52 protein-coding genes, 1 pseudogene and 1 riboswitch (1 of these 54 running past the window's edge) are annotated in these 55484 nt (G+C 72.8%); of the genes and pseudogenes, 22 read left to right on the forward strand and 31 right to left on the reverse strand.

Annotated features, from left to right (window positions below):
• Positions 1-472 precede the first annotated feature (472 nt).
• A complete protein-coding gene (locus ACLBYB_RS24640; protein WP_447700358.1) occupies positions 473-907 on the reverse strand; it encodes an NUDIX hydrolase in 435 nt (144 codons plus the stop codon).
• 137 nt (positions 908-1044) lie between these two features.
• Positions 1045-1237, forward strand: a riboswitch (cobalamin riboswitch).
• 285 nt (positions 1238-1522) lie between these two features.
• Between ACLBYB_RS24640 and ACLBYB_RS24645 the strand changes: the two genes are divergently transcribed.
• A complete protein-coding gene (locus ACLBYB_RS24645; protein WP_447700359.1) occupies positions 1523-3709 on the forward strand; it encodes a TonB-dependent receptor in 2187 nt (728 codons plus the stop codon).
• Positions 3703-5163, forward strand: coding sequence for a PepSY domain-containing protein (locus tag ACLBYB_RS24650; RefSeq protein ID WP_447700360.1), 1461 nt, complete (start codon positions 3703-3705; stop codon positions 5161-5163). Before ACLBYB_RS24645 ends, ACLBYB_RS24650 begins: the two co-directional genes overlap by 7 nt.
• Before the next feature lie 78 nt (positions 5164-5241).
• On the opposite strand, the gene ACLBYB_RS24655 is transcribed toward ACLBYB_RS24650, so the two are convergent.
• Together ACLBYB_RS24655 and ACLBYB_RS24660 are read right to left on the reverse strand one after the other, a co-directional pair.
• Positions 5242-6228, reverse strand: coding sequence for a helix-turn-helix domain-containing protein (locus tag ACLBYB_RS24655; protein ID WP_447700361.1), 987 nt, complete (start codon positions 6226-6228; stop codon positions 5242-5244).
• A 205-nt stretch (positions 6229-6433) separates the two neighbouring features.
• Positions 6434-8578: a TonB-dependent receptor gene (locus ACLBYB_RS24660; RefSeq protein ID WP_170868143.1), complete on the reverse strand. Its 2145-nt coding sequence runs from the start codon at positions 8576-8578 to the stop codon at positions 6434-6436.
• 185 nt (positions 8579-8763) lie between these two features.
• Here ACLBYB_RS24660 and ACLBYB_RS24665 point away from each other — a divergent pair, with 185 nt between their 5' ends.
• Positions 8764-9984: a GTP-binding protein gene (locus ACLBYB_RS24665; protein ID WP_447700362.1), complete on the forward strand. Its 1221-nt coding sequence runs from the start codon at positions 8764-8766 to the stop codon at positions 9982-9984.
• A 9-nt stretch (positions 9985-9993) separates the two neighbouring features.
• Here ACLBYB_RS24665 and ACLBYB_RS24670 read toward each other — a convergent pair whose 3' ends face one another.
• From ACLBYB_RS24670 to ACLBYB_RS24680, 3 genes are all read right to left on the reverse strand, one after another.
• Positions 9994-10566: a MarR family winged helix-turn-helix transcriptional regulator gene (locus tag ACLBYB_RS24670; RefSeq protein ID WP_020093671.1), complete on the reverse strand. Its 573-nt coding sequence runs from the start codon at positions 10564-10566 to the stop codon at positions 9994-9996.
• Between the two features lie 135 nt (positions 10567-10701).
• Positions 10702-11091 (reverse strand): response regulator, encoded by a 390-nt coding sequence (locus tag ACLBYB_RS24675; protein ID WP_020093672.1) that lies wholly within the window; start codon positions 11089-11091, stop codon positions 10702-10704.
• Between the two features lie 134 nt (positions 11092-11225).
• Complete coding sequence (locus tag ACLBYB_RS24680) at positions 11226-12491, reverse strand: adenosylmethionine--8-amino-7-oxononanoate transaminase (RefSeq protein ID WP_447700363.1); 1266 nt, start codon at positions 12489-12491, stop codon at positions 11226-11228.
• Between the two features lie 90 nt (positions 12492-12581).
• Here ACLBYB_RS24680 and ACLBYB_RS24685 point away from each other — a divergent pair, with 90 nt between their 5' ends.
• The 3 genes from ACLBYB_RS24685 (at position 12582) to ACLBYB_RS24695 (ending at position 15337) form a co-directional block, all read left to right on the forward strand.
• On the forward strand, positions 12582-13700 hold the full coding sequence (locus ACLBYB_RS24685; protein WP_447700364.1) for an aminotransferase class I/II-fold pyridoxal phosphate-dependent enzyme: 1119 nt from the start codon (positions 12582-12584) through the stop codon (positions 13698-13700).
• 258 nt (positions 13701-13958) lie between these two features.
• On the forward strand, positions 13959-14468 hold the full coding sequence (locus tag ACLBYB_RS24690) for an OsmC family protein (protein WP_020093675.1): 510 nt from the start codon (positions 13959-13961) through the stop codon (positions 14466-14468).
• Positions 14469-14479: 11 nt separating this feature from the next.
• Positions 14480-15337 (forward strand): class I SAM-dependent methyltransferase, encoded by an 858-nt coding sequence (locus ACLBYB_RS24695; protein WP_447700365.1) that lies wholly within the window; start codon positions 14480-14482, stop codon positions 15335-15337.
• 156 nt (positions 15338-15493) lie between these two features.
• Here the strand turns inward: ACLBYB_RS24695 and ACLBYB_RS24700 are convergent, their stop codons facing one another.
• Positions 15494-17092, reverse strand: a complete 1599-nt coding sequence (locus ACLBYB_RS24700; RefSeq protein WP_447700366.1) for a gamma-glutamyltransferase family protein — start codon at positions 17090-17092, stop codon at positions 15494-15496.
• 122 nt (positions 17093-17214) lie between these two features.
• Here ACLBYB_RS24700 and ACLBYB_RS24705 point away from each other — a divergent pair, with 122 nt between their 5' ends.
• Both ACLBYB_RS24705 and ACLBYB_RS24710 read left to right on the forward strand, forming a co-directional pair.
• A complete protein-coding gene (locus ACLBYB_RS24705) occupies positions 17215-18660 on the forward strand; it encodes a carbohydrate porin (RefSeq protein ID WP_447700367.1) in 1446 nt (481 codons plus the stop codon).
• Positions 18661-18717: 57 nt separating this feature from the next.
• Positions 18718-20253, forward strand: coding sequence for a cation:proton antiporter (locus tag ACLBYB_RS24710; RefSeq protein ID WP_447695212.1), 1536 nt, complete (start codon positions 18718-18720; stop codon positions 20251-20253).
• A gap of 10 nt (positions 20254-20263) precedes the next feature.
• Here the strand turns inward: ACLBYB_RS24710 and gshB are convergent, their stop codons facing one another.
• Entirely contained in the window at positions 20264-21220 is a 957-nt protein-coding gene (gene gshB / locus ACLBYB_RS24715) for a glutathione synthase (protein WP_103985405.1), read from the reverse strand.
• Positions 21221-21266: 46 nt separating this feature from the next.
• Positions 21267-21560, reverse strand: a complete 294-nt coding sequence (locus ACLBYB_RS24720; protein ID WP_020093681.1) for a hypothetical protein — start codon at positions 21558-21560, stop codon at positions 21267-21269.
• A gap of 436 nt (positions 21561-21996) precedes the next feature.
• Between ACLBYB_RS24720 and ACLBYB_RS24725 the strand changes: the two genes are divergently transcribed.
• On the forward strand, positions 21997-22209 hold the full coding sequence (locus ACLBYB_RS24725; RefSeq protein WP_042674087.1) for a hypothetical protein: 213 nt from the start codon (positions 21997-21999) through the stop codon (positions 22207-22209).
• A gap of 53 nt (positions 22210-22262) precedes the next feature.
• The gene (locus tag ACLBYB_RS24730) at positions 22263-23090 is read left to right on the forward strand and encodes a hypothetical protein (RefSeq protein WP_447700368.1); all 828 of its coding nucleotides are present in this window, start codon (positions 22263-22265) and stop codon (positions 23088-23090) included.
• A gap of 67 nt (positions 23091-23157) precedes the next feature.
• Here the strand turns inward: ACLBYB_RS24730 and ACLBYB_RS24735 are convergent, their stop codons facing one another.
• From ACLBYB_RS24735 to ACLBYB_RS24750, 4 genes are all read right to left on the reverse strand, one after another.
• Complete coding sequence (locus ACLBYB_RS24735) at positions 23158-24123, reverse strand: PLP-dependent cysteine synthase family protein (protein WP_447700369.1); 966 nt, start codon at positions 24121-24123, stop codon at positions 23158-23160.
• 97 nt (positions 24124-24220) lie between these two features.
• Positions 24221-24880 (reverse strand): DUF1254 domain-containing protein, encoded by a 660-nt coding sequence (locus tag ACLBYB_RS24740; protein ID WP_107351944.1) that lies wholly within the window; start codon positions 24878-24880, stop codon positions 24221-24223.
• Positions 24868-25551 (reverse strand): DUF1214 domain-containing protein, encoded by a 684-nt coding sequence (locus ACLBYB_RS24745; RefSeq protein WP_020093686.1) that lies wholly within the window; start codon positions 25549-25551, stop codon positions 24868-24870. The genes ACLBYB_RS24740 and ACLBYB_RS24745 overlap by 13 nt, the downstream gene beginning before the upstream one ends.
• A 4-nt stretch (positions 25552-25555) precedes the next feature.
• Entirely contained in the window at positions 25556-27853 is a 2298-nt protein-coding gene (locus ACLBYB_RS24750; protein WP_447700370.1) for a transglycosylase domain-containing protein, read from the reverse strand.
• A 314-nt stretch (positions 27854-28167) separates the two neighbouring features.
• Here ACLBYB_RS24750 and ACLBYB_RS24755 point away from each other — a divergent pair, with 314 nt between their 5' ends.
• The gene (locus ACLBYB_RS24755) at positions 28168-28659 is read left to right on the forward strand and encodes a YcgN family cysteine cluster protein (RefSeq protein ID WP_447700371.1); all 492 of its coding nucleotides are present in this window, start codon (positions 28168-28170) and stop codon (positions 28657-28659) included.
• A 63-nt stretch (positions 28660-28722) separates the two neighbouring features.
• On the opposite strand, the gene ACLBYB_RS24760 is transcribed toward ACLBYB_RS24755, so the two are convergent.
• The 6 genes from ACLBYB_RS24760 to ACLBYB_RS24785 form a co-directional block, all read right to left on the reverse strand.
• Positions 28723-29412 (reverse strand): NrsF family protein, encoded by a 690-nt coding sequence (locus tag ACLBYB_RS24760; RefSeq protein ID WP_447700372.1) that lies wholly within the window; start codon positions 29410-29412, stop codon positions 28723-28725.
• On the reverse strand, positions 29412-29969 hold the full coding sequence (locus ACLBYB_RS24765; RefSeq protein WP_020093690.1) for a sigma-70 family RNA polymerase sigma factor: 558 nt from the start codon (positions 29967-29969) through the stop codon (positions 29412-29414). The genes ACLBYB_RS24760 and ACLBYB_RS24765 overlap by 1 nt, the downstream gene beginning before the upstream one ends.
• A 110-nt stretch (positions 29970-30079) precedes the next feature.
• Positions 30080-30829: a DUF1223 domain-containing protein gene (locus tag ACLBYB_RS24770; RefSeq protein WP_447700373.1), complete on the reverse strand. Its 750-nt coding sequence runs from the start codon at positions 30827-30829 to the stop codon at positions 30080-30082.
• Between the two features lie 70 nt (positions 30830-30899).
• A complete protein-coding gene (locus ACLBYB_RS24775; RefSeq protein ID WP_447700374.1) occupies positions 30900-31688 on the reverse strand; it encodes a creatininase family protein in 789 nt (262 codons plus the stop codon).
• 133 nt (positions 31689-31821) lie between these two features.
• A complete protein-coding gene (locus tag ACLBYB_RS24780) occupies positions 31822-32355 on the reverse strand; it encodes a protein phosphatase CheZ (RefSeq protein WP_020093693.1) in 534 nt (177 codons plus the stop codon).
• Between the two features lie 110 nt (positions 32356-32465).
• Positions 32466-32849, reverse strand: a complete 384-nt coding sequence (locus ACLBYB_RS24785; protein ID WP_012317888.1) for a response regulator — start codon at positions 32847-32849, stop codon at positions 32466-32468.
• Positions 32850-33125: 276 nt separating this feature from the next.
• Between ACLBYB_RS24785 and ACLBYB_RS24790 the strand changes: the two genes are divergently transcribed.
• Entirely contained in the window at positions 33126-34112 is a 987-nt protein-coding gene (locus ACLBYB_RS24790) for a bifunctional riboflavin kinase/FAD synthetase (protein WP_447700375.1), read from the forward strand.
• Positions 34113-34174: 62 nt separating this feature from the next.
• Complete coding sequence (locus ACLBYB_RS24795; RefSeq protein ID WP_020093695.1) at positions 34175-34393, forward strand: DUF2093 domain-containing protein; 219 nt, start codon at positions 34175-34177, stop codon at positions 34391-34393.
• Positions 34394-34396: 3 nt separating this feature from the next.
• Here ACLBYB_RS24795 and lpxK read toward each other — a convergent pair whose 3' ends face one another.
• From lpxK to ACLBYB_RS24810, 3 genes are read right to left on the reverse strand one after another with little or no spacing between them, the layout of a single operon-like run.
• A complete protein-coding gene (gene lpxK / locus ACLBYB_RS24800; RefSeq protein ID WP_447700376.1) occupies positions 34397-35377 on the reverse strand; it encodes a tetraacyldisaccharide 4'-kinase in 981 nt (326 codons plus the stop codon).
• Positions 35377-36708 carry a 3-deoxy-D-manno-octulosonic acid transferase gene (locus ACLBYB_RS24805; protein ID WP_447700377.1) on the reverse strand — a complete coding sequence of 444 codons (1332 nt, stop codon included), beginning with the start codon at positions 36706-36708 and terminating at the stop codon, positions 35377-35379. Before ACLBYB_RS24805 ends, lpxK begins: the two co-directional genes overlap by 1 nt.
• The gene (locus ACLBYB_RS24810; RefSeq protein ID WP_447700378.1) at positions 36705-37490 is read right to left on the reverse strand and encodes a lysophospholipid acyltransferase family protein; all 786 of its coding nucleotides are present in this window, start codon (positions 37488-37490) and stop codon (positions 36705-36707) included. The genes ACLBYB_RS24805 and ACLBYB_RS24810 overlap by 4 nt, the downstream gene beginning before the upstream one ends.
• Positions 37491-37785: 295 nt before the next feature.
• Between ACLBYB_RS24810 and ACLBYB_RS24815 the strand changes: the two are divergent.
• Positions 37786-38277: pseudogene (locus tag ACLBYB_RS24815) on the forward strand (VIT1/CCC1 transporter family protein); the annotation flags it as partial.
• 61 nt (positions 38278-38338) lie between these two features.
• Entirely contained in the window at positions 38339-39262 is a 924-nt protein-coding gene (locus tag ACLBYB_RS24820; protein ID WP_447700379.1) for a metallophosphoesterase family protein, read from the forward strand.
• Between the two features lie 63 nt (positions 39263-39325).
• Here ACLBYB_RS24820 and ACLBYB_RS24825 read toward each other — a convergent pair whose 3' ends face one another.
• Positions 39326-39487 (reverse strand): hypothetical protein, encoded by a 162-nt coding sequence (locus ACLBYB_RS24825; RefSeq protein ID WP_012317896.1) that lies wholly within the window; start codon positions 39485-39487, stop codon positions 39326-39328.
• 317 nt (positions 39488-39804) lie between these two features.
• On the opposite strand from ACLBYB_RS24825, the gene ACLBYB_RS24830 reads away from it, so the two are divergent.
• Together ACLBYB_RS24830 and ACLBYB_RS24835 are read left to right on the forward strand one after the other, a co-directional pair.
• On the forward strand, positions 39805-41199 hold the full coding sequence (locus ACLBYB_RS24830) for an amidase family protein (RefSeq protein WP_447700380.1): 1395 nt from the start codon (positions 39805-39807) through the stop codon (positions 41197-41199).
• 73 nt (positions 41200-41272) lie between these two features.
• Positions 41273-41437, forward strand: a complete 165-nt coding sequence (locus ACLBYB_RS24835) for a hypothetical protein (RefSeq protein ID WP_165923085.1) — start codon at positions 41273-41275, stop codon at positions 41435-41437.
• 17 nt (positions 41438-41454) lie between these two features.
• On the opposite strand, the gene ACLBYB_RS24840 is transcribed toward ACLBYB_RS24835, so the two are convergent.
• From ACLBYB_RS24840 to ACLBYB_RS24855, 4 genes are read right to left on the reverse strand one after another with little or no spacing between them, the layout of a single operon-like run.
• Positions 41455-42597 carry a M20/M25/M40 family metallo-hydrolase gene (locus ACLBYB_RS24840; protein WP_447700381.1) on the reverse strand — a complete coding sequence of 381 codons (1143 nt, stop codon included), beginning with the start codon at positions 42595-42597 and terminating at the stop codon, positions 41455-41457.
• Complete coding sequence (locus tag ACLBYB_RS24845; protein WP_447700382.1) at positions 42594-44066, reverse strand: M81 family metallopeptidase; 1473 nt, start codon at positions 44064-44066, stop codon at positions 42594-42596. The genes ACLBYB_RS24840 and ACLBYB_RS24845 overlap by 4 nt, the downstream gene beginning before the upstream one ends.
• Before the next feature lie 31 nt (positions 44067-44097).
• A complete protein-coding gene (locus ACLBYB_RS24850; RefSeq protein ID WP_447700383.1) occupies positions 44098-46455 on the reverse strand; it encodes a penicillin acylase family protein in 2358 nt (785 codons plus the stop codon).
• The gene (locus ACLBYB_RS24855; RefSeq protein ID WP_447700407.1) at positions 46452-47996 is read right to left on the reverse strand and encodes an acetolactate synthase large subunit; all 1545 of its coding nucleotides are present in this window, start codon (positions 47994-47996) and stop codon (positions 46452-46454) included. Before ACLBYB_RS24855 ends, ACLBYB_RS24850 begins: the two co-directional genes overlap by 4 nt.
• A gap of 209 nt (positions 47997-48205) precedes the next feature.
• On the opposite strand from ACLBYB_RS24855, the gene ACLBYB_RS24860 reads away from it, so the two are divergent.
• Both ACLBYB_RS24860 and ACLBYB_RS24865 read left to right on the forward strand, forming a co-directional pair.
• Positions 48206-49807 carry an ABC transporter substrate-binding protein gene (locus ACLBYB_RS24860; protein ID WP_447700384.1) on the forward strand — a complete coding sequence of 534 codons (1602 nt, stop codon included), beginning with the start codon at positions 48206-48208 and terminating at the stop codon, positions 49805-49807.
• A gap of 4 nt (positions 49808-49811) precedes the next feature.
• Positions 49812-51203 (forward strand): amidase, encoded by a 1392-nt coding sequence (locus ACLBYB_RS24865; protein ID WP_447700385.1) that lies wholly within the window; start codon positions 49812-49814, stop codon positions 51201-51203.
• Between the two features lie 111 nt (positions 51204-51314).
• Here the strand turns inward: ACLBYB_RS24865 and ACLBYB_RS24870 are convergent, their stop codons facing one another.
• Together ACLBYB_RS24870 and ACLBYB_RS24875 are read right to left on the reverse strand one after the other, a co-directional pair.
• On the reverse strand, positions 51315-51602 hold the full coding sequence (locus ACLBYB_RS24870; RefSeq protein ID WP_331326270.1) for a hypothetical protein: 288 nt from the start codon (positions 51600-51602) through the stop codon (positions 51315-51317).
• A gap of 165 nt (positions 51603-51767) precedes the next feature.
• A complete protein-coding gene (locus ACLBYB_RS24875; RefSeq protein WP_091924839.1) occupies positions 51768-52472 on the reverse strand; it encodes a sigma-70 family RNA polymerase sigma factor in 705 nt (234 codons plus the stop codon).
• A gap of 202 nt (positions 52473-52674) precedes the next feature.
• On the opposite strand from ACLBYB_RS24875, the gene nthA reads away from it, so the two are divergent.
• The 3 genes from nthA to ACLBYB_RS24890 are packed head-to-tail and all read left to right on the forward strand — an operon-like array spanning position 52675 to position 54322.
• Positions 52675-53346: a nitrile hydratase subunit alpha gene (nthA, locus tag ACLBYB_RS24880; protein WP_091681267.1), complete on the forward strand. Its 672-nt coding sequence runs from the start codon at positions 52675-52677 to the stop codon at positions 53344-53346.
• A complete protein-coding gene (gene nthB / locus ACLBYB_RS24885) occupies positions 53343-54002 on the forward strand; it encodes a nitrile hydratase subunit beta (RefSeq protein ID WP_020093712.1) in 660 nt (219 codons plus the stop codon). The genes nthA and nthB overlap by 4 nt, the downstream gene beginning before the upstream one ends.
• Complete coding sequence (locus tag ACLBYB_RS24890; protein WP_447700386.1) at positions 53999-54322, forward strand: nitrile hydratase accessory protein; 324 nt, start codon at positions 53999-54001, stop codon at positions 54320-54322. Before nthB ends, ACLBYB_RS24890 begins: the two co-directional genes overlap by 4 nt.
• Here ACLBYB_RS24890 and ACLBYB_RS24895 read toward each other — a convergent pair.
• Entirely contained in the window at positions 54310-55185 is an 876-nt protein-coding gene (locus tag ACLBYB_RS24895; RefSeq protein WP_331298529.1) for an MBL fold metallo-hydrolase, read from the reverse strand. The two genes, ACLBYB_RS24890 and ACLBYB_RS24895, sit on opposite strands and share 13 nt — an antisense overlap.
• A 206-nt stretch (positions 55186-55391) precedes the next feature.
• On the reverse strand, positions 55392-55484 hold the 3' end of the coding sequence (locus tag ACLBYB_RS24900; RefSeq protein ID WP_447700387.1) for an SDR family oxidoreductase. The gene runs 918 nt beyond the window's last position; 93 of the gene's 1011 nt are visible here — the last part of the coding sequence; its start codon lies beyond the right edge, outside the window; its stop codon occupies positions 55392-55394.

Below are 55484 nucleotides of genomic sequence, written 5' to 3' on the forward strand. Positions count from 1 at the left end.
GCCCCCGTCAGGATCGTCCCGTACGTGTCGCTCACGACTCGCCTCCCTGCCCGCGGAGCATACGGATGATCGCGGAAAAGTCCTCTCCCCCGTGGCCGGCGCCGGGGCCGGGGCCGCAGCGGCCTGCGCGCCCCAGGGATCGCGGGTGCCGGCATCCTCGCCGCGGTTGCGGGCCGCGCGCTCGGCGGCGTCGCGGGCGCTGGTGCGCGGGCCCGTGCGGGCGCGGCCGTCGGCCTGGGCCTTGCCGCCCCTGAACTTGCTGGCGCTGGACTTGCCGGCCTGAGGCTTGCGCCCCGTCGGCCCGCCGCTTCTGGGAGGTCGTATCGTCATGCTTCCGCCGGCACCCGTCTCCGCGTCGGACGGAGCGTCCGGGCGCATGGGCCGCGGCGTCGCGGACGTCCGGACCGATGGGATTGCCCGGCTGTAGCATCGCCCGCGCCGAGCGGCAAAGGCGGTGGGCCGGCCCGGTCCGTCAGGGCTCCGCGCGCCACGCGTCGCGGAGGCGGTCCTTCAGGCCGGCGGGGAAGAGGTCGGGACCGCCCGGCACGTCGAGCCCGTCCAGATCGCACCACAGCGCCACGCAGGCGGTGCCGGAATCCTCGTGGAAGACGAAGCGCTCCTGCCCGTCGAACCGCCCCGGCGGCAGGGCGACGGGGAACAGGAACAGCACCTCGTGCCCGACCTGCCCCTCGTGCGTGAAGATGTTCTCCATGACGCGGGGGCCGCCGAGCACCGAGACGGTGACGCCGAGCTCCTCCTGGAACTCCCGGATCAGGGCGTCCTCGACCCGCTCGCCGAACGCGACGCTGCCGCCGAGCGGCCGGACGCCCTTCAGCCGCCCGTCATCCGCGCGGACCTCGGCCACGAGCAGGCTGTTGCCGCGCCGGGGCAGACCCAGCGCCTTCACGCGAATCTCCGCAGGGGGCCGCCAGACCGTCATCCCGCAGGGGCTAGCCCGTCGTCGGCGCGGTCGCAACGGACCGGCGCACAGTGCGCCGATCCACGGCAACAACCGGACACACGGTTGACGCCCGCCCCCGCTACGGCCAAGCTGTGTTCGACGGTTCCCCTCGGGGATCAAAAGGGAACGCGGTGAGGGGTTCGCCCCGAAGCCGCGGCTGCCCCCGCAACTGTAAGCGGCGAGCCCTTCACCACCACGTCACTGGGTCACCCCGGGAAGACGGTGCGAGGGCGGCGACCCGCGAGCCAGGAGACCTGCCGTCAGCCGTGGTCACACGCGAAACGCGCCGGGCGGGGTGTCCTGGCGGGTGTCGAGGCGCCGCCAGTCCCGAGGGGAGGCGGCCGCCGAGGCCTCGTTCGCGGTGACGTGCCACAGCAAGCGCGCCCGCGACGCCGTTCCCCATGCCCGTCTCCGCCGTCCCGAACCCCTCGAGCCCTGTCGCAGGACGCCGTCGCGCGCCCGCACGGGCAGAGGCTACCGGACAGCGAGTGCATTGTAATGTTATTACAATGCTTGTAGGACGCGGGGGCCGGCGCGCGCCGTGCACGGACCGCTTTCCCCATGTCTCCATCGACCCATCGCTCCTGCCTCGGCGGGCGGGCCCCCCTCTGCGGCGTTCTCCTCGCGCTCCTCGCCAGTCCGGCCGCCGCACAGGAGGCGGTCACGCTGGATGAGCTGTCGGTCGCGGGCGCGGGCGGCGACCCGGGCCGCCTCCCGCCGAACGGGCTCAACCTGCGCACGCCCGACCGGACCGCGAGCCGCCTCGGCCTGACACCGCTGGAGACGCCGGCCAGCCTCGACATCGTGTCGGGCGAGACCGCGCGGCTGCGCGGCCAGGACACGATCGCCGAGGCCGTGACCCAGGACGCGACCGGCATCACCACCATCGCAGCGCCCGGCAACGGCAACGGCGCGTTCACATCCCGCGGCTTCGCCGGCCCGAACTCGATCCAGCAGCTCTACGACGGCACGCGCTTCTACGTCGGCGCCAACACCGTGACCTTCCCGTTCGACACGTGGAACGTCGAGCGGATCGAGGTGCTGCGCGGGCCGTCCTCGGTGCTCTACGGCGACGGCGCCATCGGCGGCGTCATCAACGTGGTGCCCAAGAAGCCGGTCTTCGTGCCGATCAACGCCGCCCGCGCGGTGATCGGCACCGACGGGGTCGCGCGGCTCGCCCTCGATTCCGGCGGCCCGCTGGGCCAAGCGGAGTACGGCGACACCTTCGCGTACCGCCTCAACGTCAGCGGCAATCGCGCCGACGGCTGGATGCGGCCGGAGGGCGATTTCCGCAACCTCGCGGTCTCCGCCGCCCTGCTGTTCCGGCCGAGCGCCGACCTCGCCTTCACCCTGAGCCACGATCTCGGCTACCAGGAGCCCGCCCGCTACTGGGGCACCCCGCTGGTCGAGGGACGGATCCCGGATCTCATCCGGTTCAACAACTACAACGTCCGCGACGCGAAGATCACCTGGGCCGACAACTGGACCCAGCTCAAGACCGAGTGGTCCCCCTCGGCCGACATCACGATCCGCAACACCGCCTACCGGCTCACCAGCCGGCGCCACTGGCTCGACGTCGAGCAGTACAGCTACAACCGCGGCACCGGGCTCGTGGACCGGGGCGACTACCTGGAGATCTACCACAGCCAGGAGCAGGTCGGAGACCGCCTCGACGCGACGGTCCGGGGCAGCCTGTTCGGGCTGCCGAACCAGTTCGTGGCCGGCTTCGACGTGAATCACATCGACTTCCGCCACACCAACAACTTCTATTTCGACGCTCCGACAACCAGCGTACCGCTCACCGGCTACGATCCGGGCCTGTTCCCGCAGAACGGCCGGGCGCGCCCGGCCTACGCGACGCAGACGAGCCAGGCCTCGGTCTTCGCCGAGGACCGGGTGATCCTGTCGGACAAGCTCTCGTTCCTCACGGGCGTGCGCCTCGACGTGCCGACGCTGAACCGCGAGGACCTGCAGACGGGATCGCGGTTCGAGAAGACCTACCGGGCGCTCGGCTACCGGTTCGGCCTCGTCTACAACCCGACGCCGGACAGCGCGCTCTACGCCCAGTACAGCTTCGCCACCGACCCGGTGAACAGCCTGATCACGCTGTCGCAGTCGCTGGCGGGCTTCAGGCTCGCGACCGGCGATCAGGTCGAGATCGGCGCCAAGGGGCTGGCCTTCGACGGCGCCCTCGAATGGACCGTCGCGGGCTACCGGATCGTCAAGGACAACCTGATCTCGGCGATCCCCGGCCAGCCGACGCTGTCCACGCAGGTGGGGAGCCAGTCCTCGCAGGGCTTCGAGCTGGCGCTCGGCTGGCGCTTCGCGCCGGGCTGGCGGCTCGACGGCAACCTCGCGCTCCTCCACGCGCAGTACGACCGGTTCGACCAGACGGTGAACGGCGCCACCGTCTCGTATGCCGGCAACCAGCCGATCGACGTGCCCGAGCGCGTGGCCAACCTCTGGCTGACCTGGGACGTCACCCGCGACTGGACCGCGCGGGTCGGACTGCAGAACGTCGGGCAGGTCTACAGCGACTTCGGCAACACCGCGCGGCGCCCCGCCTACAACCTCGTCAACGCGGTCCTGGACCATCAGGTGACGGCGGATTCACGCCTGTCCGTGCGGGTCTACAACCTGTTCGACAAGGTCTACGCGATCTCGGGCAACGCCGTGAACGGGGTCGGGACCAACTGGCTGCTCGGGCGCCCGCGCTCGGTCGAGGTCGCCTACACGGTGACGTGGTGAGCCTGCCGCGCCGGCTCGGCAAGGCGGGACGGCGCTGGCTGCTCCTGTTCCACCGCTGGGCCGGGATCGCCGCGGGGCTGTTCTTCGCGCTGTGGATCGGCTCCGGGCTGGTGATGCTCTACGTGCCGTTCCCGGCGCTCACCGAGGCCGAGCGGCTGTCGCGGCTCGCCCCGATCGCCTGGGATCAGGTCGCGGTCGCGCCGGACGCGGCGCTGCGGGCCGGCGGGCTCGCCGGAGTGCCGGCCGCCTTCGGCCTGGAGATGCGGGGCGACGAGCCGGTCTACCGGATCGCCGGCCACGACGGCACCCGGGTGACGGTCTCGGCACGGACCGGCGCGCGGCTCGGTCCGCTGACACCCGCAGACGCGCTGCGTGTCGCGGCCGGTGGTGCTCCGGCTGCGCAGGCCGAGCAGGTCGCGCGCGACCAGTGGACCGTCACGGCCCGCTACGACCCGCTCCGGCCCTTCCTGAAGGTGGCCCTCGGCGACGCCGCGGGGACCGAGCTCTACGTGTCTGCGGTGACCGGCGAGATCGCCCTCGACACGACACGCTTCGAGCGGGGCTGGAACTGGGTGGGTTCGGTGGCGCACTGGATCTACCTCACGCCGCTGCGGGCCCGGCCGGAGCTGTGGCGGACGATCCTGTTGTGGCTGTCCGGTTTCGCCGCCCTCGGGGCGCTGAGCGGAGGCGCGATCGGAATCTGGCGCCTGCGCCTTCGGCGGCGCTACGCGGGCGGGGCCGTCACGCCCTATCGCGGCCTCGCGCGCTGGCACCACCTGCTCGGCCTCGCGGGGGGCCTCGGCTTGAGCACGTTCATCGCCAGCGGCTGGATCTCCATGAACCCGAACCGCTGGTTCAGCGCGACCAGCCCGCCGGTAGCGTTGCGCGCCGCCTATGCCGGAACCCCGCCGGCGCTCGGCCTCGATCCGCACCGGCTCCGCGATGGCGCCGTGCCGGGTACGCGCACCCTGCGCTTCGCCGCCATCGGCGGACGCTGGTGGATCGTCGCCGAGACGGCGGACGGCCTCCGGACGGTCGCGGCGGACGGCGCGACCGCCCTCGACGCGCGCAGCATCGCGACGGCCGCGGCAGACGGTTTCGCGGACGGTCCCCTCCGGTCGATCCGCCCGCTATACGCCTACGACGCCTACTGGTATCCCCACGGGGCCGACCCACGGCCGCTTCCGGTGCTGCGCCTGCGCTTCGGCGACGCGGCCGCCACGTGGCTCCACGTCGATCCCCGGGACGGCGCGATCCTCCAGCGCCTGGACCGCTCGAGCCGGATCAACCGCTGGCTGTTCGACGCCGCGCACCGGCTCGACCTGCCGGGGCTCACCGGCAACCGCCCCCTGCACGATACGGCCCAGTGGGTCCTGAATCTCCTGGCGGCGGGCATCGCGATCACCGGGATCGTGGCGGGCTGGCGCAGGCTGCGTCGGACGCTGTCCGCCTGAGATCGGTTCCACGTATGCTGTCGAGCCGTCGAGATCGGCCCGGCGGTGGCTTCCGATCCGATCCGGTCGTGCTGCGCATCAGGACGACAGCCCGGAGGCGGACGCAAATACCTCCACGTCCGGCCTGTGCGCCTGCCGGTATTCACGGGGGCTCACGTCGTAGCGATCCTTGAAGCGGCGCGCGAAATGCGCCTGGCTGCTGAAGCCGCAGCCATAAGCCAACAGGCCGATCGACAGGGTGGCGCAGGCCGGGTCGGTCAGGCGTTTGGCTGCCACCTCCAGTCGGCGTCCCCAGATGTAGTCGGAGATGTGCCGGCCGCGCTCATGAAACAGCTCCTGCAGCCGCCGCAACGACACGCCCATCGCGGCGGCGAGTTGCGGCGGATCCAGGTTCGGGTCGCTCAGGTTCGCCTCGACATAGGCCTTGGCGCGCTGGACCGTGACGTTGCCGTGGACGGAACGGGGTACCTCCTGCGCCATCCGTTCGGCGAGGCTCGCCACGATCAGGTCGACGCCGATCGATGCCATGCGCTCGGCCGCGTCAGGGGTGAGGCGATCGCTGACCCGGACGAGTTCCTGAAGGTACGAGCCCGTCAGGGTCGTCGAGGCGAGGTCCGCTGCGGCCGTGAGCGCGGTGTAGAGCCGGGACGGGCCCAGAACGGTCTCGAAACGCTGGCGCGGCAGATCGATGACCAAGGAGTCGCCGGTCTCCGCCTCCATCACGGAAGAACTCGAGTCGAGCAAGATGAGGTCGCCCGGCTTGGTCTTCGCCTCTCGGTCAAGCTGCTGGATTGTGTCCCGTCCGGACAGCTTCAGGAGCACGAAAACCCGATCGGGGTTCCCGCGGCGTCGCGCTTCGGCGTCCGTGATTCTGGTCCGCACGGTTGTGTGCCAGAAATGCGAGATCGGCATCGCGCCGATACACGTCACGTCCAGCCGTCCCTGGAACGGGAGACCGTCCGGCGTCTCGATCTCGGCAGGCACGAGCCGCTCGCAGACCAGCTCCCGCCATTGGCGGACCGCGTTTCTGGGATGAATCCCGTCTGTCGAGAAAAACGGTTGCATCCGCCGCCTGGGCATCCCTGTCGCCACCCGGTGGCGAAGATCGGGAACCCACGCATCTATTGTATATAATCTACTCTCACAACAGGCAGACGGGGGATCAGAGGCGGAGCAGCGGCGCCCGGCCAGACAGCGCAGTCCGGAAGCGGGCCGGCGATGATCCATCCCTCTCGAGCATCATCACGATCACGCGGCCTGATGTCCGACCCTAGAACCGCGCCGTCAGGAACAGCCGCACGTTCCGCCCCGGCAGCAGGATCTCGTCCTTCTTGAACGAGGTCGAGTTGCGGATATCGTCGTTCAGGAGGTTGCGGCCCTGGAGGCCGAGGGTGATCGCGCTCGCCCCGTAGACCGCGGGATCGACGGCCTTGGTGTAGCTCAGTTCGGCGCGCAGGTCGTCGTAGCCGGGGGTCGGCGTCTCGTACACGGCCGTGGCGTCGTGGCTGAAGGCATGGAGCAGGTTCACCCGCGCGAACCACCCGTCGGCCCGCAGGTAGACGCCGCCGCCGAGCCGGTAGGGCGGGATGCGCGGCACGTTCGCGCCGTTGTCGAACTGGGCGCGGACGAAGTCGAACTGCGCCTCGACGCCGGCGAAGCCGTTGCCCACCGGCACGAGGTCGTACTGGCCGATGATCTCGGCGCCGTAGAAGGTCGCGTTCTGCTGCTGGTAGACGATCTGCCGGTTGTCGGTGCCGACGCCGCAGGAGGCGAAGTCGTCGTCGCAGGTCAGACCCGTGTAGTTCCGGTAGATGAAGCCGGTGTAGCGGGTGAAGTAGCCGGTGGCGTCCAGGCGGAAGGGCCCCTCGGCCCGCCGGATGCTGGCCTCGACGGTCCGGGCGCGCTCCTTCTTGAGGTTCGGGTTGCCGATCTCGAAGGTCGCGGTGGCGTCGTGCGGGCCCTGCGAGAACAGCTCGTATCCCGTGGGCCCGCGCTCGACGTAGGAGCCGGTGAGGCTCGCCACGAAGCCGTAGGGCAGGTCCTGCAGGGCGCCGATGCTGGCGCTCTTCGGGGCGAAGCGCCGGGTCCGGGCGTACTGGAACGGCTCCTGGCCGTCGACCGGCACGTAGTCGGCGGGGAACTGCGCCGCCGTGCTCGACAGCCGGTCGACCTCGTAGCGCCCGGCCGCCTGCAGCCGCGTGCCCGGGCGCAGTTCCAGTTCCTCGAAGAGGTAGACCGCGTTCGCGCGCGACTCCGTCTTCGGCAGGAACGATTCGAGCTGCGTGTTGATCACGCGCCGGTCCGACTGGAAGCCCAGAGCGCCGGTGAGCCTGCCGAACTCGGTGATGACCGGGACGTGCTGGAGTTCCAGGCGGCCCTCGGCCTCGCGGTTCTTGAAGATCGCCTGGACGCCCTCGATCCCGTCGTCGCCGATCCCGACCTCGTTGTGGCGGTAGACCGAGTAGCCCGCCCAGTAGCGGATCACCTCGAAGGGCCCGTCGAGCGGACGGTACTCACCCCGCGACAGGACCCGGTCCTGGTTCGGGGTCAGGCGGGTCCGGTCCTGCTCGGCCACGCCGCCGGGGATCGCGTAGACCGCGTCGTAGTGGCTGAAGGAGATGCCCACGAAGCCGCGGTCGCCGATCGCCGAGATGCCGACCGCGCCGCCCTGCGACTCGTTGTACGAGTTGCGCTGGATCCCGCCGGGGATCGCGTAGCTGTCGTTGGCGGTCTTGAAGCCGTCGGCGTGGACCGCGATGCCGTCGCCGCCGGCGTCCACCGTGGCGGCCCCGAGCCGGCCGTTATCCACGCTGGAGAAGCCGCTGGTGACCTGCCCCTGCACCCCGTTCGCCGGGATGAAGGTCGGGACCCGGTTGTTGTCGGCCGAGACGACGCCGCCGATGGCCCCCGAGCCGTAGCGCAGGGTCGCGGGACCGCGGATCACCTCGATCCGGTCGGAGACCAGCGGGTTCACCGGCACGGCGTGGTCCTCGCCGAGGTCGGACACGCCGCCGTTGACGATGCCGTTCTCCTGGATCCGCACCCGGGCATTGTCGAGGCCGCGGATGATCGGTCGCGAGGCCGCACCCGGCGCGTAGGTCGTGCCCGAGATGCCCGGACGGTCGAACAGGGCGTCGCCCAGGGTCCGGGGCTGGTCGCGCGCGATCTGGTCCTGGGTCACCACCGTCACCGGTGAGAACGTGTTGGTCGCCACCGGCAGGACGCCGATCGGCACCGCCGCATCCGCCGCGACCGCGCCGCGCGACGGCTGGATCGGGCTCGGGCTGGTGACGCTGATCTCGTCGAGGGCGACGGCCTGCTGCGCCCGCGCGGCGGACGGTGTGAGGAGGCCGGCGCAGACGGTCGAGGACAGGACCGTGCTGGCGAGGAAGCCGAAGCGGCGCGAGGGAAGCATCGAGACTCACACAGTGTTATATCGTTTCATTGTTGCGGCCCATCGGATCGGTGCAAGCCTTAATCCCGCGCCCGTCGGACACGGGCGAGAAACGTTACATCGTTGCAACAGGCGTCTGGGCGGCGCTTCGGCTCGCTCCGTCGAGGCGGGTTGACTTTGAAACGTTATAACATTTTGATCGCGTCATGATTCAGCGCGACACCCGCCTTCCCGTCACCGTCCTGTCCGGCTTCCTCGGGGCTGGGAAGACGACCCTGCTCAATCACGTGCTCAACAATCGTGACGGCCGCCGCGTCGCGGTCATCGTGAACGACATGAGCGAGGTGAACATCGACGCCGATCTGGTCCGCGCCGGGGGCGCCGACCTCTCCCGGACCGACGAGACCCTGGTCGAGATGACCAACGGCTGCATCTGCTGCACCCTGCGCGACGACCTGCTCGCCGAGGTCCGGCGGCTGTCGGAGACGGGGCGGTTCGACTACCTGCTGATCGAGGGGACCGGCATCGCCGAGCCGCTGCCGGTCGCCTCGACCTTCTCGTTCCGCGACGAGGCCGGCCGGTCGCTCTCGGATCTCGCCCGCCTCGACACGATGGTGACCGTGGTCGACGCGGTGAACCTGCTCAAGGATTACGGCTCGGCCGCCTTCCTGCGCGAGCGCGGCGAGACGGCGGGCGCCGAGGACACGCGCACGCTCGTGGACCTGCTCGTGGAGCAGATCGAGTTCGCCGACGTGGTGGTGATCAACAAGGCGCGCGACGTGCCGGCCGAGCACCTCGCGCTGGTGCGCTCCGTCGTGCGCGGCCTGAACGCCGATGCCCGCATCCTCGAGACCGATCACGGGCGCGCGCCGCTCGCCGAGATCCTCGACACCGGCCTCTTCGACGAGGAGAAGGCGCAACAGCACCCGCTCTGGTTCAAGGAACTCTACGGCGCCCACGCGCACGTGCCGGAGACCGAGGCGTACGGCATCGCCTCCTTCGTCTACCGGGCCCGGCGGCCCTTCGACCCGGAGCGCTTCAACGCCTTCGTCAACGCCACGTGGCCGGGCCTGATCCGCGCGAAGGGCCATTTCTGGCTCGCGACCCGGCCGGACTGGGTCGGCGAGTTCTCCCTGGCGGGCGCCGTGGCCCGGGTCTCGGCGATGGGGTTCTGGTGGTCGGCCGTGCCGCGGCGGCGCTGGCCGGAGGCGCCCGAGTTCCAGGCGCGGCTCCGGGACGTCTGGAGCGAGGTCTGGGGCGACCGGCGCCAGGAGCTGGTCTTCATCGGCACCGGCATGGACGCCGCGGCGCTCACGGCAGCGCTGGACGCCTGCCTGATCGAGACGGGCGCGGACCGGGCGCCGTTCGATCCCGCGCCCTATCGCGGCCTGCCGGATCCGTTCCCGGCCTGGCGCCGTGCGGCCTGAGGGCGACGGTCAGGTGGCCAGCGCCTCCGCCTCGTCCTCGGCCTCGATCTCGGCATCCGCCTCGGTCGTCTGACCGGATGCGCCGGCCGCCTCCGCGAGGCCGCGAGCCGCCTTGCGCAGGAGCTTCCGGAGGCGGCGGCGGTCGGTCTTGTCGAGGTGGTCGAGCAACTCGGCCTCGACCTCCTCTTGGATCCGCTCGATGGCCTCGGCCTTGGCCCTGCCGGTCTCCGTGAGCTGGACCCGCACCACGCGGCCGTCGCCCGATTCGGCCCGGCGCTCGACGATGCCGAGGGCCGCGAGCCGCGTGACGGTCTTGGAGGCGGTGGGCGGCCGGACGCGCAGCAGGGCGGCGAGATCGCCCATCGTCATCGTGCCGGCCGCGGCGAGCGCCTGCACCACCTGCTCCTGGCCGGCGAACAGGCCGAGCTTGGCCAGACGGTCGCCGGTCCGTGCCCGGTGCAGGCGCGCCGCCTGCACCAGCGCCCAGCCGACGCTGCGCACGCCGGGTGGCCTCAGCTTCTTGGACGGGAGGCCGAGCACCGCGGCCTCGTCCTGATGATCGCGCTTCTGCTTGTCGCCCACCGGAGCGCCCGAATTAGAGCCGGCGGCCGCCGGACGATCCTGAATCTGCACCGTCCACCCCCATCAAGCGGCCGCCCAGGTCCCTGTGGCGCCGACCGGTGACGGTGCGATGACGGGGCTGGCGCGGAGTCCCGCTCAGCAGTGCATGAGACGCTGGAGACGGTCCAGGATGTCCTCGCCGGTGCAGGGACGGGCGATGAACTCGGCATGCTCGGGCATGCGGGCCGGGTCCGGGGCCGCGCGCCCGGACACGATCAGGATCGGCAGTTGCGGCCGCGCCTCGGCCACGGAGCTCGCGAGGTCGAAACCGTCGGTCTTTCCCGAGAGCTGCACGTCCGTGACCAGCCCGCAGATGTCCGGGCGCGCCTGCAGGATGCTCAGCGCCCGCTCGGCCGAGGCGCACTGGACGGTGTCGTAGCCGCCTTCCTCCAGCACGTCCCCGAGGTCCATGATCGTCAGCGCCTCGTCCTCGACGAGGAGGATTACCGGCCGATCGCCGCTCGAACCCGTCTGCTCGCTCGCCACTGTGTACTCCCTTCGGCAGCACCCGGCCGCGCGGGCCGCCGCACGCATCTCCAGCCGTAGGCCCAACGGCAGAAACGGTCCCGGGTTGCAGGCCGGCACGGGGGCTCGTCACGGGAAAGTGGAACGCGCGGGCGTCATGTCGATGCCGGCGCCAGCTCGGTCACCACCCCGGCGACAGCCTCGATGAGCCGGTCGAGATCGGCCGCACCGATCGTGAGCGCGGGGGTGAGGTATACGATGTCGCCGAAGGGTCGCACCCAGACGCTGCGGGCGAGCAGTTCCGCCTTCAGGACGGCCAGATCGGGCGCCCGCGCGAACTGGACCGCGCCGATGGCCCCGAGGACCCGGACATCGGCCACGCCGGGCACACGCCGCAGCGGCTCCAGCCCCGCGGCGAGGCGCTCCGCGATGGCGCGGGCCTGGCTCAGGCGCGGCTCGGTCTCGAACAGGTCGAGGCTGGCATTGGCCGCCGCGCAGGCGAGGGGGTTGGCCATGAAGGTCGGGCCGTGCATCAGCGCCGCCGCCGGATCCTCGGACCAGAACGCCGCGAACACCTTCGTGCGGGCGATCGTGGCGGCGAGCGCCATCGTGCCGCCCGTGAGCGCCTTCGACAGGCACAGGATGTCGGGCACGATCCCCGCCTGCTCGCAGGCGAACAGGCTGCCGGTGCGCCCGAAGCCGGTGAAGATCTCGTCGGCGATGAGCGGCAGTCCATGGCGACGCGCCAGCCCGGCGACTGTCGCCAGCACCTCCGGCGGGTGGGTCCGCATCCCGCCGGCCCCCTGCACCAGCGGCTCGACGATCACCGCCGCCAGGGTGTCGCGATGGGCCGCGAGGGCCGCGTCGAGCGCCGCGGTCTCGGCCGCGCTGCGCGGCAGGTCGCAGAAGATCTGGCTCGGCAGGTAGGTGCCGAAGCGGCGATGCATGCCCTCCTCGGGGTCGCAGACCGACATCGCTCCCATCGTGTCGCCGTGGTAGCCGCCGCGGAACGCGAGGACCTTCGTCCGCCCGCTCACGCCGCGGTTGATCCACATCTGCGCCGCCATCTTGAGCGCGACCTCCACGGCGACCGAGCCCGAATCGCTGAGGAAGACGTGGTCGAGATCGCCCGGCAGCAGGGCGGCGAGCCGCCGGGCCAGGGCCTCCGCCGGCGCGTGGGTGAGGCCGCCGAACATCACGTGGGGCATGCGCGCGAGCTGGTCGGCCACCGCGCCCGCTATGTGCGGGTGATTGTAGCCGTGCACCGCGGTCCACCAGGAGGCGATGCCGTCCACGAGCTCGCGCCCGTCGGCGAGGCGGATGCGGGTGCCCTGGGTCGCGACCGCCTCCAGGGGCGGCGCCGCACGGCGCATCTGCGTGTAGGGCCGCCAGAGATGGCCTGCGGGCGTTGCGAGGGTCATGCGCCTGGCATGATGTGGCCTCGGACGGGGGTCAAGGACCGGCACCCGCCGCTTGACATTGTCTTCGCGGCACCGCCCATCCCCGTTTCCATGGACAGCCTCGACGCCTTCGCCACCGGGAAACTCGACGCCCTCGAGGCCGGCAGCCTGCGCCGCAAGCTGGTGCCGACGGAGCGCGGCGCCGGCGCCGCGGCGGCGCGGCGGGGACGGGCGCTCGTCTCCTTCTCGTGCAACGACTATCTCGGCCTCTCGCATCACCCGCGGGTGATCGCGGCGGCCCAGGCCGCGGTCGCGAGCCACGGCGCGGGGGCGGGCGGGTCGCGGCTCGTGACCGGCGACCACCCCTATCTCGGCGCGCTGGAGGCCGGCCTCGCCCGCCACAAGGGCACGGAGGCCGCGCTGGTCTTCGGCAGCGGCTACCTCGCCAATCTCGGCATCACCCCGGCGCTCGCCGGGCGGGGCGACCTCGTCCTGCTCGACGAGCTGTCCCACGCCTGCATGTGGGCGGGCGCGCGGCTCTCGGGCGCGCGGGTCCTGACCTTCCGCCACAACGATCCCGGCGACCTCGCGGCGCGGCTCGCCGAGCACCGGCCGCACCACGGGCGCGCCCTCGTGCTGACCGAGCGCGTGTTCAGCATGGACGGCGACCGTGCGCCCCTCGGCGACATCCTGGGCATCGCCGAATCCTTCGACGCCTGGACGCTGGTGGACGACGCCCACGGCATCGGCGTGGTCGAGGACGGACCGCGGGCGCCCCTGGAGATGGGCACCCTTTCGAAGGCGCTCGGCTCGTACGGCGGCTATCTCTGCGCCTCGCGCCCGGTCATCGACCTGATGACGAGCCGTGCCCGCAGCTTCGTCTACACCACCGGCCTGCCACCGGCCTCGGCCGCCGCGGCCCTGGAGGCGCTGGCGATCCTGGAGGCGGAGCCCGAGCGCCGGGCCCGTCCGCTCGCCCTCGCCCGGCGCTTCACCGCCCGCCTGGGCCTGCCGGAGGCCGAGAGCGCGGTCGTGCCGGTCCTGGTCGGCGAGGCGCAGGCGGCGCTCGACATCTCGGCGGCGTTGGAGGCGCAGGGCTACCTCGTGGTGGCGATCCGCCCGCCGACCGTGCCGGCCGGCACCGCGCGGCTGCGGGTCGCATTCTCGGCCGCCCACGACGAGGCCCAGGTCGACGCCCTCGCGGAGGCCGTGGCCGCCCTGATCGGTTGAGCGCGGGCGCTTCTCGGTGATCGCGCCGATTCTCATATCTGCGGGCCGAACAAGCGGCTGCGGACACCGTTCGTCTCTGCGAGCCCAGCGAAGCTGGGCAGGGCGGCACGACCCCTGGGATCGTGGCGCCACGCTGGATTGCTTCGCTGCGCTCGCAAAGACGGTGAGGGCGTCGCGACAACCTGCTAAGGCGTTTCGCGCATCGAGAACCCGATCCGGCCGCCCGAGGTCGGGCGACATCATCGAGAGGACGACGCCATGGACGCCACCGCGCTGCGAGCCCTCCAGGCTCCGATCAAGGACAAGTACCGCACCGCGCCGGACGCGGCGGTCATCACCTTGAAGGCCAGGGGCACGCTGGACGACACCAAGATCGCCTGCAAGGTCGAGACGGGCCGCGCCATCGCGGAGGCCGGGCTGCATCCGGCCACGGGCGGCTCGGGCGCGGAGCTGTGCTCGGGCGACATGCTGCTGGAGGCGCTGGTCGCCTGCGCGGGCGTGACGCTCAAGGCGGTGGCGACCGCCCTGGAGATCCCGCTGCGCGCCGGCACGGTCAGCGCCGAGGGCGACCTCGATTTCCGCGGCACCCTCGGGGTCGACAAGGAGGCGCCGGTGGGCTTCCGCAACATCCGCCTGTTCTTCGAGCTCGACACCGACGCGCCGGAGGACAAGCTCGCGCAGCTCCTGAAGCTGACCGAGCGCTACTGCGTCGTGTTCCAGACCCTCAACCACAAGCCGGAACTGTCGGTCGCCGCGACGACCGCCTAACGGAGCGCACCATGGCGGGCGGCATCACCCAGGCCGAGTACTGGAACGGCGAGGTCGGGACGCGCTGGGCGCGCAATCAGGCCGTCCTCGACGCGATGTTCGTCCCGCTGACGGAGGCGCTCTTCGCCCGCGCGGGGCTCGCCCCGGGCGAGACGGTGCTCGACATCGGCTGCGGCGCGGGCGCCACGACCCTGGAGGCCGCGCGCCGGGTCGGGCCCGCCGGGAGCGTGACGGGCGCCGACATCTCGGCGCCGCTCCTCGCCGTGGGGCGGGAGCGCGCCGAGGCGGAGGCCCCCGGGAGCGCGTCGATCCGGTTCGTCGAGGCCGATGTCGAGACGGCCGATCTCGGCCGGTTCGACCGGGTCGTGTCGCGATTCGGCGTGATGTTCTTCCCGGATTCCGCCCGCGCCTTCGCCAACGTGCGCCGGATGCTCCGGCCGGGCGGCCGGATGACCTTCCTGTGCTGGCGGCCCCTCGCCGAGAACCTGTGGGTCGGCGTGCCGCGCGACGCGGTGCTGCCGCTCCTGCCGGAGGTGCCGCCGCCGCCGCAGCCCGACACGCCGGGTCCGTTCCGCTTCGCCGACGCCGACCCGCTCGTCGCGCTCCTGCGCGGGGCCGGGTTCGACGCCGTCACCTGCGATGCCCTCGACCGGGACATCGTCCTCGGGCAGGGCGAGACCGACGCGGCGGCGGTCGCGGCGGCCACCCACGTCGCCCTGAACCTCGGGCCGAGCTCCCATCTCGTCCGCGAGGCCGCGCCGGATCTCCGGGCGCGCGCCGAGGCGGCCGTGGCGGCGGCCCTCCGGCGGCACGCGGCGGGCGGCGCCGTGCGCCTGCGCGCCGCCTGCTGGCTCGTCCAGGCGGGATAGGTTCCGCGCCGCGGCTCGCTCTCACCGTCTTCGCGAGCGGAGCGAAGCGATCCAGCCCGCGCGACGATCCGGGGCGTCCCGCTGCCCTGGGTCACTGCGCTGCGCGCGTGATGACGAACGGCGCGACGGCCGCCGAAGGGTCGATCGGAAACGGTATCAGAGACCCAGCGCGCCGCCGTCCGAGCGCGGGTCGTGGGTCGCCTCGATCCGCCCGTTCCGGGGATGGCGGACCAGCATGCCGGCATGGCCGAGCGAGTCGATGTAGGAGCCGCCGAGTTCCTCGATCTCGTGGCCGAGCCGGCCCAGGGCCGCGATGCAGGCCGGATCGAACCGGTCCTCCACCTTCACGCTCAGGGAGGGCGCGCCCCAGGTGCGGCCGTAGAGCAGGCGCGGCGCGTCGACCGCGTCCGCCACCGGCATCCCGTAATCGGCGTAGCGGGTGAAGATCTGGGCCTGGAACTGCGGCTGCCCGTCGCCGCCCATGCTGCCGTAGCTCATCACCCGCCCGTCGTCGAAGGCGGCGAGCGCCGGGATCAGCGTGTGGAACGGGCGCCGGCCCGGCTCCAGGGGATTCACGGCCTTCGGGTCGAGGGAGAACGACATGCCCCGGTTCTGCCAGCAGATGCCGGTGGCGGGCAGGACCGTGCCGGAGCCGTACTCCCAGTAGACCGACTGGATGTAGGAGACGGCGAGGCCGTCCTTGTCGATGGCGCCCATCCAGACCGTGTCGCCGTGACCGGGATCGGGCAGGGGCACCCGGGCGGCGCGGCCCATGTCGACGAGCGCGGCCTCGCGGGCGAGCCGGTCCGGGGTCAGGAAGGTGGCGGGATCGTGCCGCAGGCGGGCGAAATCGGTGACCACCCGGTCGCGGATCGCGAAGGCCCGCTTCGTCGCCTCGATCAGCCCGTGGTAATGGGCCGTGGTCTCGGGCTCGGCGATGTTGAGACGGTCGAAGATCCCGAGGATCAGGAGCGCCGCGAGCCCCTGGGTCGGCGGCGGGAAGTTGTAGAGCGTCGCGTCGCGGCGGCGGATCGACAGGGGCGCCCGCTCGACCGCCGCGAAGGATTCCAGATCCGCCCGGGTGACCGGCGCGCCGAGGCGCTCCAGGTCGGCGGCGATCTCCCGGCCGATATCGCCGCGGTAGAAGTCGCCGAGGCCCGCATGGGCGAGCTGCTCCAGGGTGGCGGCGAGCAGCGGGAGGCTCCGGGTCTCGCCGGCCGGGAACGGCTTGCCGTCCTTCAGGAACGTCCGCGCGAAGTTCGGGGCGTCGTGGAGGGTGTCGAGTTCCTGGGGCACGTAGCGCGCCTCCGACGGGGAGACCGGGACGCCGGCCCGCGCCTGCGCGATCGCGTCGGCCAGCAGGGTCTCCAGCGGGAGGCGGCCGCCCAGCGCCCGCGCCAGCTCCAGGGCGAGGCGCCAGCCGCCCACCGCGCCGGCGACCGTCACCATCGCGTCGGGGCCGCGGGCGGGGATCGCGTCGTAGCCCTTCTCGCGATAGCGCGGGATCGTGGCGAGGCGCCCGGCCGGACCGCAGGCCTCGATGCCGCGCACCCGCCCGCCGCGCTCGCGCACGAGCCAGAAGCCGTCGCCGCCGATTCCGTTCATGTGCGGGTAGACCACCGCGATGGAGGCGGCCATCGCCACCATCGCCTCGATGGCGTTGCCGCCCTGCGCCAGGACGGTCTGGCCGGCCTGGGCGGCGAGGCTGTGGGGCGCGGCGACGGCGGCGGACGTGAAGACGGGGGTCTCGGGCATCGACGGTCCTGTGGTGTACCGGCCGCAGGGTTAGGCGAGCGCGCGGCTTCTGCAAAGGTCGAGCGTGTTCGACCAGCACGCCGTGCTATTCTGCGGCCCGTACTGTCGCCGACTAGCGGCCCATGGTCCGGAAGCTCATAGCCTCGTTTGCCCTGGCCCTCTCGGCCGTGCCCGCCGCGGCCCAGCAGCACGTGCCCTCGGTCTTCGAGGGCGCGGGCGCCGATCCGCGCGTCTCGGTCTCCCAGCCGGAGACCACCAGCCAGGCCTCCGGCGGCTACGTCCGCTCGGTCGAACCCTCGCTCGGCCCGCTCGGCGATCCGCTGGGGATCCGCCCGGTCCTGAAGGAGCGGGGCATCGAGTACAGCCTGACCTACATCGTCGACGTGCTCGGCAACCCGGTCGGCGGCCTGCGGCAGGGCGCGATCGTCGAGGACCGCCTCAACCTGCGCCTCAACCTCGACCTCGACAAGCTCGCGGGCTGGCAGGGCGCGACGGTCCACGCCAACGCCTACTTCATCCACGGCACCGGCCTGTCGCGCTACTATGTCGGCAACCTGCTCACGACGAGTGTCATCGAGGCGCTGCCGTCGACGCGGCTCTACGTTCTCTGGCTCGACCAGAGCCTGATGGACGGAAAGCTCGGGATCCGGATCGGCCAGCAGGCCGCCGATACCGAGTTCTTCGTCAGCCAGACCGCGACCCTGTTCGTGAACTCGACCTTCGGCTGGCCGGCCATCACCGGGCTCGACCTGCCGAGCGGCGGCCCGGCCTACCCGCTCGCGGCGCCGGCGATCCGGGCCAAGTACGTGCCGGGCAACGGCTTCTCCCTGCAGGTCGGCCTCTACGACGGCGATCCGGCCGGCGCGAACCGCCCCGGTCGGGATCCGGAGGCACAGCGCCTCGACCGGACGGGCACGAATTTCCGCTTGCGCGATCCGGCCCTGGTCATCGCCGAGGTCACCTACGCGTACAACATCGCGCCCGGCGCCCGGGGATTGCCCGGGGACATCACCCTCGGCGGCTGGCAGCATTTCGGCCGGTTCGACAGCCTGCGCTTCGACATCACCGGCGTGCCGCTGGCCGACCCGAACGCCACCGGGATCGGCCGGCCGGTGCGCGGCAATGCCGGCCTCTACGCGATCTACGACCAGACCCTCTACCGGGAATCCGGCAAGGACGACGAGGGCCTGGGCTTCTTCGTGCGCGCGGCGTGGTCGCCCACGCGTTCGAGCCTGATCGACGCCTACGTGGATACCGGCCTCGCCTACAAGGGCCTGTTCGAGGGGCGCGACGACGACACGATCGGACTCAGCTTCGCCTACGCCCGCATCGGCGACGACGCCCAGCGGGCCGACCGGGACACGATCCTCTACACCGGGATGCCGATGCCGCGCCGCCGCGCCGAGGCGGTGATCGAGGCGACCTATCAGGCGGTGGTCGTGCCGGGCTTCACGGTGCAGCCCGACGCGCAGTACGTCATCCGGCCCGGTGCCGGAATCGCAGGTCCGGACGGGCGCCGGCTGCGCAACGCGGCGGTGCTCGGCCTGCGCGCGACCGTGCAGTACTGAGCCGGCCTGCGACCGCGGCACCCGGAACGCTCCCGGGCCTCCGCCTCTTTCAGCAGCATGTTGATTTTCGAGTGGGTCGTCGGCGTCCTGTTCGGCGCCGTCCTCCTGGCCGGCGTCGCGCGCCGGCTCGGTGCGCCATATCCCGCCTTCCTGGCGCTGGGCGGCGTCGGCCTCGCCTTCGTGCCCGGCGTCCCGAACCTGCGGCTCGATCCCGAACTGGCGCTCGCCCTGTTCCTGGCCCCGGTCCTGCTCGATGCCGGGTTCGACGCCTCGGTGCGGGACCTGAAGGAGAACTGGCGCGCGGTGCTCGGGCTCGCGGTCGGGGCCGTGGCGGTGACGACTGTCGCGGTCGCGGTCGTGGCGCGGCTCGTCGTGCCGGACATGCCGCTCTCCGCCTGCATCGTGCTCGGCGCCGTGGTCGCGCCGCCCGACGCCGTGGCGGCGCTGGCGGTGCTCAAGCACGCGCCGATGCCGCACCGGCTCGCCACGATCCTGCGCGGCGAGAGCCTGCTCAACGACGCGGCCTCGCTGCTGATCTACCGGCTCGGCGTGACCGCCGCGATGGCCGGCACCTTCCACCCGGCGGAGGTGGCGCCGGCCTTCCTCCTGGGCGTGGTCGCGAGCCTCGTCGTCGGCCCCTGCCTCGGCCTGCTGTTCGTGGCCGTGACCCGGCGCGTGACCGATCCGGCGAGCGCGATCGTGCTCCAGTTCGTCGCCGCCTTCGGGATCTGGCTCGCCGCGGAGCGGCTGGAGCTGTCGGGGGTCCTGACCATCGTGACCTTCGCGGTGACGGTCGCCCGCCGGGCACCCGGCGTCACCGCGCCCCGCGCCCGGGTGATCTCCTACGCGGTCTGGGACACGGCGGTGTTCGTGCTCAACGTCCTGGCCTTCGTGCTGATCGGTATCCAGATCGACCCGATCCGGGACCGGTTGAGCGGCGCGGACGCGTGGCAGGCGCTGATCCTCGCGGGCGCGACCTTCGCCACCGTGGTCCTGACCCGCCTCGCCTGGGTGATGCCGACCACAGGGATCCGCGGGTTCGGCCTCCGGCAGGCCGGCGCCCCAGCGCGGCTGGGCCCGGGGATCGCCCTGTCGTGGGCGGGCATGCGCGGGATCGTCACCGTGGCGGCCGCTCTGGCGCTGCCCGCCGAGTTCCCGCACCGGGATCTCGTGGTGGTCACCGCCTTCGTCACGGTGCTCGGCACCCTGATCGTCCAGGGCCTGACCCTGCGGCCGCTGCTCGCCCGTCTGCGGCTGGAGGACGACGATCCGGTGGGCCGGGAGACCGGTTGGGCCCGCGCGGCGGCCTACGAGGCCGCCCTGGAGAGCCTCGCCGACGCCGAGAACGAGCCGGCGACCGACGCCCTGCGGGCCGAGTTCCGCGCGGCCCTCGCGGAGGCCGAGGCGCATGACGAGGGCTTGGCGCCGGAGAGCCTGCCGGCGGATGCCGCGCGGCGGCGCGCCGTCGAGGCCGCCCGCGACGCGGTGCTCGCCCTGCGCCGCCAGGGGCGGATCGGCGACGACGCCTACTACCTGCTGGAGGAGGAATTCGACTGGGCCGAGCTCAGCGCGACCCCGCGCGCGGAGACCTGAGCGCGCCCCGTCAGACGCCCTTGCGCGCCGCGATCCGGGCCTCGATCGCGTCCCAGACCGCGACCGACAGGTCGGGGCCCCCGAGCCGCTGGATCGCCCGGATGCCGGTGGGGGAGGTGACGTTGATCTCGGTGAGATGCCCGTCGATCACGTCGATGCCCACCAGGATCAGGCCCCGCCGCGCCAGTTCCGGGCCGATCGTGGCGCAGATCTCGCGCTCGCGGTCGGTCAGCTCGGAGGCGGAGGCGGCGCCGCCGCGGACCATGTTGGAGCGGATGTCGTTCGCGGCCGGGACGCGGTTGACCGCCCCCATCGGGACGCCGTCGACCAGGATGATGCGCTTGTCGCCCTCGGTGACCCGGTCGAGGTAGCGCTGCACGACCCAGGCCTCCCGGAAGGTCGTGGCGAACAGGTCGAACATCGAGCCGAAATTCGGGTCTTTCTCGGTGACCTTGAACACGGCCGCGCCGCCGTGCCCGTGCAGCGGCTTCATCGCCACGGTCCCGTGCTCCAGCCGGAAGGCCTCGATCTCCGCCTTGTCGCGACTGATCAGCGTCGGCGGCATCAGCTCGGGGAAGTCGAGGACGAACAGCTTCTCGGGCGCGTTGCGCACCTCGAAGGGATCGTTGACCACGAGGGTCTCCGGATGGATCCGCTCGAGCATGTGGGTGGCCGTGATGTAGGCCATGTCGAAGGGCGGGTCCTGGCGCATCAGCACCACGTCCGCCTCGGCGAGGTCGATCCGCTCCGGCGGCGCCAAGGTGAAGTGCGCGCCCTCGACGTCCTGCACGGTCAGCCGCTCGACGCGGGCCGTCACGCGACGGCCCTGCATCGAGAGCCGGTCGGGCGTGTAGTAGACGAGCGCGTGCCCCCGCCGCTGGGCTTCCAGCAGCAGGGCGAAGGTGGTGTCACCCGCGATCCGGATGTTCTGGATCGGGTCCATCTGGACCGCGACGGTCAGGCTCATACCAAACGCCCCTCGCCAACGGCGGGCAACTCGACCGGGTCCCGTCTCAATCGTCGGACAGGGACTTGCTGCCGGTGCGCTTGTCGTAGTCGCCGATCGCCGCCCGGCATTCCGGGGACAGGCGCTTGCGGTTGCGCATCATGCAGCGATCCGCGTCCTGGCTGTTCGGATCGACGCCCGCGCAGAGGCGGAAATAGTCGTTCGCGCAGCCGAGCTGCAGGCCCTGATCCTCCCGCTGGGCGTAGGCGGGGCCGGCGGTCAGCGCGAACAGCGCCAGCGCCGCAGTAGCCAAGCCGCGGCGGCGGAAGGCGCGCAGGGATCGTTCCGGAACCAGTCGCATTCAGCGGTGTCCTCAATCTCGATCGGGCGGAGAGCCGACACGACGGTCCCGCCATCGCCCGTGCCCGGCATATCGGTCGGGCCGGGCGGTAGGCAAGCGCCGAGGGTCCCGACGGGTTCCGCGCGGCAACGTCGCGGCCACGCTTCGCCGCGGTGTGGCGCGCGGGTCGCACAGCGCCGCCGCCCGGCGGGCCGTCCGCACATAAGAAGGCCCCGTCCGGATCGGACAGGGCCTCAAGTCGAAGGGAGGAAACGCCCGCCATGGGCGCGAACACCCACGCAATTCACGCGCCAACTCCTGCGAGCACCGAGATTCCCGGCGGGGGCCCGGAAAGACTCCGTTAACCACGTCGTGCTGGATTGTTTCGGTAGCCCTTGCCGACGCCCTCCGAAGGGCCCGGGCCAGATGCTCGGACCGCCGACAGGAGCCGGAGACCATGACCCTCATCAAGCCGCTGGAGACCGGCGAAGCCCGTTCGTCGAAGCCCGTCGCCGATCCGGCGCGCAGAGCCGCGCAGGCCCCGTCCGCCACCCTGATCCCGTTCCCGGGCGCGGAGGCGCGGCGGACCTGCCGGATCCCGCGCTCCGGCGAGCGGCGCGGCGAGATCCTCCTGTTCCTCGGCGTGCGCTACGAGCGCCTCGCGTCCTGAGGACGTCCCCGCGCATGTCAGCCCGGCCGCGCGACACCACCGACGGTTCTCCCATGTCAGCCCCGGATCGCCGGCAGCCCGACCGCGCGCGCACCACGCTGCGCCTCGCCCCCGCCGGCGCCGCGCTCGCCCTGCTCGCGGCCTGCACCCAGAGCGGCGATTTCGGCCGGCCGCGCACGGGGGTCTGGAACGGGCTCATCGACACGACGGGCAGCTTCAGCACCCGGGATCGTGGGCGCCTCCTGCTCGATTCCGGCCTCACCGACGACGAACTGACCCTGCGCGACCGCGCGTGGCGGTTCGTCGCGCCGGCCAGCAACTTCACGGCCTTCCAGGACACGGTGTTCGGCCTCGCCAGCGCCCACGCGCTCCCGCCGACGTGGCGCTACGAGGAAGTCGGCGCCTATTACGAGGCCCTGACGGAGGAGCCGTCCCGCTCCCCAGTCTCCCGCTACCGGAAGCTCAGCGACGACGCGACCGCCGACGCGCGGCTGATCCCGCTCTTCGTGGCGCTGGCCGCCCGCGTCATCGACGCGGATGCCGCTCGCCTGCGCAGCCTGCCCTTCGCCAAGACCCTCGACGACGCCGCCGTGCGGGATGCCGTCCAGCGGGTCGCCGAGAACCGCTGCCTGATCGCCTGGGTGCGCTTCGAGGCCGGCCTGCGGCTCGCCCGCTACCGGTTCGCGCTGGAGCACCTGTTCGCGGCCGCGCCGGCGCCGGAATCGGTCTCGGCCGAGCGGTCCATCCTGATGCTGGCCGCGCGCCGCAACCTGCTCGACCCGCTCCTGCCGCCGGACGCCGCGGCCCGGTGCGGCCTCGGGCCGCTTCCGCTGCCGCCCCCACCGGTCGCGCAGGCGGAACCGCTGGTGGTCAAATACTGAGCGCTCGAGGCCGCCCGAGGATGAGGGTCGTGCCGCGCGGATGGCCGGAGGCCGGACTCCGCCGGCACTAGTACTTCAGTCCGGTGTCGCAGAGGACGGTCACGGCGGTCGCGTCGCTGGGGAGGCGCCCGGACGACAGCAGCGCGACCGTCGCCGCGACGTTGGCCGCCGCCGAGTAGCCGACGTGCAGGCCCTCCCGCGTCGCCAGGGCCCGCCGCCACTCCTCGGCCGCCGCGTCGGTCACCGGGATGGACAAGTCCATCAGGCCGGCCGTCCAGTGCGGCGGGACGCTGCCGTAGCCGGTGCCCTGGATCAGGTGCCGGTGCTTCGTGACCGGCAATCCGCCGAGGGGCTGACAGCCCGCCGGCTCGACCGCGGCGCAGATCAGGGACGGGTTGCGCTTGCGCAGGGCCGCGGCCACGCCGAGGAAGGTCGCGCCCGTGCCCACGGCCGCCACCCAGGCATCGACCCGGCCGGACGATTGCGCCCAGATCTCTGGTCCGGTCGTCTCGCGATGCGCGCGCAGGCCCTCCGGCGCGTGGAACTGGTCGATGTAGAAGCCGCCCCGCTTGGTCGCGACCCGCTCCGCCGCGTCAGCGGCCGCCCGCACGTCGGCGCCCGTGACCTGCCCCGGGACGCCGTCCACCTGCGGCACCCGCACGACCTCCGCCCCGAGCGCCTCGAGCATCCGCACGCGCTGGAGGCTGTTCCCGGCCGACATCGTGACCACGAGCGGGTGCCCGAGGGCCGCGCAGGCCACCGCGAGGCCGGCCACCATGTTGCCGCTGGTCATCTCCACCACGGGCGCCCCCGCGGCGAGGCGGCCGTCCGCGCGCGCGGCCAGCAGGATGGCGCGGGCGGCGCGGTCCTTGACGCTGCCGCCGGGCTGCATGAACTCGGCCTTCGCGAGGATGCGGCCCGGACCGGGATGGACGCGTTCGAGGGCGACGAGCGGCGTGTTGCCGATCAGATCGAGGGCGGATCGCGTGATCCCGGCGGCCGAGGACGGCATCGTCGCGGCGGCTGCGATCATCGCGTCGGCGGGGCCGGCGCCGTCATCCGGGAGAACGCGGGGCCGCGGGGGCTCGGCACCGGCCGACCGGCGCCGCGGACCCGTGCGGCGTCCTCGCTCAGCGTCCCGCTCCCTTGCCCGACGCATCCTTGCCCGACGCGTCCTTGCCGGGCGTGTCCTTGCCCGCGGACGCATCGTCCGTCGGCGTGTCGGTGGTGCAGGAGACGGCCTGGACGGCGGCGTTGGCGGCGGGCCTCTGGCTCGGGAGACCGGCGATCACCCGCACCACCACGAAGCCGCGCGCGTCGGGCGCGACGATGCGCACGTCGCGGCTCGGATCGTTCTCGTCGTCGTCGGCCAGCGCCTCGTCGTACTGCGCCCGGGTCAGGATCACGAGATCCAGGGCCCCGCGGACCGCGGCCTGATCGGTCACCGCGTAGAACGCCCCGCGGCGGGCATGCGCGGCGAGCGAGAGCGACAGCGGACCGGTGCGGGCCGAGACGCGCATGGGCCCGTCCGCGAGGTTGTAGGCGCAGACGCCCACGGCGACCGCCGGATCCGGGATCGGCAGCCACGCCTCGGGCGGGGAGGGGTCGTCGCCGGTCGCGACCGCGTAGATCGATTGCGGATGGTCCAGGTTCTCGCTGGTGCGGGCGCGCGAGACCGCGTCGGCCTCCGACAGGGCGGGGATCGCCAGGACCGCCGCGATGTGGACGATCCCGGCGAGCACGAGGCCGATCAGCGTGGCGTAGACGAAGCGCAGGCTCACGGGGCGCACCCCACGCGGGTGATGGCCGGCACGGCACTTCGGTCGAGGGATCCGACGCTGGCGGCGACCGGCGTATCGTACAGGCGCAGGGCGAGGCGGACCGGCCCGCTCGCCCGCGGGCTCGGGAGCCAGTTGCCCGGCTGGACATCCGGCGCGAGCGTGATCGTGAAGCGCCCGTCGGCCGTGCGCAGCACTTCCGTGGAGGTGAAGCCCTCGCGCAGCGGCGCGCGGCCGGGTTCGCGCGCGCCGCGCCCGGCGACCGTGACGGTCCAGGCGCGGGCGGGCGGTGTCGCGCCGCCGATCCGGTACGTGCAGGTCGCGTCGAGCGCCTGACCGGAATCGTCGACCGCCGCGGTCAGAAGCAGGCCCTCACCGACCGCCAGAGGGATCTCGCCGCGGCGCGCGTTGACGGCGCGGGTGTAGGGATCGGCATTCGCCGCGCCGGCCCGCGGCCACGCGGTCCAGGCTCCGACCTGCACGCCGCCGAACGGGTAGCCGCCGCTCGTGGCCCAGTCGGCGCTGGCGAGTCCCAGGACGGCGCCCAGCGCCAGGGTGTAGGCGGCGAGGCCGGCGATCGAGCTCTTGCGCCAGAGGCGCAGGACGAAGCGCGCAGCGCCGTTGCGTGGGGCGCCGGCGAACACGGAGGTCCGGCCGAGCGCCTCGGGGATCGTGAGCTTCATGCGCTCACCGCACCTCGGTGAAGCCGCCGACCGGGCGGGCGCCCTCGGCGACCTCGCGCAGCTGACCCGACGGCGGCGCCGCCGCCCGGTCGCCGGGCTTCCGGCCGGTCCTCGGCGCGCTTCCGGCGCCGGCAGGCGCGTCCGCGGCCGAGCCGGGCGCGCGCTCGACGGTGCGGAACAGGCCGTTCAGGCCGCTGATCACCTCGAAGGAGCGGCGCGAGAGCTTGCCGTAGGCGCTGGCATTGGGATCGGTCGGCGCGGTCGGGCCGCCGGAGGCCTGCTGCTGGGCGGCGCGCGGGCTCTCCTTCAGGCCGGGCAGGCCCTTGATCTCGATGCCCTGGTGGGCCGGCTCCATGACGTCGTGCCAGAGCTGGGCCGGGAGGGAGCCGCCGGTGAGCTTGTTGGTCGAGGTGTGGTCGTCGTTGCCGAACCAGACGGCGCCGACGTAATTGCCGGTGTAGCCGACGAACCACGCGTCCCGGTAGGCGTTCGTCGTGCCGGACTTGCCCGCCACCTTCACGCCCTCGAGCTGGGCCCGCTTGCCGGTGCCCTCCTCGACCACCTTGTTGAGCATGAAGTTCATGTCCGCCACGACCTGGGGCGAGAGAACCCGCTCGGGCGCCTCGTCGGCGTGGCGGTAGATCACCTCGCCGGACGAGTTCTTCACCTCGATGGCCGCGTAGGGCTTGGCGCGGAAGCCGCCGTTGGCGAACACCGCGTAGCCCGCCGCCTGGTCGATGACCGTCACCTCGTCCGAGCCGATCGGCATCGAGACCGTGTCGATCAGGTTCGAGGTGATGCCCATCTTGTGCGCGAGTTCCGTGATCTTCGCGCGGCCCGCCTTGGCGGCCTTGGCCTCGTGGGAGATGCCCATGGCCTTGCCCAGCGAGATCGAGATCTTGATCGGGATCGTGTTGATCGACTTCGCCACCGCGAGCCACATCGGCACCCGTCCGGCATAGGACCGGCCGTAATTCTGCGGGCACCAGTTGCCGATGCAGACGGGGCTGTCGACCACCGTCGTGTCGGGCTTGAACAGCCCGGAGGCGAGCGCGGCCGAGTAGACGTAGGGCTTGAACGAGGAGCCGGGCTGGCGCAGCGCGTCGGTGGCGCGGTTGAACTGGCTCTCGCCGTAATCCGCGCCGCCCACCATGGCGCGCAGCGCCCCGTCGGGATCGAGGATCACCATGGCGGCCTCGTCCACGTCGTAGGCGTCGCCGGATTTGCGCAGGATGTCGGCCACCGCCTCGTCGGCCCGCTTCTGGATCGCGAGGTCCAGCGGCGTCTTCACGGTCAGCACGCGGTCGTTGCGCAGCTTGCCCGCGTCGGCCATCGCCTTGATCTCGCCGAAGGCCCAGTCGAGGTAGTAGTCGGCGGTGATGTCGCGGGTGCGGGTCACCGGCGTCGCCGGGTTGCGGAGCGCCGTCTGGATCTGGCCCTCGGTGACGAAGCCCGCCTCCACCATGTTGTGCAGCACGTCCGCCGCCCGCGCGCGCGCCGCCGGCAGGTTGACGTGCGGGGCGTACTTGGTCGGCGCCTTGAACAGGCCCGCCAGCATGGCGGCCTCGGCGAGGCTGATGTCCTTGAGCGGCTTGCCGAAATAGTAGTCCGCCGCCGCCACCGCGCCGAAGGTGCCGCCGCCCATGTAGGCGCGGTCGAGGTAGAGCTTCAGGATCTCGTTCTTGGTGAGATGGCTCTCGAGCCACAGGGCCAGGAACGCCTCGTTGACCTTCCGCTCCAGGGAGCGCTCGTTCGTCAGGAACAGGTTCTTGGCGAGCTGCTGGGTGATCGAGGACCCGCCCTGCGTGCCGCTGCCGCCGCGGGAGTTGTTCACCAGCGCCCGCAGCGTGCCGATCGGGTCGATGCCCCAGTGCTCGTAGAAGCGCCGGTCCTCGGTGGAGACCAGCGCCTTGATCATGATGTCGGGAAAGTCGTCGAGCTTCAGCGAGTCATCGTGCTTGATGCCGCGCCGCCCGACCTCGGTGCCGTAGCGGTCGAGGAAGGTGACGGCGAGATCCTGCTGCTTCAGCCAGTTCTCGCTGGTGAGCTGGAAGGCGGGCTGCGCCAGCGCGAGCATCAGGATGGCGCCGCCGGTCCCGATCGTCACTCCCTCGCTCGTCAGGTCGAGGGCGACGCGCTTCCAGCCGCGCACCGCGAAGCGGCTCATGACGCGCTGGAAGCGCTCGTAGGCCTGACCCGTGGACTGGCCGCCGTCGTACAGGCTCGCGTTGACCCAGGCGTCGAAGGCGAGGGCGGCGCGTTCGAGGCGGACCTTGATCTCGGTGAACGTCGGCAGGCGCACGATGTCGAACCCGGCTTGTCGAGCGCCTCTGCGGCGGATCCTGGCGGCGGATGGTCGGGCGCCCGCGCCGCGGACACGAACCCTGCGCCGGCGCCACCGCACGGCATCCGACGTCCATAGCAGGATCCGGAACCGGCGGCGAGGCTCTGCGCAGTCTCGTGATTCGCCGCGGACGAGCTTGGCCTTAACGCACGACGGGGCGATCCGGTCGCATGGCAATCGCAGGGCGGCCGCCGGCGACACTCGGCTGCCACGCTTGCAGCGGTGCCGCGCCTCGGGCAGAGAGGCGGCCTCCCCTCTGAGAGACTTTCCCGATGCCCAAGCCCGAGGCGCCGCGCCGCGGGGCGGTCGAGCCGTTCTGGCGGACCAAGACGCTCGAAGCCATGACCCCGTCCGAGTGGGAGAGCCTGTGCGACGGCTGCGGACGGTGCTGCCTGATGAAGCTCGAGGACGAGGATACCGGCGAGGTCCACCACACCGATATCGGGTGCACCCTGCTCGACGGCCTCACCTGCCGGTGCCGCGACTACGCGCGGCGGCAGAAGCGGGTGCCCGACTGCGTGCGCCTGACGCCGGAGGCGGTGCGGTCGATCGCCTGGCTGCCGCCGACCTGCGCGTACCGGCTCGTGCGCGACGGGCAGCCGCTCTACCCGTGGCACCCCCTGATCTCCGGCCGGGCCGCGAGCGTGCACGAGGCGGGCATCTCGGTCCGCGGCCGGCTCGCCGGCAACGAGGAGGAGTTCTCGGAGGACGAGTTGCCGGACCGGATCGTGGCTTGGCCGGGCCTCGATCCCGGCGCGGTGTGAAGCGACCGCACCGGACGTCCCCTCGAGCGATCGGCCGAGTTCGCGAGCCTCGGTCGGTACGCCCTAGCCGGCCCCGGCGTGTCGGCCGAGCAGCCGGCCGCCGGCCAATCCGTTCGCCGCGATCACGATGGCGACCGCCGCCGCGTGGAACAGCAGGTCCGTGGCGGTGGCGTCGTGCGGGTGGACCGGCATCAGCAGCGCCGCCGCCGCCGCCGCCACCGCCAGCCCCCCGAGGGCGGCCGTGAGGTTCGGCCGCAGCGGGCAGGCGCGCCGCAGCATCACGACGATCAGCACGGACAGCGGCACCGAGACGCAGATCAGGAAGCTGAAGCAGCCCGTGATCGGGTGCTCGCCGTGCATCTCGGCCCCCGGCGCGATCCAGTCGCGCAGGCAGCCCAGCCCGCTCGCGCCGATCCAGAGCGCGAGGGGCGGCAGCGGCAGCAGCGCCCAGCGGCCGGACCGTCCCGGCACGCTGGTGGCGAAGGCCGCGTAGGCGGCCGTGATCGCCGTCAGTACGGCGCCCAAAGCCGCGAGGGCCAGATCCGGCACATGCATGCGCAGCATGAAGCCGCCGGTCCCGACCCAGGCGGCGAGGACCACGCCGAGCACCAGCGTCACGCCGAGCCAGAGGGCCGCGCGGGCCTCCGGGGCCGGCAGCGGCCGCACGGGTTCGAGCCCGACCGCGAGTTCCTCGACCAGCCGCTCGTGGCGGGACAGGTCGCCGCCGGCCCAGTTGCTCCCCTCTCCGGGCATCACTCCCGCTCCTGCGTCAGGCTGGCCCGGAGCGCCTTCAGCGCCCGGTGCAGGTTCACCTTGAGGGCCCCCTTGCTGCGGCCGGTAAGGGCGGCGGTCTCGTCGAGCGACAGCTCGCGCAGGCCCAGGTGCTCGACCGCCTGCCGCTGGCCGTCGGGCAGGGCCGCCACCGCCCTGGCCAGGGCGGCGGCCCGGTCCCGCGCCTCCAGCCCGTGGCCGGGGGCCGGCCCCGGATCGACCTCCGCCTCGTAGGCCAGCGGGTCGTTGACCTCCCGCGGGCGCCGCCCGGCGCGGCGCAGCCGGTCGATCGCCCGCCGCTGGGTGATGGCGCGCAGCCAGGGCAGGAACGGCCGGGCCGGATCGTAGCTCGCCCGAGCCCGGTGGACGGTCATCAGCGCGTCCTGCACGACGTCGTCCACCGCCTCGCCGCGCACGCCCTGCGCCCGCGCGATCGCCGAGACCACGGGCAGACAGGCCTTCAGCAGCGCGCGATAGGCGGCCGCGTCGCCGCCCTGGGCCGCCGCCATCAGGGTCGCCAGTTCCTGTTCGAGCGCCATCCGGGCTCCGCCGTCGTTCCGTCCCCCGGCACGCGGCGTGTCTAACCCACGGTCCGATCCCGACGCCAGCACCCAGCCGCGCGCCGGCATCCCGCCCGGGACGGCGAGGATCATCGCACGGCCTCCCGGACCGTCGCGGCGGGCGACGTTGCGGGAGACGCGGCGAGGCGCGCGGCGCCCAGGATCCGCCCGTCCTCGGACTGGAGCAGCAGGGCCGCCGTCTCGCCCTCGGGACGCGCCGACGCGAAGGTCGCGGCGGAGCCGGACCAGCGCCCGAGGTCGCGCACCGACCGGACGATGTTGGCCTGCTCGATGGTGCGCCCGGCATTCTCGCCGCGCAGCACGCGGGTGGTGTGGCTCGGATCGTACCCGATCAGGAGGACGCGGCCCGCGGCGCCGCCGGCCCCGGCACCGATCTGCGCGACGACCTGCTCGCCGTCGCGGGCCAGCGTCACGGGAATGCCGGGCCCGGCCTGCCGGGCGCGCGCGATCGCGGCGCGCAGGCCGGCCTCGTCGGAGCCGACCAGCCCGACCTGCCCGTCGATCACCGCCTGCGGCGTGTAGGTGGGTCCGCCGAGACGGGCCGCGTAGGCCTCCTGGCGGGCGGTGGCGGCCGGCAGGGCGTAGCGATCGCGCCAGTCGAGATGGTTCCAGTAGGTGACGTGGAACGCGAGCGGCAGGACATCGCCCTGCGCCCCCGCCGGCTCGTGGGCGAGGCGGCCGATCAGCGCCTCCGCGGGCGGGCAGGAGGAGCAGCTCTGCGAGGTGAACAGCTCGACGACGACGGGGCGCTCCGCCGCGTCGGCCGGGTAGAGGCTGCCGCACAGCAGGGCGGCGGCGATCAAGAGGGCAGGGCGCATGGCCGGAACTCCCGCACGCCGGCGGTTCGGACCCGGCGTACCGGCTCCTTCGGCGGCGGCGCGGCGGCGGTTACACCGGCGGCGCGAGCTCGAAGGCGTCGACGTCGCGCAGCAGGGCGACGAAGGCCCGGGCGCCGTGGTCGAGCGCCGCGCGGCCCGCCTCGGCCGTGCCGAGCCGCGCGTCGCCCATGGCGCCCGAAGCCTGGAGATCGCCGGCCTTCCACGCGAAGGCGGCGGGGCGGCCGGCGCGCAGGTGGGTGAAGTCGCGGATCATCGACAGCGTGCGCGGCGGGAAATCCGCGACCCGGTCGGTCCGGACGAGGTCCGGCCGCAGGGCCAGCATCAGCGCCGTCTCGATGCCGCCGGCGTGGATGCCGTGGGCGATCTCGTCCGCCGGGAACAGACCCTCGGGATAGCCGAGCCGCGCCCAGGATGTCGTGACCGCGACCATGCCGAACCGGGCGCGCAGCTCGCCCGCCACGAGATCGATGAGCGCGCTGTTACCGCCGTGGCTCGTGACGATCACCAGCTTGCGGCAGCCGGCGCGGTGGACGGCCGCGCCGATGCCCGTCCAGGCGGCCAGCGCCGTCCCGGTCTTCAGGGAGAGCGTGCCGGGAAACGCGTCGTGCTCGTCGGACTTGCCCACCGGCTGGACCGGCAGCAGCAGCACGTCGAGATGCGCCGGCACGCCGTCGCGCACCCGGGCGAGGTAGCCCTCGGCGATCACGGTGTCGGTCGCGAGGGGGAGGTGGGGACCGTGCTGCTCGACGGCGGCCACCGGCAGCACGGCGATCGCGCGACCCATGTCCCGTTGGGTGAAGTCTTCGGTGGTCAGCTCGGACCAGAACTGCGCCGTCATCTCTGCCGCGGCCTCCGCCCGCCCCGCACGCGGCGGGTCCGGAAAGCGATCTAGCCGGCAGGCCGGCGCCGAGTCGACCGTCGCGCCGGCGATCCTTCCTCAGACAACCGGTCCCGCGCCGGCCCGGATCGCGTCAGGCGAACAGCGCGTCGATGTCGTCCTGGGAGGGCGTGGCGTCCACGGCCTGCGGGCCGTTCAGCATGAGGTCCTCGGCCCGGGTCCGCCGGGCACGCTCGGCGGGATCCATGGAGGCCGCATCGCGGGCCTTCACGGCGCCGACGAAGCGGGCGAGGCGCTGCTCGAACAGGCGCAGCGATTCGACCACCTTGGCGATCCGCTGGCCGGTGATGTCCTGGAACGCGCAGGCCTCGAAGATCGTGTTGATGCGCTCCTCGACCGCGTCGCGGTAGCCCGGCCCGTCGGGCAGACCGAGCATCGCCTCGGCGGCCTCCATGATGGTGTTGGTGGCGCCGGCGGTCGCCTCCACGACGCTGCCGAGCTCCTCGTGCGCCATGGGGATGCGGTCGCGACTCATCTCGTTCGCGCGCAGCGCCCCGATCTCCTCGCGGAGATGGGCGATGTAATCCGCGATCTCGATCAGCTCGGAGATCACGGTCTGCGGCTCGCGAAGTCGCAGATCGGTCTGCCGTGCGGCGGCTGACGACATGCTCTCCTCCTCGGATCTGTGACCGTCCTCGCCGGCCACGCCACGTCTCGGCGTCCGGCGGCGCGGGAGCGATCCGTCCGGACGCGCGGTGGTCGAAGACGGGAGGCCGGTCAGCTGCCGCAGACCGCCTCGATCTTCGACTTCAGCGTGGCCGCGTTGAAGGGCTTGACGATGTAGTTGTTCACGCCGGCCTTCTTGGCCGCGATCACGTTCTCGGTCTTCGATTCGGCCGTCACCATGATGAACGGCGTCGTCCGAAGATTTTCGTCGGCGCGCACGTGACGGAGCAGCTCGTAGCCGGTCATCGGCTCCATGTTCCAGTCGGAGATGACCAGCCCGTACTTGCGACCCTTCAGTCGTGCGAGCGCCTCGGTCCCGTCGGAAGCGTCGTCGACCTCCTCGAAGCCGAGCTGCTTCAGTAGATTGCGAATAATGCGGACCATCGTCTGGTAATCGTCGACAACGAGGATCGGCATGCTCAGGTCGAGAGCCATCGAACAACTGCTCCGTATTGCCCGGCGGGAAGCCGCGGCGGCTCCCGGATAGATTAACGCTTCGCTAACGCTGCAATTTAGCTGCGCTGCACAGCATTTCAAATAGGGCATGCGCATTGCGAAGCCGTTAATCGGCGCGGGCGGCGCATGGCCGCCCGCGCGGCGTCGCCTCGCTTGACCCTCCGGGCGCCTTTCGGCAGGGTCCGGCCGCGTCGGGCCCCTCGCGGACATGTCAGGCGACCCTATCCGACCCTTCCGAGCACTCGACCCGAACCGATGGCCACAGGCGACGACACGGCCGCGCGACCCTTCACGATCTGCCGCGCCGACGCCCCCGTCCCGCCGGCCCTGGCCGGCGCCGTGGCGGCGATCGGCAACTTCGACGGCGTCCATCTCGGGCACCGGATGCTCGTCGACAGCGTGCGCGCCGCCGCCCGCGCGGCCGGGCGGCCGGCCGCGATCCTGACCTTCGAGCCGCACCCGCGGGCCTACTTCACGCCCGACGCGCCGATGTTCCGGCTGACCGGCCTCGCCGCCAAGGAGGTCGTGTTCGCGCATCTCGGCCTCGACGGGCTGATCGTGCGCCGCTTCGACGGGGCCCTGGCGGAAACCGGCGCCCGCGCCTTCGTGCTCGATTTCCTGAAGCGGTCGCTGGGCCTGTCCGGCGTGGTCGTCGGACACGATTTCCACTTCGGCCGCGGCCGCGAGGGCACGCCCGCGATCCTGGCCGACCTCTGCCGGGAGGCGGGGATGAGCTGCCGCATCGTGGCGCCGGTCGCCCTCGGCGGCGAGACCGAGCCGGTCTCCTCCAGCGCGATCCGCGAGGCCCTCGCGGCCGGCGACGTCGCCCGCGCCAACGCGCTGCTCGGCTACCGCTGGTTCGTCCTCGGCGCGGTCCGCCACGGCGACAAGCGCGGCCGCCAGCTGGGTTTCCCCACCGCCAACGTGATGCTGCCCGATTGCGGGCTCGCGCACGGCATCTACGCGGTGCGGGTCCGCCTGGCCTCGGGCGCGTTCCGCGACGGCGTGACGAGCTACGGCCGCCGCCCGACCTTCGACGACGGCGCACCGTTGCTGGAGACCTACCTGTTCGACTTCTCCGGCGATCTCTACGGGCAGGACATCGCCGTGGAGTTCGTCGGGTACATCCGCGGCGAGGAGCGGTTCGCCAGCGCCGAGGCGCTGGTCGAGCGGATGCATGTCGACGCGGCCGCGGCCCGGACCATGCTGGCGCGGGATGAGACCCCGTCGATGCTGACCTGAGCCCCGCGGGCATCGCGGCGGGCGCGGATCGTGTAGAAGGCACCATTGAGCAGGAGGCGGACGTGCTGGGTCGTTACGAGCGCGCGAACAACGGCGAGGCGGTCGTCGAGTACGGCGACGGCACCATGCGGGTGGTCAAGCCCGGCAGCTTCGTGCGCTGCGCGGTGACCGGCGAGCCGATCCCGCTGGACGCCCTGCGCTACTGGAGCGCCGCCCGCCAGGAGGCCTACGTCTCCCCCGAGGCGATCCTCAGGCGGCTCAAGGAAACCGGCCGCCCCTGACGGTCACGGCGCGCCGAGCGCGCCGCGGATCTGCCGGCGCAGGGCGGCCGCGTCGTCGAGCGCGAGGCGGACGCGCAGCACCCGCACGCCCGCCGCGAAGGCCGGCGGCAGGCGCACCGCGTCCTTCTCGGTGGTGACGAGCGCGGCGTCGAGGCGCCGGGCCGCCTCGGAAAGCGCCGCCAGCTCGCGCGCCCGGTAGGGATGATGGTCGGGGTAGGGGCGCGTCCCGACGATCACCGCCCCCGCCTCGGCCAGGGTCGCGAAAAACTTCTCCGGGCGGCCGATCCCCGCGAAGGCGAGGCAGCGGCGGCCGGCCAAGTCGTCCGTCTCCGGGACGAGGCGCGCCCGGTGGACGGGCAGGCCGCGCCGCGCGGCCGCCCGGGCGACCGCCTCGCCCCCGGCCCCGTCGCCGATCACGATCAGGCCACCGACATGCGGCCACTGCCGGGCGAGCGGCGCGCGCAGCGGCCCCGCCGGGAACGGCAGGCCGTTGCCGAGGCCGGCGGGGCCGTCGACCACAGCGAGGCTGAGGTCCTTGGCGAGTCTCGGGTTCTGGAGGCCGTCATCCATCACGACGACGTCGGCGCCGAGGCTCCGGCACAGGGCGGCCCCGGCCGGGCGGTCGCGGGCGACGATCGCGGGCGCGAGCCGGGCGAGGAGCAGCGGCTCGTCGCCGACATCGGCGGCGGCGTGGTGCGCGGGATCGACCCGCACCGGGCCCGCGAGCCGGCCGCCGTAGCCGCGCGACAGGAAGGCCGGCGCGGCGCCGAGGTCCGCGACGAGGCCCGCGACCGCCAGGGCGGCCGGCGTCTTGCCGGCACCGCCGAGGGTGAAGTTGCCCAGGCACAGGACCGGGCAGCCGGCCCGCGCGCCGGGGCGGTCCATCCGCCGCGCGACGAGCGCCCCGTAGGCCACGCCGACCGGCGCCAGCGCGCGCGCGGCCGGGTGATCCGGCCCCGCGGCCCAGAAGGCCGGCGGTCGCATCAGGCCCGCGCGAGCGGGCGCGCGGGGCTGCCGCGATCGAGGCGCTGGAGCTTCATCTGCGCCACGAACGGGTCGAGGACAGCGAGCGTGCGCGCCACCGCCCCCTCGAACGGCTCCAGGGCACGCTGCCCGGCGCAGGCCATGTCGGCGAGGCGCTCCCGGTCGCCGAGGAGCTCGGCGGCGACCGCCGCCAGCTCGACGCCGTCGCGCACCGGCATGGCGCCGCCGGCGCGGTCGAGGGCGTGGTAGATCACGCCGAAATTCTCGGTGTGCGGCCCGTGAAGCACCGCCGAGTCGAGCCGCAGCGGCTCGATCGGGTTCTGGCCGCCCCGCGGGACCAGGGAACCGCCGAGGAACACCAGGGGGCTGAGGCGGTAGAACAGCCCCAGCTCGCCGATCGTGTCGGCGACGTAGACTTCGATCGAGGGATGGGGTCGCCCGCCGGTGGACCGCAGCGCGCTGCGCAGGCCGACGGCGTTCGCGCAGGCGACGGCCTCGCCCCCCCGGGCCGGATGACGCGGGGCGATGATGGTCAGGAGCTGGGGGAACTGCGCCTTCAGCATCGCGTGCGCGTAGGTGACCATGGCCTCCTCGCCGGAATGCGTGCTCGCCGCGACCCAGACCGGCCGGCCGGCCACCATGGATCCCAGATAGGCGAGCTGCTGCGCGTCGGCCGGCGGCACCGAGGCGTCGAATTTCAGGTTGCCGGCGATGCTCACCCGCGGCGCGCCGAGCTTGGCGAAGCGCTCGCCGTCCTCCTGGGTCTGCGTGAGGCAGATCGCGATCCGCGCCAGGAGCGCCTTGGCGGTGCGCGGGCAGCGCTCCCAGCCCCGGAACGAGCGCTCCGACATGCGCCCGTTGACCAGGATCAGCGGGATCTCGCGCTCGTCGAGCGCCAGGATCGTGTTCGGCCAGATCTCCGACTCGGCGATCACCGCGAGGTCCGGCTGCCAGTGGTCGAGGAACCGTCCGACCCAGCGCGGCGCGTCCAGGGGCATGTACTGATGCACCGCGCCCGGGGGCAGCCGGACGCCGACCAGCTCGGCGGCCGCGCGCGTGCCGGTGGTGACGAGGACCGAGAAGCCGCGGGCGATCATGCCCTCGACGAGCCCGATCAACGACAGGGCCTCGCCGACGCTCGCGCCGTGCATCCAGGCGAGCGGCCCGACCGGCCGGGCCCGCCCCGGGAGGCCCCGCCGCTCCGGGAGCCGGCGCGGATCCTCCTTGCCGCGCTGCGCGCGCCACGCGAGCAGGCCCGTCAGCGCCGGCTCGCCGATGCGCAGGCCGGCCCGGTAGGCCTGTAGCGGCAGGGTCACGGAGGGGCGCCTCACGCGAGGTCTCCCACCGGCGCCTGGCCGATCTCAGGGACCTGGTCGCGGTAGAGCGCCGCCCGGTCAGAGCGCCCGACGAGCGCGTAGGCACGGGCGTGGACCCGGTTCATCTCGGCCTCGACGAAGCGTCGGAGCGTCTCGAATGCTTCGCCCTCGCAGTCCCGCGGGACGTAGATCGGGTCGCCCAGCACGATCGCGCCGCGGCCGAAGGGCAGCCCGAGGCAGGCCCGGTCCCACGAACTGAAGCGCAGGTGCCGGCTCGTCACCACGGCCGCCGGGACGATCGGCCGGCCGGAGAAGCGCGCGAGGGTGAGAATCCCGGCGTCGCATCGGCGGGAGACCTTCGGCACGTCGGCGCTGAAGGCCACGGATTCGCCGGCCTTCAGCGCCCGCAGCATCGCCCGCAAGCCCTCCGCGCCACCCTTGGCGCGCTGATCGGTGGCGCGGCCGCGGCCGCGGGCGCCCGAGGCGCGCATCACCCGGATCCCGAAGCGCTCCAGCGCGATGGTGTTGATGTTCCCGTCCGGGTTCCGCGAGATGATCGTCGCCACGCGGTCGCCCGGCCGGCGCAGGAGCGGCATCATGATGTGCTGGCCGTGCCACATGCCGAGGATCAGCGGCGTGCGCGCGTCGATCCACCCGTCCGCCGCGCCCGCGGACGCCTCGCCCGCGTGGATCTCGAAGCGGTTGGTGAGGCGCACGAGCCGCAGATAGGCCGCCGCGAGACGGCCGAGGAGGCGCTGCACGGGGGGGTTACGGAGGAGACGCTTACCGAGGCTCATGTCACGCTTGGGGCGGGCCGGCGTGCCGCCGCCCGATCAGGTCCGGATCGAATTCGACCGCGCATGGTCTAGCTCCCGCTCCGGAGACGAGACAATCGGCCTCGTCCACAACCACACGGTTAGGCCGCCGGGATCGGCGGGCGTTCCGACGCCGCGGATGCTCCCGCGGCGCGGCGAAAACACGGCAGCGGGCCTTGTTTAGATTAATTCCAGACTATAGATTGGAATGGATCCAAAGAAGGAGATTCGCATGGCCGCCGCCCTCGACAGCGCCGCCGACCTGCACGCCGAGGCGCGCCGCGCCTTCGTGCTGCGCTACGTGCAGCCCGGCCTCGCCGGCCTGATCGACGGCTCGGTCTCGACCCTCGCGCCGATCTTCGCGGCGGCCTTCGCCACCGGTCACAACGGCGCGACCTTCCTGGTGGGGCTCGCGGCCTCGGTCGGGGCCGGCATCAGCATGGGGTTCACCGAGGCCCTGTCGGACGACGGCGCCGTCACCGGCCGCGGCGATCCGTGGCTGCGCGGCCTGGTCTGCGGGGCGATGACCACGCTGGGCGGCCTCGGCCACACGCTGCCCTACGCGATCCCCGACACGCTCCCGGCCGGCTGGCCGAACCCGTTCGTCCTGGCCACGAGCCTCGCGGTTCTGGTGGTGATCGTGGAGCTCGCGGTCATCGCGGCGATCCGCACGCGCTTCATGGCGACGCCGTTCTGGCGCGCGGCCCTGCAGGTCATGCTCGGCGGCGCGCTGGTGCTGGTGGTCGGGATGCTGATCGGAAGCGCTTGACGGGACGCGCCGCGCCCGCGATGCGGGGCGCCTTTCCCCGTGTCGAGGGTGACCATCGGCGTTGACCTTCCGCCTCGCCCATCTCAGCGATCCGCATGTCGGGCCCCTCGGGCCGGTGCGCCTCCGCCAGCTCCTCGGCAAGCGCGCCACCGGCTACGCCAACTGGCGGCGGGGGCGCTCGCGCAGCCACGACATGACCGTGCTGGAGGCCCTGGTCACCGACCTGAAGGCGCAGGAGGCCGGGCACGTCGCCTGCACGGGCGACCTGTGCAACATCGGCCTGCCCAGCGAGTGGGAGACCGCCCGCACCTTCCTGGAAGCCCTCGGATCCCCCGAAGCGGTGAGCTTCGTGCCGGGCAACCACGACGCCTATGTCCGCGGCTCCCTGGAAGGCCTGCTCGCCGCCTGCGGCCGCTACACGGGGGACGATTCGGGCTCCTGGGGCCACTTCCCGTACCTGCGGCGCCGCGGCCCACTGGCCCTGGTCGGCCTGTCCAGCGCGATCCCGACGAAGCCGTTCGTGGCGACCGGCCGCCTCGGCGCGTCGCAGCTCGCCGCGGCCGAGACCCTGCTCCGCGCCCTGGCCACCGAGCCCGGTCGTCCGTTCCGCGTGGTGATGATCCACCATCCGCCGCAGCCCGGCGGCGCCTCGCCGGGCCGCGAGCTCAAGGACGCGGCGGCGTTCACCGCGATGATCGGGCGGGCCGGCGCGGACCTGATCCTGCACGGTCACAATCACGTCACCAGCATCGACCGGATCGCGGGGCCGGACGGGCGGACCGTCCCAGTCATCGGAGCTCCCTCCGCCTCGGCGCGCGCGGACGGTCACGGCGCGATCGCGTCGCGCCGGGCCTCCTACCTGCTGTTCGAGATCGGCCGGGTGGACCAGGGGTTCTCGGTCACGGCCCGTCGGCGGGGCCTCGACGCGTCGGGCACCGTGGGCGATCTCGGCACGCTCGACCTCGGCGCGCCGGGCGGAGCCTGAGGGCGTGAGCCGGCACGGCCGTCGTGACGGCGGCGCCGGCCCCATGATCGGCAACGATGCGGTTCAGATGCCGGCGACCGCGAGGTCGGCGCGCTGCTGTCGGCTGAGACTTGCTTCGTAGCGCTCGGCCTGGAGGCGGGTGAGACCGCATATCAACGCGAGTGTCCCGCGATACACGGTATAGGTGCCGTCGTGAGTCGGCCTGACGCGAATCACCTCTGCCATGGGAGCCTGCCTTATGCTGGAGGTTGCCTGCTTTCGTCTGAGGAAATCGTCCCTTCTCGCTGGATTGGCCGGTCGAACGCGCGAACGAGGGCGAGGTTATCAGTCGTTCCAAAGGTGGCAAGGGTCGTATACGTCGAAATGCTTAGGTCTTTCTGCTGCAATGCGGCAAAGCCTTGGCCGGCCTCGCGATCCGCGGGTGCGCAAAAAAGCGGCCGCCGTCTTGCATTTTGAATATGCTGCGCGGGTCGGCCGGGAGCCGCCCGGGCGGCGCGAATCGTAGGATGGATCCCGCCCGTCCGGGCGCGAAAGGACACCCCATGCAGCTCTGGCGTCTGACGGCGACCGACCTCGCGGCCCTGATCCGCTCCGGCCAGGTCTCGGCCCGGGAGGTGGCGCGGGACGCCCTCGACCGGCTCGACGCGGTCAACGGGCGGATCAACGCCGTGGTCGAGCACCGGCCCGAGGACGTGCTGGCGCAGGCGGACGCGGTGGACGCCGCCCGGGCGCGCGGCGAGGCCCCCGGTCCGCTGGCGGGCGTGCCGGTCACCGTCAAGGTCAACGCCGACCAGCGCGGCTTCGCGACGACGAACGGGCTGCGCCTCCAGCGCGATCTCGTGGCGACGGACGACAATCCCGTCGTCGCCAACCTGCGCCGGGCCGGCGCCGTGCTGCTCGGGCGGACCAACACCCCGGCCTTCTCGCTGCGCTGGTTCACCACGAACCAGCTCCACGGCGACACCAAGAATCCCCGCGACCCGGCGCTCACGCCCGGCGGCTCCTCCGGGGGCGCCGGCGCCGCGGTGGCGGCCGGGATCGGCGCCATCGCGCACGGCACCGACATCGCCGGCTCGGTGCGCTACCCGGCCTATGCCTGCGGGGTGCACGGGCTGCGGCCGAGCCTGGGCCGGATCCCGGCCTGGAACGCGTCCTCGCCCGAGCGCGGCATCGGCCCCCAGCTGATGGCGGTCTCCGGCCCGCTCGCCCGCAGCATCGCCGACGTGCGCCTCGGCCTCGAGGTCATGGCGGCGCCCGACCCGCGCGACCCGTGGTGGGTGCCGGCACCGCTCGAGGGACCGCCCGTCGCGCGCGAGGTCGCGCTCTGCGTGCGGCCCGGGGGGCTCGCCACCGCACCGGAGGTCGAGGCCGCCCTGCGCGAGGCCGCGCGGCGCCTGAGCGAGGCCGGGTGGGCGGTCACGGAGATCGCCGACACCCCGCCGATCCGGGAGGCGTGCGAGCTGCAGCTCCAGCTCTGGCTCGGCGACGGCTACGCGGCGGTCCGGGCCGCGGCCGAGCGGGAAGGGGATCCGGCGGCGATCGGCCTCCTGGAGAGCTTCCGGCCGCGGGCCGAGGCGATGGCGCCCGACGCCATCGCCCGGGCTCTGACCCGGCGCGCGACGCTGGCGCGGGACTGGGCGCTGTTCCTGGCCGAGAACCCCGTGCTGCTGGTCCCGGTCTCGGGGGAGTTGCCCTTCCCGGACGGCCTCGACCGCACCGGCGATGCCGGGATCGCCCGGGCCTTCGAGGCGAACCTGCTGCAGGTCGGGCTGGCGCCGATCGGCGTCCCGGCGCTCACGGTGACGACCGGCCTCGTCGGGCGGACCCCCGTCGGCGTGCAGCTGGTCGCCGCCCGCTACCGGGAAGACCTCTGCATCGCGGCCGGCGCGGCGATCGAGGCCGGCGGCGTGCCGGAGATGCCGGTCGACCCGGCATGAGGCGCAACCGCGTCCGCCGGAACCGAACCGTCGCCGCCCCGCTTCTACAACCATTGGTTGCATAAGGCGCGGCATGTCGATGATCGCCACCGGCGGGTGCCTCGGGAGCACCCTGCTCTGTCTCCTGACCGCGTCGTCGGGACCGCTCCTCGCCCTGGCGGGCTTCTTCGGCGGCGGCACGGCCGGCGGCCTGCTGGGCGCACTGGCGGTCGCGGCCCTCGGCCGGGGTCGCGCTTGATCGGGGCGCGGCCGACCTCAGGGCCGGCTGGCGGCGCCGAGGTTGGCGAGCAGGGCCGCGAAGAGCCGGGCCCGCTGCGGCAGGGTCTCGATCAGCAAGTGCTCCTCCAGGGTGTGGTAGCCCTGGCCCAGCGGTCCGAGCCCGTCGAGGGTCGGGATGCCGTTGGCGCCGGTGAAGTTGCCGTCCGAGCCGCCGCCGGCGCTGCGATGGGGCAGGGGCTGGCCGAGCGCCTCGCTCAGCGCGCGCGCCTGCTCGTAGAGCGCCATGCAGCCGGCATCCGGCTCCCAGACCGGCCGGGTCACGCCGCGGGTCACCGTGAAGCGGACGCCGTCCTCCTCGCCCGACAGGGCCAGCATCCGCTCGACGCCGCGGTCGAGGTCGGCCTGCCGCTTGGCCATGCTGAGCGCCTGCCCGCCGCAGACGGTCGGGACGCAGTTCACCCACTGCCCGCCCGAGACGATCCCGGTCGAGACGGTGCAGTCGGCATCCGACAGCGCGTCGATGGCGAGGATCTTCCGCGCCATCGCGCGGATCGCCGAGCGCCCCTCGTGGGGCGAGGCGCCGGCGTGGCTCGGGCGGCCCAGGGCCTCGAGGTCGAAGCGGGCGATGGCGTAGCGGCCGGTGACCACGCCGTTCTCGGGCTGGCCGGGTTCGGGCACCAGCACGAAGGCGTGGCGGGCGGCCTCCGCCTCGATCAGGTCGCGGGTGGAGGGGCTGCCGATCTCCTCGTCGCCGGTGAACAGGACGGTCACCGGCAGCGGCGTCTCGATCCCGGCCGCCGCCAGGGCGCGGATCGCCGCGAGCGCGATGACGTTGCCGCCCTTCATGTCGAGGATGCCGGGACCGTAGGCGCGGTCGCCCTCGATCCGCCACGGCAGGCTCCCGAGGGTGCCGACCGGATGCACCGTGTCGAGGTGGCCGAGCACCAGGATGCCGGGCGCGTCGCGGTCCCGGTGCGGGAACCGGGCGCGGACGCAGTCGCTCAGGCCCATGCGGCCCGGGATCGTCTCGACGGTCGCCCCGAGAAGCGCGAGGTCGCGGGCGGCGACGCCCATCATGCGATTGACCGCCGCCGCGTCGTGGGTGGGGCTCTCGCACAGCACCCAGGGCTGCAGGATCGCGAGGATCTCGCGCGCGTCGAAGGACAGGTCCGGGATCATCGGGCGTTCTCCTCGGCGAACGGATCGGCGACGCGCGGCCAGTAGAGGCCGGACCGCTTGGTGTAAGGGATCGCGCCGTAATCCGGCGGCACGGCGCCGGGCGCCGCGACGTAGCGGACCTCGCTCGCGATCGGCGCGAAGGCGGCGTAGAAGTGCTGCATCGATTTCACCACGACGATCCGCTTGTCGTCGAGGCCCAGGCCGAGGCCCGTGAACGCGTCGGGCGCGAAGGCCTGCTGGCGCTTGTGGGTCAGCACCACGTGGATCCCGTCCGCCTCCACCCAGGCCGCGGGGCCGAGATGGGCCCGGCCGCCGCTGAGACCGGTCTGGCTGTGGTCGTCCGAGAGGCCGCGGACCGTGACGCGCAGGTCCACCGGGTTCCCGGAGGTCGCGCCGCACTTGCCGCCGATCCGCAGGGTGAAGGTCGCCCCGAGGCCGGCCTCGTGGCAGATGCCGACCGCGCCGGGATCCCAGATCAGGCCGAGCGCCACGTCCGCGATGCCCCGCTCGGCGAGGCGGGCGAGAATCGCGGTGTTGTCGGAGGGCGCGCCCGCGCCGGCATTGTCGGCGAAGTCGGCGAGCACCATCGGTCGCGGGTCGTCGGAAGCGAGAGCGAGATCGATCGCCGCGTCGATCGTGTCGCAGCGGCTCGCCGCCTCCTCGCGCATCGCCCAGACGGCGCCGGCCAGCTCGTCGGCCAGCGCCTGCGCCCTGGCGGCATCGCCGTCGGCCACGACCAGCATCTTGGCGCCGACATCGGCCACGTCGCCCCAGGGGAAGCCGTGCCCGAAGGAGACCGACAGGATGCCGTCGCGCCCCTCCAGCGCCTCCATGCGGCGCACGAAGCCCGCGACCGGCTCGCGGCTGGTGCGCCACATGTTGACGATCCGGCAGTCGGCGTAGGCCATCACCGGCCGGATGTCCTTCGCCACGGTCCGGACGACCAGGGGGTACAGGTCGCGGGCGCGGTCGACGATGTCGGTGTGGGGGTATTCCTTGTAGATCACGATGACGTCTGCGCTGGCCCGCATCGTCTCGGTGAGGTGGCAGTGGAGATCGAGCTCGACGCCGATCGTAGCCTCCGGCCCCACGACGGCGCGGACCCGCTCCAGGGTGTCGCCCTCGCAGTCGTCGTAGCCCTCGGCCACCATGGCGCCGTGCATGAACAGCAGCACGGCGTCGACCGGCATCGCGGCCTCCAGGTCCTCCAGCAGGGCGTCGCGCAGCTCCTCGTAGACGGCCCGCAGGGTGATCCCGCCGGGCTGCGCGAAGGTCGAGAGGCTCTCGACGACGGTGTGCCCGTCCGCCTCGGCCAGCGCGCGCCAGGCCTTGAGGCCGATATTGCTGAGGCTCGGCGGGTTCCGGCTGCCGTCCCGGCGGGCGTAGTCGGCGTGGAACGCCGACCGTCCGGTGGGCAGCGGCGCGAAGGTGTTGGTCTCGGTGGCGAGGCCGGCGATGAAGATCTTCAAGGTCCTGTCCCAATCCGTCCCGGCCGCCGGGTCAGGCGGGGCTCGGGGTCAGCGTGATGACCGTCTCGGTCGCCGCGTCCACGGCCGCGCGGCCGTAGAGCATCGGCACGTAGTCCTGGCGCCCCCAGACCGGGGCCAGGTCGGCGTAGTGCGGACTGCCCGGGTCCCCCGACTGGCCCGGCACGTTGATGAAGACCGAGCGGTCCCAGTCGCCCACGTCCACGACCATGCGGAACGAGGCGCCGTGGGTGAGCCGGAACGTGTCGGTCCGGTACTCCGCGTGCATGACCGATGCCGCGGCGCCGCCCACGGGCAGCGGGCCGACATCCCAGCCGGATCCGGGCGCCAGGGCCGTCAGCGGGTGCGCGAACAGCGCGTGGTGCAGGCGGCCCCAGGACCAGCCCGCGGCATCGGTGCCCATCCGCTCCCGGCAGGTGCGAAGGCCGGCGCCGAGGGCGTCGGTGAGCAGGGACGCGCGGGTCGCCGGGTCGAGACCGGTCTCCAGCCGCTCGATCAGGCTCTGCGTGTCGCCGGGCGGGAGGAGGCGGCGCGTCCCGGCATCGGGCACGAGCGCCGCGACCAGGGCCGGGCGGAGGTGCCGCACCCAGACCACCTCGATGAGGGCGGCCGCCGCGGAGCCGTGGTGCAGCGCGCCGTCGAACGCGGCCAGCAGGGCCTGGGCCGCGGCGGCGTCGGGATCGTCCGCCGCCGGCAGGGCGCGCATCAGGTCGGCCAGCCGCCGGGCCGGCTCGGAGACCACGTCGCCCTGGAGCGCCCGCGAATCCGCGAGGCTGTGCCGGTCCTGCCCGCCGAGGACCGCCCGGATGCGGCGGGCGCGCCAGGGCTCGGCCCACTCGAACCCGACCCTCCGGTCCTCCGCGGGATAGTCCGGCGGCAGGTTCATCTCGTTGGCGGTGGCGAGCCAGCCCGCTTCCGGATCGACGCTTCGGGGCAGGGCGGCGGGATCGTGGAAGCCGGCCCAGTCGTAGCGGCCGTCGCCCGGCGCCGGCAGCAACCCGTCGTGGCCGGGTCGCACCGGCGCCTTGCCGGCCATGAACCACGCGATCCGCCCCGACGCGTCGGCGTAGAGCTGGTTCACCGAGGGCGCCGACCAGTGGCGCAGGGCCTCGCCGAAGGCCTCGGGCGTCGTGGCGCCGAGATAGGCGAGGCTGCCGAGATAGGCGGCAGCGCCGGGCTCCGACCAGACGGTCCGCAGCGCGAAGGCGCGGCCCCTCTCCTCGCGGAGGACCGGCCCGTGCCGGGTGAAGGCGAGGATCACGGTCTCGTCCGGGCCGCCGCGCACCGGGATCCGCTCGGCGACGCGCGCGATCCGTTCCCAGCCGTCGCCGGAGCGGTAGCGGTCGGGATCGGCCGGGTCGGTCGCGCAGACGAACAGGTCCTCCTGATCGATCGGCGCGATGGTGAGGCTGAAGGCGGCCCGGCCGTTATGACCGATGGAGATGCCCGGCAGGGCCGGCTCGCCCGCGCCGATCACGTCGAGGCCCGGCGCGGTCAGGTGGACGGCGTAGCGCAGCGAGGGCTGCAGGTAGACCCGGTGCGGGTCGCTCGCCAGGATCGGCCGGCCGGTGGCGGTGCGGGACGGCCCGACCACCCAGTTGTTAGAGCCCTCGGCCGGCTCCTTCGGCGCGGCGCGGGGACCGCGCGTGACGGCCCCGTGCGCGTCGACCTTGGACCAGTCCCAGGCCTCGGCGCGCGTCGCCGCCATCCGGTCCGGGTCGAACCCCACCGTCGCCGTGGCCAGCCGGAAGGCGTCGAGGAGATCGTCCGGCCAGTCGGCGGCGTCGAGCCCGTCGGGGATGACCGCGTCGTGCGGCGGACTGATCCGCTTGCGCAGGTCGTCGACGGCCAGCCCGTCCGCCGGGCTCCGAGCCCGGGCGAGCACCCGCGCGCGGGCGACCTCGGAGAGGACGTTGCGGATCAGCGCGTGGCTGCGGATGCGCACCACGTCCTCCGGCTGCCACAGCGCCGGGCGCGTGTCCGTCACGGCGAATTCCGGCGGGCGCAGGTCGGGGCGCGCTTCGGTGAGGGCGACGTAGGCGTTGATCCCCGCCACGAAGGCGGTGACGATCGCCCGCGTGTCCTGCGGCCCGTAGGCCGCCCACTCGGCCGCCATGTCGCCGCGGTAGAGGAACAGCCGGGCGGCCCGGTCCTGGGCGAGGTAGCCGGGTCCGAAATCCGCCGCCAGCAGGCCGAGGCCGCGCTTGCGCCAGAGGTCGAGCTGCCAGAGCCGGTCCCGGGCGGCGTTGAACCCCTGCGCGCGGAACGCGTCGAGCGCGGTGCCGGCGCGGATATGCGCCAGCCCCCAGCGGTCGACGCGGATCTCCGCCGGCCCGTCGAGGCCGGGGAGGGCGTAGGCCGTCCCGCTCACAGAGCCACTTCGATGAGGTGCGGCCCCTTGCTGGCCAGCGCGTTCTGGAACGCCTCGATGAAGTCCGGCAGGGTCTCGACCCGCCGCCCCGCGACGCCGAAGCCGCGGGCGAGGCTCACCCAGTCGATGGCCGGATCGTCGAGGCTGAGCATGCCCAGCGCCTTCGGACCGGGATTGAGCGCGCCGACATTGGTGAGCTCCGCCCGCAGGATCGCGTAGGAGCGGTTCGACCAGACGAGCGTCACCACGTCGAGGTGCTCGCGGGCCTGGGTCCAGAGCGCCTGCACCGTGTAGAGCCCGCTGCCGTCGGCCTGCAGGTTGATGACCTTGCGGTCGGGGCAGGCCACGGCGGCGCCGGTCGCCATCGGGATGCCGAGGCCGATCGAGCCGCCGCTGAGCTGCAGCCAGGTGTGGGGCGCCGCGTCCCGGGTGAGGGCGAAGAAGTTGCGGCCCGTGGTGATCGACTCGTCGCAGATCACCGCGCCCTCGGGAATCAGCGCGCCGAGCACCTGCCCGATCATGTCCTGGTCGAGGGGGCCGGAGGTCGGGAGCTTCGGCCGCGGCCCGACGGCGACCGGCACCGCCGGCGGGGCCGCGACCGCCTCGGCGAGCCGCTCGAGGGCGTCGATCTGGTCCTCCTCGGGCGTGGCCAGCGTGATCGTGGTGCTGCCCTCCGGCGCCAGCAGGCTCGGCTTGCCCGGATAGGCGAAGAAGCCCACCGGCGGCGTCGCGCCGATCAGGATGATGTGGCGGAAGCCCTTCAGGGCGTCGATGCCCTGGTCGATCGGGTAGGGGAGGCGCTCGATCGGCACGGTGCCGGCGCCGCGATCGATCCGGGCATTGGAGGTCATCGCCATCAGCCGGGCGCCGGTCTTGCGGGCGATCCGGTCCGCGATGACCCGGCCCTCGCCCCGCACGGCCCGGTCGCCGAGATGCAGGAGCACCGGCTCGCCGCTCTGGAGAGCCTTCACGGCCGCCGCGATTGCGTCGTCGCCGGCCCGCGCCCGCTCGGGGATCGGCGGCACCGGCGCGGGGCCGGCGCCGGGATCCCAGGCGGTGTTGGCCGGCAGGATCAGGGTCGCGACCTGTCCCGGGGCGGTCCGGGCTGCCGCGATGGCGGCGGCGCCGTCGGAGCCGATCTCGGTCGCGCTCATGCCGGTCCGCACCCAGGAGGACATCGGGTGGGCCAGCCCCTCGATGTCCGAGGTGAGCGGCGCGTTGTACTCGCGGTGGTAGGTGGCGTGCTCACCGACGATGTTGACGACGGGGGTGCGCGCCTTCTTGGCGTTGTGGAGGTTGGCCAGCCCGTTGGCGAGGCCGGGCCCGAGATGGAGCAGGGTCGAGGCCGGCTTGTCGGCCATGCGGGCGTACCCGTCGGCGGCGCCGGTCGCCCCGCCCTCGAACAGGAACAGGACGCAGCGCATGCCCTCGACCCGGTCGAGGGCGGCGACGAAGTGCATCTCGGAGGTGCCGGGATTGGTGAAGCAGACCTCGACCCCGCCCTCCACGAGGGTCCGGACCAAGCTCTCGGCCCCGTTCATGGCGCGCGGCGTCTCGTCGGTCACGGGCGTCTCCTTCGGGGGCCGGCCGTCCGGGCTGGCGACTCGCATTTTTTATTATCGTGGCGCAGCGGGCGCCACGCGCAAGGGGCGACGTCCGGCGTCTTCTGTTCGCCGGACGCAGGGCCTAAGCCTGAGCGTGGCGCGGGAATTGCGCCCGGCGCGCCGCAACTTCGACGATTGGGATCCGGATGACATCTCGCCGCCTGATTGCCGCCGCCCTGGCGGGTACCGTGGCCCTGACGGGATCGGCCAGCGCCGAGAGCGTCCTGCGCATCGCCATGACGGCGAGCGACATCCCCACCACGACGGGCATGCCCAACAACGGCTTCGAGGGGATGCGCTTCCTCGGCTACCCGATCTTCGAGGGGCTGGTGCAGTGGGACCTCAAGAGCACCACCAAGCTCGCCGGCATCGTCCCGGCGCTGGCCGAGCGCTGGGAGCAGGACCCGAACGACAAGACGGTCTGGACCTTCCACCTGCGCCAGGGCGTGAAGTTCCACGACGGGACGCCGTTCAACGCCGACGCGGTGATCTGGAACCTCGACCGCTACTTCAAGAACGACAGCCCGCAATTCGAGCCGCAGGGCGCGGGCATCTCCCGGGCGCGGGCGCCGCTGGTCGGGAGCTACAGGAAGATCGACGATTCGACCGTGCAGATCACCACCACCCAGGTCGCCTCCTACTTCCCCTACATGGTGGTCTACCTGCTCTTCACCTCGCCCGCCTCCTTCGAGAAGGCCGGGCGCGACTGGAGCAAGGTCGCGGCCCTGCCGGCGGCCGGCACCGGCCCGTTCAGGATCACCCGCGTCGCCCCGCGGGAGGCGGTCGATCTCGCCAAGTTCGACGGCTACTGGGACCCGAACCGGATGGCCAAGGTCGACAAGGTCCGGCTGCTGCCGATCCCGGAGGCCAATGCCCGCGTCGCCGCTTTGCGGGCCGGCCAAGTCGACTGGATCGAGGTGCCGGCGCCCGACGCGATCCCGTCGATGAAGCAGGCGGGCTTCACTATCACCACGGGCTCGTACCCGCATGTCTGGCCCTATTTCTTCAACATGGGTGCCAAGGACAGCCCGCTGAAGGACGTCCGCGTCCGGCAGGGCCTGAACTACTGCATCGACCGGGCCGGGATCGTGGAGCTCCTCAACGGCACCGCCGAGCCCGCGAGCGGATGGCTGAACGACCGGGACCCGAATTTCGGCAGCCCGAAGAACCGCTACACCTTCGACGCCGCGAAGGGGAAGGCGCTGCTGGCCGAGGCCGGCTACACCGACAAGAAGCCGCTGAGCCTCAAGGTGATGATCTCCTCCTCCGGCTCGGGGCAGATGCTGCCGATGCCGATGAACGAGTACCTGCAGGAGAACCTGAAGCAGGCCTGCAACGTCGACCTGACCTTTAACGTGGTCGAGTGGCAGGTGCTGCTGAATGCCGGCCGCGCGCTTCCCGACGCGCCGACCCTCCAGGGCGCGATGGCGCTCAACGTCTCGTCGCCCTCGTCGGACCCGGCCGTCATGGCGCGCTACTTCGCGGGGGACCGGTTCCCGCCGGCCGGCTTCAACTTCCCCACCTGGAAGGACGACGCGTTCGACGCCGCCCTCAAGGCGCTCGCCGAGACCACCGACGCCAAGGTGATCGACGCCCAGACCAAGGTCGCCCACGAGCGCCTCGTGGACAATCCGCCCTGGCTGTTCGTCGTCCACGACCTCAATCCCCGCGGGATGTCCAAGAAGGTCCAGGGTTTCGTCTCGCCGCAATCCTGGTTCGTCGACCTCACCCTCGTCAGCGTGCAGTGACCCCATGCCCGACATCGATCCCGTAAACGCCTCCGCGGCCGAGCTCGGCCGCGCGATCCAGGCGCGGACCCTCTCGCCGGTCGACGCCGTCGACGCCCTCCTCGGCCGGATCGACCGGCTGGAGCCGAAGCTCCAGGCCTTCACGGAGGTTTTCGCCGCCGATGCCCGCCTCGCCGCCGAGGGGGCCGACCGGGCGATCCGGTCCGGCCACGCCGTGGGGCCGCTCCACGGCGTCCCGGTCGTGCTCAAGGACCTGATCGACCTGGAGGGCCGGATCACCATGGGCGGCTCGGCCGCCCACCGGGCGCGCCGGGCCGCGCGCACCGCGACGATCGCCCGGCGCCTCATCGGCCAGGGCATGATCGTGCTCGGCAAGACCCACACGGTGGAGTTCGCCTACGGCGGCTGGGGCACGAACCAGCATCTCGGCACGCCGTGGAATCCCTGGGATCCGGAGACGCCGCGCACCCCCGGCGGGTCGAGCAGCGGCACCGGCGTGTCGGTGGCGGCCCGCATGGCGCCCTGGGGCATCGGCACCGATACCGGCGGCTCGGTGCGCCTGCCGGCCTCCTTCTGCGGGCTGACGGGCCTCAAGGTGACGGTCGGGCGCGTCTCGACCTGGGGGATCGTGCCCCTCTCGATGACCCTCGACACGCCCGGACCGCTGGCCCGCACCGTGGAGGACACGGCGCTGCTCTACGAGGCGATCTCCGGCCCCGATCCCCGCGATCCGACGACCCGCGGGGTCGCGCCGGACGCGCCCTGGCCGACGCTGAACCGCGGGGTCCGCGGCCTGCGCCTCGGCCGGATGCCAGCCTCGGAGCGGGACGGGGTCGCCCCCGACATGCTGGCCGCCTACGACGCGGCCCTCGACCTCCTGGCCCGGCAGGGCGCCGAGATCGTCGACGTCGTCCTGCCGTTCCGTTTCAGCGACTGCGTGGCCATGAGCCAGATCACCAACGCGGAGGCCTACTTCGTCAACGGGGATCTGGCGGAGGATCCGTCCGCCCAGCTCGGCGACGCCGTCCGGGCCCGGATCCTGGCCGGCGCGAACGTCTCGGCCCAGGAGTATCTCGGCACGCTCCACCGCCGGGCCACGATGAAGCAGCAGTACGACGCCGCCCTCGCGGGCATCGACGCCCTCCTGACGCCGACCACGGAGAGCGCGGCCGTCGCGCTCGACGCCGTCGACGAGGCGCACCTCCCGTCGCGCTTCACCCGTTTCGGCAACCTGCTCGATCTCTGCGCCCTGGCGCTGCCGAACGGCTTCACCGCGTCCGGGCTGCCGCTCTCGCTGCAGATCGTCTGCCGCGGCTACGAGGAGACGACGGCGCTGCGGATCGGACAGGCCTACCAGCGCGCGACCGACTGGCACCTGCGCCGGCCGCCGGTGTGAGACCCGCGGAGTCTCGGCGCCTCCGGCGTTCGGCAGCGGACCTGCCGACGCCCCCATCCTGCGGGAGACCGCGGGCGATCCGGAGACGCGGAGACGGGATCCACGGCCCCGTCACGCCCGCCAGAAGGTCAACAGCCACCAGACGCCCGTCAGAACGAACCAGAGGAATCTCACACCTCTGATGAGTTCATTGATCCCGAGGTACTCCATGAGGAAGCCGCCCAGGCAGGCCACATAGATGAAGGCGATGACCGTGGCCGTGGCCGGTGTGAGGATCCCGAATCCCCAGACCGCGGCGACGACGGCGAGGCCGAACGCGCACAGGCCGAAGGCGAGAAGGACGGGATGCGCCGCGCACCACCGCGCCACCCTGTCGTTGTCTGCGGACACGTGCTGCATGTGCGCCCCCGAATCGATGATTGACATCGACCATAAGGGCCGCGGCGTCCGGTTCTCGTGACGACGCGCACAGGATCGGCGCGGGCCCGGCGGCGGATCCACGTCCTGCGTGCGGCGGCGCCGGAGCGCGGCCGCGTCAGGCTGCGCCGTTCGGGGACGGATCGATCACGCGGCCGGAACCTGCCCGGCCACGACGACGCCGAGCGTGTCGAGGAGCGACGACCGGGCGCGGCTGACCCGGCTCTTCACGGTGCCGACCTGGCAGCCGAGCATGACCGCGGCCTCCTCGTAGGTGTGACCCTCGGCACCCACCAGCAGCAGCGCCTGGCGCTGCGCGGACGGCAGGTCGCCGAGACGCTCCCAGACGACCTTGAGGGTGCTGGCATCCTCCTGGTCGGACGGGCTGGTCATCTGCCCGGCATGCGTCCCGTCCACGTCCTCCACCTCCCGCCGCGTCTTGCGCAGGTCGGTGTAGAACTGGTTGCGCAGGATCGTGAACAGCCACGCGGTGAAGTTGGTGCCGGGCCGGAACCGCTGCTGGTTGGCCCAGGCCTTCACGAAGGTCTCCTGCACCAGGTCGTCGGCGCGGCTCACGTCGCCCACGAGCGACAGGGCGAAGGTGCGCAGGGCCGGCAGGGCCTTGATGATGTCGCCGCGGAAGTCGAAGGGGACCGTCTCGCCGTGCGCCGTGACCGCCGCCTCGAAGCGGGACACCAGGGCCGCGAGCTGCGCCGGCAGGGGCTCCAGCTCGACCACCTTGAAATACTCCCGGATCGGCAGGGCGAGGTGCTGGCCGATGGAAGCGGCGTAGCCGGCCCCGTCCCGGGTGCCCGCGCCTCCGTCTGGCCGGTCCGCAGCGTCCTCAGTCATGAACGTTTCCGCCTCCAACGCTGGTATACTGGAATAGCTCTAACGTCGGTAGCGGTGGAATCCTGAACCGATGCCAAACGCTCCCAATTGTGACAGGGAATTTAAGCATGGTGACCGGGGTGACAACGGCGGCCGGATCCGGGCCCCCGGGCTGGCAGCGGCGGGCCGGTCGATGCAGAGTGCGCAGCGTCAGGAGAGCGGGATGACCCACGATCACGCGCAGCACGCGCATGGCCACGACGATCACCACCACGATCACCACCACGGCAGCGACCTGTCGCCGGTCGAGGCCCGGGTGCGCGCCCTGGAATCGCTGCTGACCGAGAAGGGCTACGTCGACCCGGCGGCCCTCGATGCCCTGGTCGAGCTCTACGAGACCAAGGTCGGCCCGCACGCGGGGGCCAGGGTCGTGGCCCGGGCCTGGACAGATCCCGCCTTCCGGGCGCGGCTCCTGGCCGACGCCACGCCGGCCATCGCCGAGTTGGATATCGGCGGCCGCGGCGGCGAGCACATGGTGGTGGTCGAGAACACGCCGGAGATCCACAACCTCGTCGTCTGCACCCTGTGCTCCTGCTACCCGTGGCCGGTGCTCGGCCTGCCCCCGGTCTGGTACAAGGCGCCGCCCTACCGGGCGCGGGCGGTGATCGACCCGCGCGGCGTGCTCGCCGAGTTCGGGGTGACGCTGCCGGAAACCACCCGCATCACCGTCTGGGACTCGACGGCCGAGACCCGCTACATGGTCCTGCCGATGCGCCCGGCCGAGACCGAGGGCTTCTCCGAGGAGGCCCTGGCCGCCCTCGTCACCCGCGATTCCATGATCGGTACGGGCCTGCCCAGGGCGATCCCGGTCGCGCCCGCGGAGATGCCGGTATGAACGGAGCCCAGGATCTCGGCGGGGCGCACGGCTTCGGGCCGGTGGTGCCGGAGCCGGACGAGCCGGTCTTCCACGCCGCGTGGGAGCGCCGCGTCTTCGCGCTGGCCATGGCTATGGGCTACACGGGCGCCTGGAACCTCGACGGCAGCCGGGCCAACCGCGAATCCCTGCCGCCGGCGGAATATCTCGCGTCGAGCTACTACGAGATCTGGCTCAGGGCGCTGGAGAAGCAGGTCGTCGGCACCGGGCTGGTGACGCCGGCCGAACTGGCGAGCGGCCGATCCGCGGAGAAGGCCAAGCCCGTCGCGCGGGTCCTGGCCCGCGAGGGCCTGGAGCAGCGCTTCCGGGCCGGCTTCCCGAGCAGCCGCGCCGCCGATGCCCCGGCGCGCTTCGCGGTCGGCGACGCCGTCCTGGCGCGCAACAGCCACCCGACCGGCCACACGCGGCTGCCCCGTTACGTGCGCGGCAAGCGCGGCCGGATCGTGCGCGTCGACGGGGTCTACGTCTTCCCCGACACCAACGCCTACGGGTCGGGTGAGAACCCGACCTGGCTCTACACGGTCGCCTTCACCGCGCAGGAGCTGTGGGGCGAGAGCGGCGACCCGGGCGGAGTCGTCACGGTGGCGGCCTTCGAACCGTACCTGGACCCCGCGTGACCGCGCCGTCGCCCAGCCCCTTCGCGGCGCCCTGGGAGGCGCAGGTCTTCGCCCTGGTGGTCTCCCTGCGCGAATCCGGGCTGTTCACGTGGTCGGAATGGGCGGACCGCCTCGGCCGCCAGATCCGCCCCACCGAGTCCCCCGAGCAGGCGGCCGATTACGGCGCGTGGCTCGCGACGCTGGAAGCGCTCCTGGCCGAGCGGGGCGTGGCGGGGCCCGAGAGCGTCGCGGCGCGGACCGAGGCCTTCCTGCGGGCCGCGGAGGCCACGCCCCACGGCCAGCCGATCCGCCTGGAGAACGACCCGCTCTACCGGCCCTGAGCCCGCAGGCTGTCGAGCGGCACCGGCGCGGCGTGCGATCGGCCGCTCATCAGCTGGTCGAGCAGGGCCAGAACCTCGGCCCGCCCGCAATTGCGGGCGGGCTCGAACGGCGTCCAGGTCTGGGTGAAGTCGAGGCGCTCGAACACGTCGCGGTAGCGGCGCAGCTCGCTCGGCGTGAGCGGCACCCCGCGCACGAAGGCCTTGTGGGCCGAGATCGTGGTGGCGCGTCGGAAATCCGCCGGGTCGAGCTCGAACTTCAGGGCGTCGCCGCAGAAGCAGATCTTTCGCCCACGGTCGTACAGGATCGCGTGGCCATCGAAATGGCCGGCGGTGCGGTGCAGCTCCAGCCCCGGCAGCGGCTCGAGGAAATCGTCGTAGGGCCAGCTCACTTGCAGCGCCGCGCTCCACGTGAAGTCGGCCGCCGGCAGGCACAGCTCCGGGTCGAACCGGTCCTGGAGCTGCGTCAGCGCCCCGTAGGAATGCGGGTGCGAGGCCGAGAGCACAGCCATCCCGCCGAGCCGCTCGATCTGGTCGAGGGCGGCCTCGCTGAAGACCGGGCAGCCCTCGAAGCCCATGTTCCCGTGCTCGGTCTGGATCAGATAGGCGGACGGCCCGATGCCGGAGACCGGCTCGTTCCAGAAGCGCCAGACGCCCGGCTCGAGCTCCTGCCAGTGGCAGGGAAAGGCCTCCTGCGCCTCGCGGGCGGTGCGGAAGCGCCAGCCGTCCTGCGGCACGACGTGGCGGGCGTCGAGGCACATCGGGCAGGCGGCCGGCACCTCGAAGTGCCGCTGCCAGAACCCGCAATTGTCGCAGGTGTAGGCGGGCAGCTTCAGGGCGCCCGCGAAGGGCAGATAGCCGGGCATCGTCTGGGACCTTCCTCGGGGCAGTGTCTATAAGATGGTCCCGGTTCAGCCGCCCTCTCCGTCATCGCGAGCGCAGCGAAGCGACCCAGGGCAGCGCGACACCGGGGAGCGTAGCGCCGGCTGGATTGCTTCGCTCCGCTCGCAGAGACGGCGGCACGCCTATCAACCGGAACGGGTGTAACAGGCGGCGCGGTCGGTTACAGCCGTCAGGTCCGCCCGGGCAGGCGGCGCGCCGACCGGGCAGCGTGGACGGTGCCGGCGAGGCCGACGAGGGCCAAGCCGACGAGGCCGCCGACCAC

The sequence above is a fragment of the Methylobacterium sp. D54C genome (genome assembly GCF_053345595.1).

Coding starts and splice junctions, on each gene's coding strand:
- ACLBYB_RS24720 (WP_020093681.1), bottom strand. CDS start 21,560: ATGCGACTGGTTCCGGAACGATCCCTGCGCGCCTTCCGCCGCCGCGGC.
- ACLBYB_RS24760 (WP_447700372.1), bottom strand. CDS start 29,412: ATGCCCGGAGAGGGGAGCAACTGGGCCGGCGGCGACCTGTCCCGCCAC.
- ACLBYB_RS24895 (WP_331298529.1), bottom strand. CDS start 55,185: ATGCCCGGCTATCTGCCCTTCGCGGGCGCCCTGAAGCTGCCCGCCTAC.
- ACLBYB_RS24785 (WP_012317888.1), bottom strand. CDS start 32,849: ATGGCTCTCGACCTGAGCATGCCGATCCTCGTTGTCGACGATTACCAG.
- ACLBYB_RS24860 (WP_447700384.1), top strand. CDS start 48,206: ATGACATCTCGCCGCCTGATTGCCGCCGCCCTGGCGGGTACCGTGGCC.
- ACLBYB_RS24695 (WP_447700365.1), top strand. CDS start 14,480: ATGGCGGGCGGCATCACCCAGGCCGAGTACTGGAACGGCGAGGTCGGG.
- ACLBYB_RS24825 (WP_012317896.1), bottom strand. CDS start 39,487: ATGGCAGAGGTGATTCGCGTCAGGCCGACTCACGACGGCACCTATACC.
- ACLBYB_RS24700 (WP_447700366.1), bottom strand. CDS start 17,092: ATGCCCGAGACCCCCGTCTTCACGTCCGCCGCCGTCGCCGCGCCCCAC.
- ACLBYB_RS24730 (WP_447700368.1), top strand. CDS start 22,263: ATGTCAGCCCCGGATCGCCGGCAGCCCGACCGCGCGCGCACCACGCTG.
- lpxK (WP_447700376.1), bottom strand. CDS start 35,377: ATGCGACCGCCGGCCTTCTGGGCCGCGGGGCCGGATCACCCGGCCGCG.
- ACLBYB_RS24705 (WP_447700367.1), top strand. CDS start 17,215: ATGGTCCGGAAGCTCATAGCCTCGTTTGCCCTGGCCCTCTCGGCCGTG.
- ACLBYB_RS24835 (WP_165923085.1), top strand. CDS start 41,273: ATGTCGATGATCGCCACCGGCGGGTGCCTCGGGAGCACCCTGCTCTGT.
- ACLBYB_RS24690 (WP_020093675.1), top strand. CDS start 13,959: ATGGACGCCACCGCGCTGCGAGCCCTCCAGGCTCCGATCAAGGACAAG.
- ACLBYB_RS24790 (WP_447700375.1), top strand. CDS start 33,126: ATGGCCACAGGCGACGACACGGCCGCGCGACCCTTCACGATCTGCCGC.
- ACLBYB_RS24710 (WP_447695212.1), top strand. CDS start 18,718: ATGTTGATTTTCGAGTGGGTCGTCGGCGTCCTGTTCGGCGCCGTCCTC.
- ACLBYB_RS24665 (WP_447700362.1), top strand. CDS start 8,764: ATGATTCAGCGCGACACCCGCCTTCCCGTCACCGTCCTGTCCGGCTTC.
- ACLBYB_RS24680 (WP_447700363.1), bottom strand. CDS start 12,491: ATGACCCTCGCAACGCCCGCAGGCCATCTCTGGCGGCCCTACACGCAG.
- ACLBYB_RS24870 (WP_331326270.1), bottom strand. CDS start 51,602: ATGCAGCACGTGTCCGCAGACAACGACAGGGTGGCGCGGTGGTGCGCG.
- ACLBYB_RS24840 (WP_447700381.1), bottom strand. CDS start 42,597: ATGATCCCGGACCTGTCCTTCGACGCGCGCGAGATCCTCGCGATCCTG.
- ACLBYB_RS24655 (WP_447700361.1), bottom strand. CDS start 6,228: ATGCAACCGTTTTTCTCGACAGACGGGATTCATCCCAGAAACGCGGTC.
- ACLBYB_RS24765 (WP_020093690.1), bottom strand. CDS start 29,969: ATGGCGCTCGAACAGGAACTGGCGACCCTGATGGCGGCGGCCCAGGGC.
- nthA (WP_091681267.1), top strand. CDS start 52,675: ATGACCCACGATCACGCGCAGCACGCGCATGGCCACGACGATCACCAC.
- ACLBYB_RS24875 (WP_091924839.1), bottom strand. CDS start 52,472: ATGACTGAGGACGCTGCGGACCGGCCAGACGGAGGCGCGGGCACCCGG.
- ACLBYB_RS24755 (WP_447700371.1), top strand. CDS start 28,168: ATGCCCAAGCCCGAGGCGCCGCGCCGCGGGGCGGTCGAGCCGTTCTGG.
- ACLBYB_RS24745 (WP_020093686.1), bottom strand. CDS start 25,551: ATGAAGCTCACGATCCCCGAGGCGCTCGGCCGGACCTCCGTGTTCGCC.
- ACLBYB_RS24770 (WP_447700373.1), bottom strand. CDS start 30,829: ATGCGCCCTGCCCTCTTGATCGCCGCCGCCCTGCTGTGCGGCAGCCTC.
- ACLBYB_RS24725 (WP_042674087.1), top strand. CDS start 21,997: ATGACCCTCATCAAGCCGCTGGAGACCGGCGAAGCCCGTTCGTCGAAG.
- ACLBYB_RS24735 (WP_447700369.1), bottom strand. CDS start 24,123: ATGATCGCAGCCGCCGCGACGATGCCGTCCTCGGCCGCCGGGATCACG.
- ACLBYB_RS24855 (WP_447700407.1), bottom strand. CDS start 47,996: ATGAACGGGGCCGAGAGCTTGGTCCGGACCCTCGTGGAGGGCGGGGTC.
- ACLBYB_RS24685 (WP_447700364.1), top strand. CDS start 12,582: ATGGACAGCCTCGACGCCTTCGCCACCGGGAAACTCGACGCCCTCGAG.
- ACLBYB_RS24810 (WP_447700378.1), bottom strand. CDS start 37,490: ATGAGCCTCGGTAAGCGTCTCCTCCGTAACCCCCCCGTGCAGCGCCTC.
- ACLBYB_RS24775 (WP_447700374.1), bottom strand. CDS start 31,688: ATGACGGCGCAGTTCTGGTCCGAGCTGACCACCGAAGACTTCACCCAA.
- ACLBYB_RS24645 (WP_447700359.1), top strand. CDS start 1,523: ATGTCTCCATCGACCCATCGCTCCTGCCTCGGCGGGCGGGCCCCCCTC.
- ACLBYB_RS24830 (WP_447700380.1), top strand. CDS start 39,805: ATGCAGCTCTGGCGTCTGACGGCGACCGACCTCGCGGCCCTGATCCGC.
- ACLBYB_RS24660 (WP_170868143.1), bottom strand. CDS start 8,578: ATGCTTCCCTCGCGCCGCTTCGGCTTCCTCGCCAGCACGGTCCTGTCC.
- nthB (WP_020093712.1), top strand. CDS start 53,343: ATGAACGGAGCCCAGGATCTCGGCGGGGCGCACGGCTTCGGGCCGGTG.
- gshB (WP_103985405.1), bottom strand. CDS start 21,220: ATGAGCCTGACCGTCGCGGTCCAGATGGACCCGATCCAGAACATCCGG.
- ACLBYB_RS24780 (WP_020093693.1), bottom strand. CDS start 32,355: ATGTCGTCAGCCGCCGCACGGCAGACCGATCTGCGACTTCGCGAGCCG.
- ACLBYB_RS24865 (WP_447700385.1), top strand. CDS start 49,812: ATGCCCGACATCGATCCCGTAAACGCCTCCGCGGCCGAGCTCGGCCGC.